This is a genomic window from Empedobacter falsenii (assembly GCF_013488205.1).
GTDB lineage: Bacteria > Bacteroidota > Bacteroidia > Flavobacteriales > Weeksellaceae > Empedobacter > Empedobacter falsenii_C.
The window spans coordinates 1623261-1680931 of sequence record NZ_CP040908.1 but is presented as its reverse complement, the minus strand read 5'-3'; the positions used below and the strand labels follow the sequence as shown (position 1 = coordinate 1680931).

Sequence of the window (57671 nt, the reverse complement as noted above, 5' to 3'; positions counted from 1 at the left end):
CTAAAACACAATTATTATGAAAAAAACTTTTTATAAAATATTGATTATAGGAACAGTATTACTTACTGCAAATGCTGTAATCTCTTGTAATGATGATGAATTTCAGTCAGAATCTAACGATCCAATGAGAATGTTTACACCATTGTCTTTATCTGCCGAAAATTTTGAAACAGAAACTAAAGTCACATGGTCACCTTCTCTGTATACTAATAATATTGACGAAACTTATACAACAGAAGTTTCAAGCGATTCGTTATTTACAAATCCAAAAGATATCATTTTAACAAAAAAAACAGATTCTGCTGGAGTTGTTATTACGGATCAAGAAATTCCCGTGAGAAAAAATTTCTTTATACGTGTTAAAACAAATGCTTACGAAAACAGACCAGAATCTCACTGGTCTGTTAGTAAGCGAATTAAAATTATTGGAATCCAAATTTTGCATCCTATTTATGATCCAAATATTCTGGAGAATCAAGCAACGGTTAGTTGGGATGTAACTGCTGGAGTAACTGAATTGAGATTTCAAGCATATACACAAGTTTCTGGTCAGGATCCTGTTTATGTTAGCGATCCTATTATAAGTCAAATTACAAGTAGCGAAGCTACTGCTGGACTTAAAACAACAAAAGGGCTTAATCCAAGTACACGATATACAGTCGAAATTTATAAAGGAAATACAAGCGTTGGTTCTCAGAATTTCACGACTAAATCGTCTACAAGTTATAGTGTTATTGCTAATTCTGGCGATGATTTAATCACCTTGATTAACAATGCAAAAGATGGTGATATCATTGGATTAAATCCTGGTAAATATGATTCTGGAGATAAATTGTTTGCAATTAATGCGAAGAAAATTTCATTGATTGGAATTTCTGGAAATCCAGAAGATACAAAAGTTTCTTTCAAAGAATTTACGTTAAATGATACTGGGGCTGGTTTACATCTAAAGAATATCGAATTAGATGGAAGCGCAAATACGGCAGATTATTTAATCAATTTGACAAGCAGCAGCAGCAATGGTGCGAAGGCTAATTTTGCAAATGTATTGATTGAAAACTGTATTGTAAGTAGTGTTAAAACCTCAGCTTTCAGAGCAAATAGAGGTCCAAATAGCGGATATGTAATGGATAAATTTGAGATTAAACATTCTTTCTTCAAGAATTTCCCAGCTTCATCTTACGGATTTTTACATTTAGACAAATTAGTTTTTAACGAAGTTAATATCGAAAATTCAACATTTACAGAAGTTGGAGATTTATTTATTCGATACAGAGAAAGTATTACTACGCCATCTGCTAACGCAACAATTAATGTCAACAATTGTACAATTAATAGTTTTGGACAAAGTTCTTCTTTTCCACTATTAGACAATAATAACGTGCCGATCAAAGCTAATTTTACCAATAATATTATTGCAAATTCGCCAAGAGTTGGAGGAAGTTTATCGAGTAATAATTTAATTCGTTTAGCTACTTCAAGTACAGCTGTTTTTACGTTCAACAATTTCTATAATTTGACGAATGGTAAAGCAGCTGATTTACAAAAACTTGTTTTTCCTACTGGAGGAGTAACTTCTACGAATAATCAAGACAATGCTCTAAATTGGACAAACACAACAATTGATTTTACATTACCAGTCAATTCTCCATTAAGAACTGCATCTTCTACAGGTGCTGCGATTGGAGATCCAAGATGGTGGAATTAATTAAACGATAAAAAATGAAATCACACATCGCAATTACATTTATATTTTTAATTCATTCATGTTTATTTGCACAGAATTTACCTGCTTTTCCTTCTGCCGAAGGATATGGCAGGTACAGTTCTGGTGGACGAGGTGGAGAAGTCTATATTGTCACAAATCTCAACGATTCTGGTAAAGGAAGTTTACGATACGGAATTCAAAAAAAATTGAGCAGAACAATCGTTTTTGCTGTTTCTGGAAACATTATATTGCAATCTCCTTTGGATATTAATTACGGAAATATTTCTATTCTTGGACAAACTGCTCCTGGAGATGGTATTACGGTTTCTAATTATCCTGTAACCATCAAATCTGACAATGTAATTATTCGTTACATGAGATTTCGTTTAGGCGATTTAGCAAAAGTAGAAGGTGATGCTTTGGGTGGTCGAAATGCACAAAATATAATCATAGATCATTGTTCGGTAAGTTGGGCTACAGATGAAAACATCTCGTTTTATCGTGTCAAAAATCTTACAATTCAATGGTCTATCATATCAGAAGCTCTTAATAAATCTGTTCATATAAAAGGAGCGCATGGTTATGGTGGAATTTGGGGTGGTGAGCCTGCAAGTTTCCACCACAATCTAATTATGAGTAACAATAGTCGAAATCCTCGTTTTAGTGGGTCAGAATCAACGGTAAATCCTGAAGATGAAATGGTTGATTTTCGTAATAATGTAATTTTTAATTGGGGCGCAAATTCTATTTATGGCGGAGAAAAAGGAAAATATAATTTGATTAATAATTATTTCAAATCTGGACCAGCCACAAAACATAAAAATAGAATTGTAAATCCTTCTATTCCATATGGTAAATTTTATGTCAACGGAAATTTTGTAAAAGGTTATGCTGATATAACAGCAAATAACTGGAATGGCGGTGTACAAGCCGATGAACCTTTAAAAGCAAAAGCTGAAACTGAATTTGGTAAAAATGAAATTATCACTCATTCTACTGAAAATGCCTACAAAATGGTTCAAGCACATGCGGGAGCAAGTTTAAAACGCGATGAAGTTGATAATCGATTAATTGGTTATTTAACAAACGGATATCCAAAAAATATGACCGGAATTATTGATAGTCAAACAGAAGTTGGTGGATTTCCTACGTTAAAAACATACAATATTCCTACAGATACAGATCAAGATGGAATGGACGATGAATGGGAAAAAAGAAATAATTTGAAAGTTGGTATTAATGATGCAAACGGTTACAATTTATCAAGTCAATATACCAATTTAGAAGTTTATGCAGAATCGTTAGTTTCAGAAAAGATTAATTCAGCGAATAACAAAGTCAAAGATTATGATTTTATTGTAGCGAAAGATGGTTCTGGTCAATTCAAAACTATTCAAGAATTAATTGCTGCACTACCCGATTTTAGTCGAGTTCCTGTAAAAGTTTTGATCAAAAATGGAGTTTATAAAGAAAAAATTACCTTACCTCCTTCTAAAACGATGATTAATTTTATTGGCGAAGATCAACACAAAACCATTTTGACGTATGATGATTACGCATCAAAATTAAATAATATTGGTCAAGAAATTGGAACATCTGGTTCGGCTTCATTTTTTATTTTTGGAGACAATTTTTCAGCCGAAAATATAACATTCGAAAATAGTGCAGGCGAAGTTGGACAAGCTGTTGCTGTTCGTGTTGATGCAGATAAAATAAAATTTACAAATTGTCGGTTTTTAGGAAATCAAGATACATTGTATTTGGTAAAAAGCGGAAGCAGACAATATTTTAACAACTGTTACATCGAAGGTACAGTCGATTACATTTTCGGAGCAGGAACCGCTTATTTTGAGAACTGTCAGCTAAATAATAAAGGGAAAGGATACATTACAGCGGCATCAACGACAGAAGATCAGAAATACGGTTTCGTTTTCGAGAATTGTAAAATTTCAGGAAACAATCAAGATTCTCATCATTTGGGAAGACCTTGGCGACCTTTTGCTCAAACTGCTTTTATCAATTGCGACATAGATTTGTCTGTTAAAGCGGAAGGTTGGAACAATTGGGGAAAAGTTGCAAATGAATCTACAGCTCGCTACTCCGAATATAAATCTACAGGTAAACATATCGCAAATAAAAGAGTTAAATGGAGTCGTCAATTAACTGCTCAAGAAGCTTTAGCATTCTCTAAAAATAATGTTTTGGGTGATTGGATCGTCAATTAAACTCCTCACTAATTTTAAAAATTAATACGTATGAAAAAAATTATTGCCACAATAACAACATTAATCCTTGTCACTTCTTGTAGTAACAGATTGGTTCAACATGAAAACAATGGATTTACCTATTCCGAAATTTCTATAAAAGAAGGTGGAAAATGGGTAGATGGAAAAAGAGGTCATAAAGAATATGAAGGCGGAACATTTCGAAATGTACAAGAACATACGCTTGATCCACAACATACCGATCATGCTTTCGATATTCGATACGAAGGTCCAGGTTGGGAAAATCAAAATGTTGGTTATCGCTTGTATTTGGATTGGAGAAATGCGGTTGATATTTTCGGGAAAAAGGTAAAAACACAAGTTTTGCAAGATGTTGGACAAGATGGTTTTGATTCTTATCACGAACCTCTTCCTTGGGGACAAGATATCTTGAAAGCTGGGAAATCGCTTGGAATTGGTGGTTTTGGGCGATTAGTGAATGATACAGTTGCGCATTTGCATCAAGTTGAGAATACATATGTCAAAGTAAAAAACAGTAAAAATGTTTCGAGTTTTGAAATTGATTATTCTAAATGGAAAACTGCGGATCACACAACAGATGTAAAAGCAAAAGTTTCGATTTATCCTTATGATCGTTTTTCTAAATTTGAATTGAAAACTTCTGTCTTAACGAATGGTTTAACAACTGGTTTGGTAAAATTCAAAAATATTCCGTTGCAGCAAAAGAAAAGCGCAAATGGAAGTTGGGGATATATCTCAACTTACGGAAAACAAACTTTAGTTGACAAAAATGATTTGCTTGGAATGGCAATTTTCTATAAATCGGATGAGGTAGAAAAATTAGTAGACGGAAAAGATGATCATTTAATTGTTTTCAAACCGACAACCAAAACAATGACATATTATATTTTGGCAGCTTGGGCACAAGAGCCAAATGGACTTAAAAACGAAACTGAATTCTACAATGATTTGAATTCGAAATTAGTTCAATTAGAAAAGTCTAATCGTTTATAAATAGTTGATAATGAAAAATATTTTAAAAACAACGGTTTGTGGTTTGATGATAATCTCGAGTACGTCTTGTATCAGTCAGAAAAAAAATACAGAAGATATTCTTGTCAATCCAAAGTTAAAATGGTCAGAACGAATGGCAATTTCAGAAACTATTCGTTTCCCTGATCCTACACTTTTAGATTTTCAAAACAAGCCACGTTGGAGTTATACAAATGGATTGGTTTTAGACGCTATGTACAAAGTATATGAGCAAACAAATAACCAAACTGTCTATAATTATATCTACGATTATGCAAATAGAATGATTGATTCGAACGGAAAAATTGATACGTATAAGTTCGAGAATTATAATTTAGATATGATCAAATCTGGTGACGCAATTTTTGATTTATACGAAAAAACAAAAGAAAAGCGTTTCAAAATTGCAATGGAAACGTTGGATAAGCAATTAGAACAACAACCAACAACAACGGAAGGCGGATATTGGCACAAAAAAATCTACCCAAATCAAATGTGGTTAGATGGTGTTTACATGGCCGAACCTTTTCATGCAAAATATGCAACAAAATTTCAGAGCGCTACTGATGCGAAGAAATCTTATGATAAAATTGTTTTACAATTTGACTTAATCGAAAAATATAACCGCGATCCAAAAACTGGTTTATATTATCACGGTTGGGACGAAAGTAGAAAAGAAAAATGGTCAAATAGTACAACAGGTCTTTCTCAACATTTCTGGTCGAGAGGAATGGGTTGGTACGGAATGGCTTTGGTCGATGTATTAGATTATTTGCCAAAAGATTATCAAGGTCGTGATAAATTAATCAAATACCTTAATCAATATGCGGAAGCGATTGTGAAGGTTCAACATTCTTCAGGGACTTGGTATCAAGTTTTGGATCAAGGAAATAGAACAGGAAATTATTTGGAAGCTACAGGTACTTCAATGTACGTTTATACGTTAGCAAAAGGTGTTAACAAAGGTTATTTGCCAAAATCATACATGAAAAATGCCAAAAATGGATTTGATGGAATTTTAAAAGAATTTATTCAAGTCGATGAAAAAGGTATTGTAAGTTTAGAAAAATGCTGTGCTGTTGCAGGTTTAGGAGGAAATCCTTATCGCGATGGTTCTTACGAATATTACATTAGTGAAGAAATAAGAGCAAATGATCCAAAAGGAACTGGACCATTTATATTAGCTGCATTAGAATTAAATCGTTAATCGCCATGAAATCAACATTAATTCTCCTATCATTATTAGGATTAAATTTCTTGCCAATACACGCTCAAAAATCAAATGTTTGGGTATCAGATTTAGGAAATGGGACGTATAAAAATCCTGTTTTACATGCAGATTATTCTGATCCTGATGCAATTCGTGTCGGTGATGATTTTTTCATGACAGCTTCCAGTTTTAATGAAGCGCCAGGTTTACCAATTTTACATTCAACTGATATGATTAATTGGAAATTGGTCAATCATGCCCTACCCGATGTTTTTCCTATCAAACATTTTAGTACACCAAAAAGAGGCGATGGTGTTTGGGCGCCAAGTATCCGATTTCACAACAACGAATATTATATTTATTGGGGCGATCCAGATTTCGGAATTTATATGGTTAAAACCAAAAATCCTTTCGGGAAATGGGAAGATCCAATTTTAGTTGAAGAAGGAAAAGGTATTATTGATACATGTCCGTTTTGGGATGAGGACGGAAATGCCTATATCGTGCATGGTTGGGCAGGAAGTCGCGCTGGCGTAAAAAGCCTTTTGACAATCAAAAAAATGAATGCGGAAGGAACAAAAGTCTTAGATAAAGGAAAACACATTTTCGATGGACACGAAAATCACCCAACTGTCGAAGGACCAAAAGTTTATAAACGCAACGGTTTTTATTATATTTTTGCTCCTGCAGGTGGTGTAGCTACTGGTAGGCAATTGGTTTTACGTTCAAAAAATATTTATGGACCTTATGATGAAAAAATTGTTTTAGAACAAGGAAAATCAACTATCAATGGACCTCATCAAGGTGCTTGGGTGGATACAAAAAATGGAGAAGATTGGTTCTATCATTTTCAAGATGCAGATACGTATGGACGAATTGTTCATCTTCAACCAATGAAGTGGATCAACGATTGGCCGTTTATTGGTGTAGATCAAGATAAAAATGGAATTGGAGAACCTGTTTTGACATATAAAAAACCTACAATTTCGAATAAATCTGAAATTATAAATCCTTCGGAAACGGATGATTTTAAAGGAAATGATATTGGATTACAATGGCAATGGAGTGCAAATCCTTCAATTGTTTGGTACAGTAAGTTAGCAAATCAAAATTTTCTTCGTCTTTTCTCGATCAAAGTTCCTGAAAATTCGAATAATCTTTGGACGGTTCCTAATTTGTTAACGCAGAAATTTCCTGCACCAAATTTCACAGCTTCAACAAAAGTAAAACTTACGCCTGAAGATGCTACAGAAGGGAAAACTGCTGGTTTATTAATCATGGGAACAGATTATCAATCTTTAGTTATCACAAATAAAAAAGATGGATATTATTTACAATTGATTCGTGCAGAAAAAGCAGAGAAAAATAATCCCGAAAAAATTCTATCCGAAGTAAAATTATCAACTAATGAAGTTTTCTTGAAAGTAAAAGTGAGCGAACCAAACGGAATTTGTCAATTTAGTTTTAGTGAAAACGGAAAAAAATATACATCAATCGGAGAACCATTTCAAGCTAAACCAGGAAAATGGATTGGAGCAAAAGTTGGTATATATAGTATGAGTTCTCAAGATGCGAAACGTGGTGGTTATGCTGATTTTGATTGGTTCAGAATAGATAAAAACGAGAAATAATGAAGACAAAACAATTTTTATATACTTTAATTTGCTTCATTACTATGTCAATTTTTTGTCATGCACAAAAAGGAAAATCAATCACAATTTTCTTAATAGGAGATTCAACTGTTGCAGATTATACAGGCGATTATGATCCTGGTAAAAACTATATGAAAAACAGATATCCAATTGCTGGTTGGGGACAAGAATTTCAACCATTTTTTGCAAAAGATAGCGTACAAGATGTGAAACATTTAGCGAATAAAAATATCATCGTCAAGGATAAAGCAAAAGGTGGTCGAAGTACGCGTACTTTTTTTCAAGAAGGTAGATGGCGAGAGGTCTATTCACAACTAAAAGAAGGTGATTACGTGTTGATTCAATTTGGACATAATGATGCCGCCGAAGATAAACCAGAACGATTTGTAAATTTAGAAGGTTACAAGGAATTTTTGAGATTATATGTGGATCAAACAAGAGAAAAAGGTGCAATTCCGATTATTCTAAGTCCCGTTGCAAGAAATTATCCTTGGAAAAATGGAAAGCTAGAAAATGTACATGGCGAATATCCATTTGTCGCTAAAGAAATTGCAAAAGAAAAAAATGTTGCATTCTTAGATTTGAATCAATTATCAATGGATTTTTTTAGCCAAAAAGGACAAGAATATGTAACAAAAACCTATTTCATGAATTTTGGAGCGAATTTGTACGATGCTTATCCAAATGGACAAAAAGATAACACACATTTTCAAATTGCAGGCGCAAAAGCTGTCGCATCAATTGTTTTCAAAGAATTCAAAACTATCATTCAAAACAAAAACATTAAATAATGAAAAAATACATAAAACTACTTACAGTTGCGTTAGCAATTGTTTGTTCTACTCATTTATCAGCTCAAGTTGATGAGAATATTTACAAGGATATTGAGTTTAATATGCCGAAAGTAAAAGAAACTTCGTTCCCAAATCGTATTGTTTCAATTGCTCAATATGGCGCAAAATCGGACGGAATTTTCAAAAATACAGAAGCAATCAACAAAGCTATTTCAGAAACAAGCGCGAAAGGTGGAGGAAAAGTTGTTATTCCGCGCGGAATTTGGTTGAGTGGTCCTATCGAAATTAAAAGTAATATCAATTTACATTTAGAAGATGGCGCTTTATTGATTTTTAGTAAAGATTTCAACGATTATCCTTTGGTTGAAACAAGCTTCGAAGGTCTAAATACAACGCGTACAGCTTCTCCTATTTCTGCTAAAAATGCGCAGAATATTGCGATTACAGGAAATGGAACAATCGATGGAAATGGTGATGCGTGGCGTTTTGTAAAGAAGGGTAAAATGACAGATTCTCAATGGAAAAATCTAGTTGCGTCTGGCGGAGTTTTATCAGATGATAAAAAAACGTGGTTTCCAAGTGAAGGCTCTAAATTAGGTTATATCAGCAGTTCTAATTTTAATGTTCCTGATAAAATCAACAAAGAAGATTTAATTAAAGTAAGAGATTTTTTACGCCCAGTAATGGTTAGCATTGTCAATTCGGATCGTGTACTTTTAGATGGTCCAACGTTTCAAAATTCACCTGCATGGAATATTCATCCATTAATGAGTTCGAATATTATCATTCGAAATTTGAATGTTAGAAATCCTTGGTATTCGCAAAATGGAGATGGATTGGATTTAGAATCTTGTAAAAATGTGTTGATTTACAACAATACGTTTGATGTTGGTGATGATGCAATTTGTATCAAATCTGGAAAAGATAAAGATGGTCGCGATCGTGGAATTCCTACTGAAAATGTAATTATCAAAAATAACACAGTTTATCATGCGCACGGCGGATTTGTGATTGGTAGCGAAATGTCTGGTGGCGTTCGTAATGTTCATGTTTCTGGTGCAACTTTTATCGGAACAGATATTGGTTTAAGATTCAAAACGACTCGTGGACGTGGTGGATTAATCGAAAATATTTATATCTCTAATATTGATATGATTAATATTCCTGCGCAAGCAATTGGTTTTAACATGTTTTACGAAGGAAATTCTCCAATTGTAGAAGATGATCAAAATGCAGATGACGAAAAAAGGAATGATAAAAAAGTTCCTGTAACAGAGGAAACCCCAACAATTCGAAATATATTTTTCAAAAACATTAATGTTGTAAGTTCTCACGAAGCTTTGTTTATCATGGGACTTGCAGAAATGAATATTAAAAATATTGTGGTTGAAAATTCTACTTTCGACACAAAAAAAGCTTTAAGTATTATTGATGCTGATGGAATTCAACTGAAAAATGTAAAATTCAATTACAAAGACGGAAAAGCGGTTACAATTTTTAATAGTAAAAATGTTGATTTAAGCACTACTGAATTCAAGTCTGCTACAACTCCAGAAATTAAGATTATTGGTAATGAATCTGATAAAATTAAGTTACCAAAAGCATTTGATAAGAAGAATGTAACAAGTTCTAAAGAAGTCAAAAAGAATGCAGTTATCAATTAAAAAGATTTTGTTTGTTTTTATGATGCATATGGTGATAGCCTTCGGTCAAGTTGAGAGACCGAAGGCTTCGCCTTATACAATCGAAACGACTTACAAAAAATTAAAGAAAAATTACCCTTTTATTACGCCGATTTCTTCGAAAAACTTTGAAAATATAAATGCTTTTGAGGATATAATTTATCAAGAAAAACATCAATTAAAAGCTGATATTTATCAACCAAAAAATCAAACTAAACCCTCTATAGCAATTGTTCTTGTACATGGTGGAGGTTGGATTTCGGGTAGCAAAGAGAATCAAAAACCAATGGCTCAAGCGTTGACTTCAGCTGGTTTTGTAACAATGGCGATAAATTATAGATTAAGTGATGTTGCAAAATATCCAGCTCCTTTAGAAGATATGGATGATGCAGTTAATTATTTGATAAATAATCGTAAAAAATACAAACTCGATCAATCTAAAATCGTTATTCTTGGCGCTTCTGCTGGTGCTCAATTGGCAACACTTTACGGCGTAAAATCAAAGAAAATTGCTGCAATTATAAATGTTGATGGAATTGTTTCTTTTATTCATCCCGAAGCTGAAGAAGGTACTTATGCCAGTTATTTTTTCGGTTATACGAAACAAGATAATTTTGAACTTTGGAAAGAAGCTTCTCCTTTAGAATATGTTACTTCTAAAACGCCTCCTACTCTATTTATCAATAGTTCACAACCGAGATTTCGAGCTGGTAGAGATGATATGATGAAAAAATTAAATGATTATCATATTCTAAATGAAGCATACGAAATTAAGAATTCGCCCCATTCTTTTTGGTTGATGAACCCTTGGTTTGATGAAACGAAACACTACATTATTGATTTTTTAACGAAACGATTTAACAAATGAAAATCATTCAATTCATTTTTATAGTTTGTTTACATTTCATCTTTATCAATGTAAATGCTCAGTACAAAACAATTACTGTTGCAAAAGATCAACAAGCAGATTTTACATCTATTCAAGAAGCTATTAATTCTTTGAGAGATTTAGGACCTGATCAAGCTTTAATTCTTGTTAAAAATGGTGTTTATCACGAAAAAATTAGAATTCCTTCTTGGAAACATAAAATAACGATAAAAGGTGAAGATTCGGAGAAAACTATTATTACTAATAATGATTTTTCTGGAAAAATAGATGGTTTAACAAATCAAAAAATGACAACCTATAATTCCTACACTTTTTTGGTTGAAGCAGATGATATTCAGTTAGAAAATCTTACGATTCAAAACGAAAGTTGTAACCAAGGACAAGCTGTTGCGTTGCATGTGGAAGGCGATAAATTTGTGGCAAAAAATATTCGATTATTAGGATGTCAAGACACATTGTATACTGCAACAAACAGAAGTCGTCAATATTATCAAAATTGTTATATCGAAGGAACGACAGATTTTATTTTTGGTGAAGCAATTGCTGTTTTTGAGAATTGTACCATAAAAAGTTTGGCTAATTCTTATATTACAGCTGCGGCAACACATCAAGAGCAAGAATTTGGTTATGTTTTTTTCAATTGTAGTCTTATTGCAGAAGACAATTTGACAAAAGTTTATTTGGGAAGACCTTGGCGTCCTTTTGCCAAAACAGTTTTTATACATACCGAAATGGGAAAACATATTCTTCCTATTGGCTGGAACGAATGGAAAGGTGATGCAATGTTTCCAGATAAAGAAAAAACAGCTTATTATGCAGAATATAAAAGTAAAGGTTTAGGAAATAATCCTCAAAAAAGAGCAAGTTGGTCGCATCAATTAACCGAAAAAGAAATACAAAAATATACCATCGAGAATATTTTTAACGGATGGAATCCAAAGCAAAATTAACATGAAAAAAATAATTTTATCAACGATATTATGCTTGTTTTTTAGCATATCATTCGCCCAAAAAAGAACCCTATTTCTTGTTGGAGATTCGACAATGGCGAATAAAGAAAATCCAACTAAAAATCCTGAACATGGCTGGGGACAACTTTTGCCTGAGTTAATGAATTCTGATTTAGAAATTCAGAATCATGCGACAAATGGAAGAAGTTCTAAGAGTTTTAGAATAGAAGGAAGATGGAAAAAAGTTCAGAGTCAATTGAAAAAAGGTGATTATGTAATCATTCAATTTGGGCATAACGATCAAAAAATTGAAGATTCTGTTCGTTACACAAATCCTGTCACTCAATATCGCGCAAATTTGGAACAATATGTTACAGAAGCTCGTGCAAAAGGTGCTATTCCAATTTTAATGACTTCTATTGTTCGTCGAAATTTTAATGAAAAAGGCGTTTTGGTTGATACACATGGTTTATATCCTTTGATTGTGAGAAATGTTGCAAAAGATTTGGATGTTCCGTTTGTTGATATGCAATATTTAACAGAGAAATTGGAAATAAAATATGGTCCAGAAAACTCTAAAAAATTGCATTTACATTATCAACCAAATGAAATTGATTATTATCCAAAAGGCAAAGACGATGATACACATCTATCAAAACTTGGAGCCGAAGAAGTTTCGAAATTAGCGGTTAAAGAACTGATCAAGCTAAATATTGGCTTAGAGAAGTATGTTAAAAAATAAGTTTTTAGTTTTTATTTTAAATCAATACCCCTCAACAAAAAATTTTGAAGAGGGGTATTTTTATATTTTTTTTTAAAAAATTATTAGTCAACAATTATTCGATTATTTACTTTTTTATTTCCAATTATTGATTGATTAATAAAATTGAAAACTTCATCCAAATATTGTTTTCTCAATCCAGACCATTCATGTTTTCCTGAATTAGAGAAAATAGCAAAAGATGCTTGACTATATTTTCTATTTAAATCCTCTAAAGTAGCAGAACCATTTAAAGGAAAAAAACCTGGTTGATTATCCAAACAACTTCTGTGCGGCGCATTGTAAGCTGGTACTACATCATCGCTTAAACCATGTACATAAACTGTTGGCAAAACACTCGATTTTGTAACATAACGGTCGTCTACAATCGCTCCGGCATAACTTACTAATCCATCAATTTTAACTTGATTGAATTGATTTCCGTACCATAAATCTCTCAAATAATAAGCATTTAGAATAGTTTCTGCTCCTGCACTACTTCCTCCTAAAATTAATTTATTAATCGAAAATTTAAGTTCTTTTGAATTATTTTGAATAAAATTTAGCGCAGTTAAAACATCAAAAGAGGCTTCTTTAAAAATCATCAACTTTTCTTGTTTTGGTAAATCACACCCAAAACCAGCCGAAGAATTTGCCAATAATCTATACGAGATAGAAACAGCTATGAAACCTCTTTCTTGAGCATCTTTCATTCGTTCAATTTCTTCTTTATCCGCTCTTGTTCCTCCTGAAAATCCTCCTCCGTGTACCCAAGCAAATACATTATAGGATTGATTCTCTTTATAGTTTTTCGGATAATAAATATCAAACGCTAAATTATTTTTTTTATCATATACTATCGTTTTCTGCGCATATGTATAACTTATCATTAAAAATAAGGCAACTAAATATTTCATTTTTCTTCTATTTTAAATAAAAATTGCTTGACTTTAACTTCTTACGTCGTCAATTTGTCAAGCAATTTACTATAAATAATTTTCCCTTTAATTATTCTATTTTTTTACGAAATAATGATTGTGCTAATCGAATGTTCTTGCGAATTTACCTCAACAGCTTCTCCTTCTATCCATAAATTATATTGATATGGTTTATCTGTTTGATTCATCACAACCACCACAACTTTTCCGTCTTTGTTTACAAAAGAAGTCGTCATTAAATCTGAACGATTAGACGATGCTGCAATTCTTTGCGCACCTGGACGAATAAATTTTGAGAATTGACCTATGTAATAAAACGAATTTGTATATGTAACTTGTCCATTTCTAGTGTCTCCATGAATTGGTGCAAAACAGAAATTTCCTACGTGATTTGGTCCTCCTTTTTCATCCAACAAAACATTCCAATCTGTCCAAGCAACTGTACCTGAGTTAAAATCATTCATCATATTGTAACCATATTTTTCACCCAACGCCCAATTTCCCATTTGATTGTAATCAAATTGTTCTTTACAACCTTCTGTAAAAATTAAATTAACATTTGGAAAAGCTTCGTGAGTTAACGCTACATTATTGAATAAGTTTACACTTCCGTTCCATGTTTCATACCAGTGAAAACCAACTCCCCAAACATATTTAGCAGCTTCAGGATCATTCAAAATAGTTGAAGCACGTTGATAAATTAAATCACGGTTATGATCCCAAACAATAATTTTTTTATCTTTTAATCCCTTTTGGTGGAAAGTCGGACCTAAATTCTTTTTCAAGAAATCACGTTCTTCTTCAGCTGTATAAATACAAGATTCCCACGTTTGCGTCGCCATTGGTTCGTTCTGAATAGAAACTCCCCAAATTGGTAAACCAATTTTCTCATAATTCTCGATGAATTTCACAAAATAGTTAGCCCAAGTTTGGTAATATTCAGGTTTCAAAGAACCTCCTTTCAACATACTGTTATTCGTTTTCATCCAAGCTGGCGGACTCCAAGGACTTGCATATAAACGATAAGCGTCTTTCATTTCCGCTTTTGCCATTTTTATCATCGGAATTTTATAATTCAGATCATGTCCAATGTCAAAAGTTTTCAACTCTTTATCATTGTCTTTTACATACGTGTAACTATCGCTCGAAAAATCACTCGAATTTATTGTTGTTCTAATCAATGAATAACCAATTCCTTCTTTTTCGCTATAATAAGCTTTGATAATTTCTTGTTGAGTTTTCTTTGGCAATTTTGCTAAAACTTCCGCAGAAGCATCTGTGATTGCACCTCCAATTCCTTCAAATTTTTGGAATTTACGTTTTGGATCAATAAAAATCGCAATATCCGTTTCTTTTGGTTGCGGAAATTTTTTGACTGCTACTTTATCTGTTGATTTTGTAATTCGTTGATTAGTATTTTTTGCAGTTGTATATATTTCGATTTTCTTATTCGATAATTTAAAATCTTGCGCATTTACGGCAAAATAATTTAACAGCAAACCTGCAATAACAGGATATTTCAAATGTGATTTTGTCATAATTATTATTGAATTAAAAATTTGGCTAAAATTGGTAAATGATCTGATGGATATTTGAAATCATAGAAATCATCAATCGTATTGAAACTTTTACACGTTACTTTTGCATTCTTTTTGTAAAAAATGTAATCTAAAATTTCCGTTCCTTTTACATTGAATTTGAAATCTTCCCATGTAAAATCTGGTCCATAAACCGTTTGCGCATTAAGGCGAGTATCTAAATATTTATTTTGAATATATTTTACAGAAGCATCATCATGATTCATGTTAAAGTCTCCCATAAAAAATGCTGGATAATCTTTTTTACTTGTTAAATCATGAATTAATTGATCGATTAATTCTAACGATTTTTGACGCGCAACTTTTCCAACGTGATCAAAATGAGTATTGATTACCCAAAATTTCTTCTTTGTTTTCTTGTCTTGAAATAATCCATAAGTGATAATTCTGTTGTATGCTGCATCCCAACCTTTTGATTCTTTTTCTGGCGTTTCTGACAACCACATTGTTTTTTGTTCTAAAACTTTGTATTGATCTTTTTTATAAAAAATCGCCGAATATTCAGCATTTTTATCACTTGAACGAGGTTCTCCGATAAAATCTAATTGTGAATCATTTTGTTTGATAAAATCTAGTTGAGGAACTTGAGCTTCTTGTACACCAACAAAATCAGCGTCATAATATTTGATTAAATCAACCAATTTTTGTTTGCGAATATTCCAATGATTTGCGCCATCATCAACAGAGGCTAATCTAATGTTGTAAGACATAATTGATAAATTTTGTTGAGCAAAACCTATCATTGTCATGATTAAAACTAAACTTAAACTAATATATTTTTTCATGTGTGAATTTTTGTAAAAATCCAAGTAAGCACTTACATACTTACTTGGTTGAGAAATAAAACTAAATTTCTAACTATATATGAGGAATTTAATCAACTAAAGTAAAACTTGTTTTAAGTGAAGCGTTAGAATCTCCTCCAACAAAAATGTCGAAATCTCCTGCTTCTGCAACATAGTTCATATTGATATCGTGGAATTTTAAATCTTCTGGAGTTAATGTAAACGTAATTGTTTTTGTTTCTCCTTTCTTAATCATGACTTTATCAAAACCTTTCAATTCACGAACTGGACGCGTTACACTTCCTACTAAATCACGAACATATAATTGTACCACTTCTTCTCCATCGTAGTTTCCTGTATTTTTAACATTTACAGTTACTTTGATTTCATCTTTTCCATTTTTCATTGTTGATTTGTTCACTTTTAAATTACTATAATCAAACGTTGTATAACTTAAACCGTAACCAAATGGATATAAAGGCGAATTTGGAGAATCTGTGTAACGAGATTTATATTTTTGCTCTGCATCACTTTCTCCTAAATAAGGACGACCTGTATTTTTTTGATTGTAATGAATTGGAATTTGACCAACAGAACGAGGAAATGTCATAGGTGTCTTAGCCGAAGGATTATATTTACCGTATAAAACATCTGTAATCGCTAAACCTCCCATTGTTCCTGGATACCATGCATATAAAATTGCATCCATATTATCATTCTCCCAAGAAATTGTCATTGGACGACCAGACATTAAAACTAAAACAATTGGCTTACCAAGTTTCTTTAATTCTTTTAATAATTCTTTTTGATTTCCTGGTAAATCTATATTTGTTTGAGAAGCCGCTTCACCTGTTTGGTTTTCGTTTTCTCCCATAACCGCAACAATTACATCTGAGTTTTTCGCTATATTAATTGCTTCTTGGAAACCATCAGTTTTAGACGAATTAAGTTCTGTTCCTTGTGCATAAGTAATTTTTGCATTTTTACCTAAAACATCATTCAAACCTTCCCAAACAGACCATGCTTTTCCATAACGATCTCCACGTGCAGCCCAGTTTCCAATGATATTTTTCTCATCTTTTACTAATGGACCAATAACTGCAACTTTTTGAGATTCCTTTAATGGTAAAATTTGTTTATCATTCTTTAATAAAACCATTGATTTACGTGCAACATCACGAGCTTCATTTAAAAACTCTTGTTTCATTACCGTTTCTTTCTCACGTTTTGAATTTGAATATCGATATGGATCTTCGAAAAGTCCTAAGTCATATTTTGCTTCCAAAATTCTACGAACTGCAGTGTCAATCACATCTTGTTTTACTTTTCCTTCTTTTACCAATTTCGGTAAATGATTAAGAAAAGCACCACTCATCATATCCATTTCAATACCTGCTTCAACCGATTTTAGAGTTGCTTCTTCCAAATCTTTTGCAATTCCATGAGGAACTAATTCCTGAATCGCAGTATAATCTGTTACAACAAAGCCTTTATAATTCCATTCTTTACGTAAAATTTGATCGTACAAATATTTACTTGCTGTAGAAGGAACTCCTCCAATTTCGTTGAAAGACGTCATAAAAGATCCAGCACCAGCATCAACAGTAGCCTTGAAAGGAGGTAAAATATAATCTCTTAAGAATCGATCCGAAATTTCTACCGTTCCATAATCACGTCCAGCCTGCGCCAAAGCATATCCTGCAAAGTGTTTTGTACACGCTAAAACGGTATTCAAATCATATAAACTTTTACCTTGAAAACCATTAACACGCGCAATTGCAATTTTACTTCCTAAGAAAGTATCTTCACCAGCACCTTCAGAAACACGCCCCCAACGAGGATCAAAACCGATATCAACCATCGGGGCAAAAGTCCAATGAACTCCACCAGCAGCTGTTTCTTCAGCAGCAATTCGAGCCGATTTTTCAATTGCTTTTAAATCCCAAGAAGAAGCTTCTCCAAGTGGAATTGGAAAAATTGTTTCGTATCCATGAATCACATCATATCCAAAAATTAATGGAATCCCAAGACGTGTTTCTTCAACAGCTATTTTTTGTAACTTTTTGGTAATATCTGTTGTCGTTGCGTTAAACACAGACCCCATCATACCTTGTTTCGTGTATTTTATATAATTTTTATCAATTGCAGATCCTGTAACATCACCTCCGTCATAGGTATATTGTACCATCTGCCCTACTTTGTCATCAATTGTCATTTGAGCCATTACGTAATCAATAAATTCTGATTTCGATTTTGATTTATCAAACTTTATTTTTTGCGCATAAGTATTGAATGCTAATCCTAAGAAAGCAATTGAATAAATTAGTTTTTTCATTTTTTTGATTTTAATTCGAGGCTGTCGTTTTGAATTTCAGTTTATCTAAACCTCTTTGTACATCTTCATTTTGCATAAACAATTTCCACAATAATCCAGAGCGATAATTCTCTATCATTGGTGTAATTGTTCCTTGATCTATCGCCAAATATTTTGTAATCACTCGATCATTTTTTACATCAACCGCATCATACGGACCTGCTACTCCAATCAAGCTTTTGTTTTGTTTTTCATAAATAAACTTCAAGAAATCCATAGATTCTTTTGGTGTATATGGAAAAGATGATAATGCTGCTGTAGGAGTAATTACATTATTGTCATTTAATGGAGAATGAGCTGTATAACCTTCTGTTCCATCTGGATTGAAGGTATAACTTGCTGTTAATCCCCACATATTTTTTTCGTACTTCTTGAAACTCTCCGTTTTTTGTTGATTGTAGATGTAATGAATCTTTGCTTGATTTTTCACCACTTTTCCATAATCAATACCAATTCCATCTATCAAATTGTTCGGATTAAGTCCAATAAAAGAATATTGTGCCCAAAATAATGGACCTACATTTTTATCAGCTCCATTATGCTTTACAATCAATGGAACTCCGTATGCAGAATCATTTGATTTTATATCTCCATTTCTCGTCCAACCTTTATAATAAACTTCTGAATTGATAGAATAATTTGGTGAAGCCGCAGCAATAACATACGTAATCATGGTTTCATCAAATCCTTTTAATGGAAAATTAATTTTCCATTCGTAATTTGGTGACCAATGCCAATACAACACATTTTCTCCACGTGTATAAAAATTGAAATCGATTTCTTTCCAAAGTTGATCAGCTAATTGCGAAATCTCTATTTCTTTCTCATTTTTAGAATCTTTGAAATATTCTTTCAAACAAATTAAACCCTGAGCAAGAAATGCAGTTTCTACCAAATCACCTCCGTTATCGTAAGTACTAAAAGCTTTTACTTTACCTGTTCCGCCATTCAACCAATGTGGCCAAGCACCATGAAAACGATCTGCTTTTTGTAAAAATTTCAATCCTGTTAAAATTCGTTCAGTTGCTTCTTTTCTTGGAATAAATTCGCGATCAATCCCAACAATTAAACTCATTAATCCAAATCCTGTTCCTCCTGTTGTAATGATGTTTGAATCATTTTCTGGATAAAAACCATCAGGATGAAAACGTTCTCGAGCTAATTTTGAATGAGGTTCAGCATAATCCCAAAAATATTGAATCGTCTGTTTCTGAACTTTATCTAACAGCTTATTTTCTTGTTTTGTTTGAGCAAAAGCACTTGCGCCACATAAAAGAGCGCAAGTAACTATTGTTTTATTTAATTTAACCATTACCAACCTGGGTTTTGAGTCATTGTTGGAGTTTGAATAATTTGTCCATTTGGAATTGGAAACAATTCGTGTTTTCCAGTAACGAAAGTTTTACCATTTTTCGCCATCATTTCTTTTGCTTGACCAGTACGAACTAAATCAAACCAACGATCATGCTCAAATGCTAATTCTAAACGTCTTTCATTCCAGATTTTTAATCGTAATTGATCTTTAGACATACTTGCTACTGGAGCTAACTTAACACGTGTTCTAACGCGATTAAGAGGTGTTAAAGCGTCTTGACCAATCTCGTTTGCTGCTTCAGCTTGAATTAATAAAACTTCAGAAAAACGAATTACACGGATATTTTTGTCACCATCAGCAGAACCAAGATTCGCACTTGAATATGCTTTTTCGTTATACATCGGGTTTTCTACAGAAGTTGGAACTAAACGACCGTCATATAAAGTTTCACCTCTAAAAATGATTGTTGCATCACGACGAATAGCATCTCCTTCAGCATTAAAAGCATCTAATAAATTTTGAGAAGGAACATTGAATCCCCATCCCCAACCTCCAGTACCACGAGCACCTTGAGTTTCTGAATATTGTTGAACACCATGCGCAACAGCATCTCCACGAGCTTGAATTTCAAATAAAGATTCTTTACCGTTCTCAGTTTCTTTTCTCCAAGTTGTTGCGTAATCACTTTCTAAATCGTAAATACTAGAATTAACAACAGTTGTAGCCATATCGTATGCTTGTTGATTTTTTCCTTGGTATAAATATACTTTTGCTAATAAAGCTTGAGCAGCTCCTTTTGTTGCACGTCCTAAATCTTTTGCAGCATACTCATTTTTAGTAGGAAGTTTTGATATTGCATCTAATAAATCTGCTTCAATGTATGCATAAACTTCTGCTTTTGGTTTACGTAGTGCATAAGATGCTGGTACATCTAATTCTTGTATCACAGTATCTCCAAACATACGAACCAAATAGAAATAAGAAACAGCTCTCAAAAATTTTGCTTCCCCAATTAATCTATTTTTTTCTGCATCTGTAATTGATGATTCTGTCGTATATTTTATTGAATATGACGCTCTACCAATTGTTTTATAAAAACGTTTCCACATTGCTTCAATAGAACCTGTTGTAGAACTATGTAATAATTCGTCTAAATCTCGTTTATCTCCACCATTATCTGTAGAAGAACTTCCTTTATCTGCATTATCAGAAATCATTTCAGTAACTCCTAACCAAGAGAATGCATAATCCCAATCTGTAAACATTCCGTAAATACCATTCACATATTTTTCTGGAGATTGAGAAGCTTGATCATCAATTGCAATATTTTCTTGAGAATCAACATTCAAAAAATCACTTGTACAAGAACTTAATGTTCCGATTGAAAGAATAGAAGCTAATGTTACTATTTTAAATATATTTTTTTTCATTTTTTTAAAATTTTCTAGATTAGAATTCTACGTTTAATCCAACTAAAAATGTTCTAACATTTGGATATGCAGAGAAATCCATTCCTGTTGTTCCATAAGGACTTCCATCGTAACGTTTTCCTTTTACATTATCTAAAGTTAATTCCGGTGTAAATCCTGAATACTTCGTAATCATGAATACATTTTGAGCACTAACATATAATCTTAAGTTTCTGATAAAATCAATTTTATCTCTAAAATTATATCCTATTGTCATGTTACTTAATTTGAAGTAATTACCTTTCTCTAAATAATAAGAAGAAGCAACTTGATCACGCTCCGCTCCAGGATGAGAATTTGTACTACCAGCTCCTGTCCAACGATCATTGAACATATCAACTGTTATATTTTCTCCTCCTAAACGTGTGTTTTTGATACCATTGTAAATCTTATTACCACCAGCTCCATAACCACTAATCGTTAAATCGAAGTTTTTATATTCTAAACTAACATTAATTCCGTAGTTATATTTTGGAATATATGATCCCATAAATTTTTTATCACGATCATCAATAACTCCATCTCCATTTTGGTCTTTGTAACGTAAATGTCCTGGGCGAGCACTTGATAAATGAGCATTGCTATTTATTTCATCTTGTGTTTGCCAAACACCTTCTACTTCATATAACCAGAAAGAACCCAGTGGTTGACCAGCTTCTAAACGTTTTGCAATTTGTCCATTTCCTAAAGAACCCCCTGTCATTCCAGAATATCCTTCTTTAACAGACTTCACTTCATTTTCGTTGTAGTTGAAGTTACCACCAATCGAATATCTTAATCCTCCAGCTGTTTCATTACGATAATTTAAAGCAATTTCAAAACCTTGATTTACTACTTTTGCTGCATGATCATAAAAATCTTTTTCATAAGGAGATGAACCTATCTGTTTAATATTTAAGATGGCATTTTTCGTTGTCTTATTGTAATAATCTAAACTTCCTGATAATTTACCTTTCAATAACTCGAAATCTAGGCCAGCACTCCATTCATCTACAATTTCCCATGAAATATCATAAGCAGGCGAACCGATATAAGCTCCATAAATTAAATCTTGACCTGGTCCAAATACATAATTCGCATTATCACTACCTGTAGAAGTTGTAATTGTTGTATAGTTGTATGGCACATCTGCATTACCTAAACGTCCCCAACCTCCACGAAGTTTTAAGAAAGAAATTACATTACTATCTTTTAAGAACTCTTCATTAGAAATATTCCAAGCAGCAGAAACAGAAGGGAAAGTTCCCCAATATTTTTCGTTTTGTTTAAACTGGCTTGAACCATCTCTACGAATAATTCCAGAAACGTAGTATTTATTTGCGTAATTATATTGTAAACGAGCAAAATAAGAAGCATAAGCAATTGGAGTATAATTATTTTGATCCATTGCAGCTTTGTATTGTCCAGAAGCATGATGAGCAGACCAATATTGTTCTTTATCAGGAACATCATATACTGTGATATCTGAATATTGACCAATACCCATTTTTTCAGCAGATACTCCAGCAACAACATTGAACGAATGATCTCCAAATTTGCGATCAAATGTTACGAAGTTTTCCCATGACCATCTAAATGTTTCTACATTATTTAGATTTAGAGAGTTATTCATATAAGTTGAACTCGCAGGATTCTTCGCTTTTAAACCTTCAAACTCAGCAGCAGTTCTAATTGGGTTACCAGCAATCCATCTTTCTTTAATTGGATTAAATTCTCTGTATTTGTACCAATATTTTGTTCCTCCAGCACGAGAAGTTACTGTTAACCCTTTTGTAAGTTTCAACTCTGCTTCTATATTTCCTTGAAGTGTAGTAGAATTAGCTTTTTGATTATCATAATACAATGTTGACATTGGGTTACCATGAGAGTTCAAATTACTTGTCACCTCTCCAGGTTTTGCAACATATGTTACTTCTCCTGTTGTTGTATTAAAAATTGGTAAACCCCATCTTCCGTTATCATATTTTACAGGAACCAATGGTGATTGACGGTAAGCTACATCAAATGCTCCATATGGTTTAGGATTCTCTCTAGAAAAAGTAGCACTAACATTTTGTTTAATCTTTAAGATTCCATCAAACAATTTATAGTCATTATTACTACGAACAGTTGTTCTTTTGAAGTTATTTCCTTCTAAGATTCCTTTCTCTTCGAAATTATTAATACTGAACATGTAATTAATATTTTCTCCAGCGCCAGCTAACGAAACATTATTACTAATTAATTGTCCTGTGGTTAACATTTCATCAAACCAATTCGTGTTATATTTTTGATTTGTAGAAATCAAAGAACCTCCTGTTGCTTTTCTTTGTTCATTAAAATAAGTTATGTACTGATTAGCATCAGCCATATCTACCATATTCATAGTATTTCTTACTCCAATATATGAATCATAATTAACTCTAATCTTTCCTGTTTTACCACGTTTAGTTGTTACAACAACTACACCGTTTGCACCACGAACTCCATAAATAGCTGAAGATGCTGCATCTTTTAAAACATCAATTTTTTCAATGTCATTTGGATTAATATTGTTAATATTTGGAACAATTAATCCATCCACAACATATAAAGGAGCCTTCCCTCCTAGGGCTGTACCCATTCCACGAACCAAAACAGTTGGTGTACCACCTGGAGTATCCGTATTAATGATATTAACACCAGCTAATTTCCCCTGCAAAGACTGCATGGCAGTTGTACTTGCAATTTGCGTAATGTCTTTAGCATTAGCTGATGACACAGCTGATGTAAGATCTGATTTCTTAACAGTACCATATCCAACCACAACGGCTTGATCTAGTATAATAGAATCACTTTCGAAAGGATCTCCTATCTGTATAGAATCGTTAGTAACTTGGGCATTTACACAGAAAGACCCGAGAATAAATAATGGAAGAAAATATTTTTTCATTCTATTTCAATAAATGGTTATTTCAAAAATAGAATGTTTTAACACTTGATTAACAAGTAATAATTTCAGCTAGAATAACTTTCTGAAAAAATAAAACATATAACACTAAATATCAAATAATTATGTAATATTATATTTACAATATGATGTAGTTATGATGTAATTTATTTTCCGATATTTAAAAATTAATCATATATTTATTTAGGTTTATTTCAGAAGGAATTTGCATTTTTTTGCGTAATCTATATCGTTGTAGTTCTACCGATCGATAATTAAGGTGCATTAAAGGAGCAATCTCTTTGGTTGATAAATTCATTCGAAGGAAAACACACAGTTTTAAGTCTTTTGCTGTTAAATTAGAATATTTCTCAGCTAATCTCTTAATAAAATCTTGGTGAATTTCCTGAATATTTAATTCGAAATTTTGCCATTCATTTCTGTTGTAACTATATTCCGAAAACGTTTTCTCAAATTTCTTTTTTAATTTTTTATTGATTTCATTCATTTCCAATTGAGAAAACAATTGATTAATTTCTAAGATCATAGCACGTTGATTAGCTAATTTCAAAGCTTGTCCAGCCAATTCTGTAGATTTCGTTTGTAAAGAAGTTTCTAAATATTGTTTTTCTTTATGATGATTCAATTCTTTTAACTCTTGTTGATGCTTCATTTCCATCAAATTCAATTCATATTCAAATTGCTTTTGTTTAATTCTGAAACTTTGTTTCAACTTCATTCTGTTATATTTATAAATAGCCAAAATCGATCCAACAATTAATAAAATATAAAATAATATCATCAAATTTGATAAATACCAAATCTTCTTAACCCGAAAATCAAAATGATTCAACTCCACAAAATTTCCATCTTTTAGAGCATAAATAGACAATTGATATGAACCGCTTTCTAATTGTTTATAATTAATTATAGGCTGATTAAGCGGTTGAATTTTAGAGTTATTTAATTGATAATACAATTGATAATTTGCAAAATCATCATTCAAAATTGAAACATAAAAATCTATATAATTATTTGAATACTCAATATTAGGTTCATTATTCAAAACCGTTTGATTGATTTTTGCTTTAATTTTTACCTTTGGTAATTCGCGACGTATAGATTTTAAATCATATTTCAATAATCCGTTTTCGAGGTTAATGTATAAAAACTGATCGTTGATTTTAGCCGTTAAATTGTCATCAACCAATTTTCCATCATACAATTTTTTGGGAATTAAATAATGAATCAATTTATTCTGTTCCACTTTAGAATAATACAGAATATTATCCGCTTCAACTAAATAACGATTCTCTTTTAAATAACGAATTCGATTAATATTCTTTAATTTCGAATCTAAATTCTCATCAGAAAATAAGTTTTTATTTATATCATAACGGACTAAATGTTGATCATCAATCAATACAAAAACCTTATTATCTTCGAGAATAGTTTGCGGATTAACTAATTTTTTATGTTGGTAAAATATCTCCTTTCCTGTTCTATTTTTAAGATCAAATAAATATAAACCACCATTTTTTCCTGTTCCTAAAATTTTATTTTCAACAATAATAAAATCAATAATTGGAATAGTTAAACTGGAAACTTTACTAGATTCTTCATGAGAACCTTGTATATATTCATTGATTCCTGTAAAAGATGATTGATATAATTTATTTCCATATTTGATCAATTTAAAACCTCCATTTGTAGAAGAAATCTTATTCAATAGTCCTGAATAAATGTAAGTTCCCCAACTATCCGAAACATAAATTGTATTATCAATATTTGTTACATTCCAAATTAAACCTTTCTCGAGAACTGAATTTGTTTGGTTTAGAGTATTCGAATAATTATAAAATCCGTGATTTGTTCCCAACAAAATATTGTCTTTGTAAAAATCGAACGAAAAAACATTTCCTAAATGACCATTGTAATCATATAATAGTTGAGTTTTGTTTTTCAATTCTATTTTCGAAATACCTTTATCCGTTCCAAGCCAAGCATTTCCTTTAGAATCTATTCTTATATTTTGGATTGTATTACTGATTAACCCAGAGTTTTGATTGTAATTTTTGTAAGAATTAGTTTTTAAATCATATACATAAATCCCATTATTTGAAGTTCCAATGATTAATTTATCTTCTAATCGAATCATTTTTAACACTAAATAATTCTTTAGCATTTTATTGAATTCCACATTGAACTCTTGTAAACCAGCTGTTTTGTTGTACTTGAAAATTCCTTCTGTTAGTGTACCAACTAAATAATCATTATCATATTTTTCTATTCCATGAATGACAATTGATTTACCTTTTTCAATTTCAAATAACGGCTCAAAATGTCCATTATTAAATTCGAAAATACCTTTAGAAATAGTGGCTACTAACATTTTACCCTTCACCAAATAAACGTAAGAGGAAAGCGCAGGTAATTTGTATCGTTTAACTGTTTTACCATCAAATTGAAAAAGATAATTGAACGATTGAAAATAAATAGAACGATTATGATAAAATATTTTCCAGATTTCTTCTTGTTCTAACCCTTCAAAACTTTTGAATTTATCTGAAATTGAAATATAAACTTTCTTTCCTTCAATCGTTTTCCAATATCCAAAATTATTTAATGCACCTGAATACAATACATTATTCATTGTAAAAACAGAACGTATAATTGTTAAGCTATTTGGCGAATATTTTTCCCAAAAATTACCATCATATTCTAAGATATTTCGATTGTTCGCAAAATATACTTTTCCTTGCTTTTTATTTTCTGTAATATCCCAAATAGGCGATTCGCCCAAATATTCGCTTTTAGAGTAATTCGAAATAATTGGCGCAAACGATTGAGATTTGCTATAAGTGGAAACAAGTAAAAATAGAATAAATAAGCTTCTCATTGTGCAATAAAAAAGACCGTAAAAACGGTCCTTAAAAATAGATTATATTTCTGAATTATCTTATTTAAATTCGACATCAAAAACTTCAGCAAAATGTTTCTTCGTAAACGCTTTTACTTCGTTCATATCTACCTGATGTCCAAGTTCTCTTTCTAATGAAGCTACAGCTTTATCCTGAATTCCGCATGGAACAATGTATTCAAAATAACGCAAATCTGTATTCACATTTAGCGCAAAACCATGCATCGTTACCCAACGGGAAGCCTTAACGCCCATTGCACAAATTTTTCGAGCAAAAGGTCGACCAACATCCAACCAAACACCAGTTTCTCCTTGCGAACGCTCACCTTTTAATCCATATTCGGCAATAGTTTTGATAATCACTTCTTCCAAATTGCGCATATACAAATGAATATCTGGCTTGAAAGTATCCAAATCCATAATCGGATAACCAACTAATTGTTGCGGTCCATGATACGTTATATCTCCACCGCGATTGGTTTTCACAAAAGTTGCATTTATCTCGTTTAATTTATCACTCGAAGCCAACATATTCTCTAAATGTCCACTTTTTCCAAGCGTATAAACGTGCGGATGTTCTACAAAAAGTAAATGATTTTTAGTATTTTTAAAATCTGAACTTCCCTCCTTTTCTTGTGCTCTATTATATTGTTTTACGGCTATATTTTCTGCTAAAAGACTTTCTTGATAATCCCAAATCTCTTGGTAATCTCTGTTAATTCCTAAATCTTGGAATTCGACAATTTGTTTCATTTCACAATGTGTTTCGAATGTCAAATTTACGAATTTTTAAAAGAAATTAATCCTCTAATTCTACTGTGAAATTATTTAATTCAGGTTCATTTAGTAGTAATAATGGTTTTGAGCAATTCATTAACGATTGAATAAAAATCTTTATCTTTGGAATTCTTAGAAATCGGTAGAATAAAATAATCAAATAAAAATGAAGAGACTATTCGTTAAAGGATCTATTTTAATGGCTTTGTTTGCAAACTTTAGTGTTTTTGCACAACAAGGTGGTGGAATGTGGATTCCAACAGAATTGAATGAAAAGGAAATGAAAGACATGGGATTGAAAATCTCATCAAAAGACATTTTCAGTAATGGAGATAAAAGTATCAACAATGCAGTTGCTCACTTTGGTGGCGGTTGTACGTCAGAAGTTATTTCTCCAAATGGTTTATTACTAACTAATCATCACTGTGGTTATGGAGAAATCCAAGCACATTCATCTTTAGAAAATGATTATTTAACAGATGGTTTTTGGGCTAAAGAGTTGAAAGACGAATTACCAAACGAAGGTTTAACAGCGACTTTTATTGTAGATATTAAAGATGTAACTACTGCAATTTTAGCTGGTGTTAATGATAATATGTCGGAGAAAGATCGTAACAAAATCATCAAGAAAAATATTGAAGATTTTAATGCAAAAACTAAGACAGAATCTTATCGTTCAGTATTTATCAAACCTTTTTACAAAGGAAATAAATATTACCAATTTACGACAGAAACATACAAAGATGTTCGTTTAGTTGGTGCGCCACCTTCTGCAATCGGAAAATATGGAAATGACACAGACAACTGGGTTTGGCCACGTCATACAGGAGATTTTTCGATGTTTAGAATTTATGCAGACAAAAATAACAAACCTGCAGATTATTCTCCAGAAAACGTTCCTTATAAACCAAAACATTTCATACCTATTAATATTTCGGGAATTAGCGAGGATGATTTCACGTTTGTATATGGTTTCCCAGGTACAACAGACGAATATTTACCAGCTTCTTCTATCGAGCAAATAAAAGATGTCATCAATCCTGCGCGTATTAATGTACGTACGATTGCGTTATCTCACATTGATAAAAAAATGCGTGAAGACAATGCAACTCGTATTGCTTATGCTTCTAAACAAGCGCGTATTTCAAATTCACACAAAAAATGGATTGGTGAAGTTTTAGGATTAAATCGTTCGAAAGCTGTAGAAAAACGTCAACAATACGAGCAAGAATTTATGAATCGTATTGCGAAAAATCCTAAATTAAAAGGTGAATATTCGAATATTATTTCTGAATTAAATCAAGTTAATAAAGCAAATCAAGATTATATTTTAGCGTACACAATGTATTCTGAAACGTTTTTCTCAAATTCAGAAACATTCAGAATGGCGTTAACATTGAACAATATTTTGAATGCGGTTGGACAAAAAAATTATGCTGAAACTAAAGCAAAAGCGTTGAATACAGTTGCGTCTATGCACAAGGATTATAATCCTGAATTAGACAAAACTATTTCTTCTGATTTGGCGGATAATTATTTCAAAGTTGTTCCTCAAAATTTATTACCAACTACAACTGCTGCAAATATCAAAACGGCTTTAGGAAATTCGATAATCAACGGAACGAAAAAAATTAACGGTCAATCTATTTTAGGAAATATCAAAGCGTTAGCTGAAAATGATGCTGAGTTTATCAAAGCCTTAAAAGAAGATGCTTTAATTGCTCAAATTCGTTTGATTTTAGATGCAAATCAAACAAAAGTAACGCCTACATATTTAGCGAATCAAGATAAAATCAACAAGTTGATGCGTACGTATATGAAAGCGCAAATGGATGTTTTTACAGACAAAAAAATCTTCCCTGATGCGAATTCTACTTTACGTGTAACTTACGGAAAAGTTGATGGTTACCAACCTCGCGATGCGGTTTATTACGAGCCTGTAACGCACATGGAAGGTGTGATGGAGAAATATATCCCAGGTGATTATGAGTATGATTTACCAAAACAAATGTTGAGTTTATATGACAAAAAAGATTACGGAAAATACGCCGATAAAAACGGAAAATTACCTGTAAACTTTATTGCAACAAACCATACAACTGGTGGTAATTCTGGTTCTCCTGCATTGAATGCAAAAGGAGAATTAATCGGATTGAATTTTGACCGTGTTTGGGAAGGAACAATGTCAGATTTAAATTATGATCCAGAGATTTGTCGTAATATTATGGTGGACTCTCGTTACATTTTATGGGTAGTTGACAAGTATGCTAATGCGCAACGTTTGATTGATGAAATGACCATCGTTGACGAAAGCAAAAATGCAAAGAAAAAATAATATTTTTCACTATATTCTGAAAACCACGTTTTTATAACGTGGTTTTTTTTATTGAAATAAACGTAAGATTCAAATAAAATCTTAAGAAATAAAACTATATTTATACAACTTATCTAAAAAATTGTCAAAATAAAACACTCATAATTATGGAAGTCATTAGAAAATGGCCTTTTTATTTAAAACTAACTTGCACATTATTGTCAATCATTTGTTTAACATTTATTTCAATAATAGGTAAAGGAATTTTAGTTCCATTAATATTAGGCTTCTTAATTTCAATATTATTAGCACCCGTTTGTGCATTTTTTGAAAGATATTTACGCATTCCGCGTGCTATTTCGAGTATCATTACCACCTTGCTTTTTGCAGCATTTATCTTAGGAATTTTCTATTTGATTGCTATACAAATGGCGGAAATAGCAAATGAATGGCCTACATTTCAGAAACAAATCATAGAAGCTTTTATGAATTTGCAAGATTGGATTCATCATACATTTGGTGTTAATTCGCATGCGCAAATGGAATATTTGACAAAGAATGTCAAAACCACTATAGAAACGAGTACAATTGTAATCGAAAAAGTAATTTCGATTGTTTCATCGATGGCTGTTACAGTTTTGTTCACCTTTTTATACATTGTTTTCTTGTTGATTTATCGTCGTCATTTGGTAAAATTTTTATATTACGCATTCAATTCAAATACACACGATCAGGTTTATAATGTCATTACATCTATTCAAAAAATGGTCAAACAATATTTGATTGGCTTATTTTTACAAATGTTAGTCGTATCAATTTTATCTTTTATTGCATTTTCTATTCTTGGACTTAAATACAAATTTGTTTTAGCTATTTTAACTGGCGTTCTAAATGTTGTTCCATATGTAGGAATTGTTATTTCGTTAATTATAACGCTAATAATCACATTTGCTACAATGTCAGCTTCAAAATTGTTCTTTGTTTTAATTGCATTTATTGCAATTCATGCAATTGATGGAAATGTAGTGATGCCAAAAATTGTAGGTTCTAAAGTAAAAATCAATTCATTGATTGTCATTATTGGATTAGTAATTGGAGAAATGACGTGGGGAATTATGGGAATGCTTTTATCGATTCCAATACTTGCGTTGATGAAAATTGTTTTTGATAATGTGACTGAATTAAAACCTTGGGGTTATCTTTTGGGTGATGAAGATTCAACAGAAATTGATGATGATTTAAATTCGTTTTTAGCCAAAAAGAAAGCGAAAAAATCAAAGAAAAAAACAAAGAAGTTGGACGAGAATTTAGAGTAATCTAATTTCTATTTTACATAATTGGATTGCTGTACATTATTTTACCCATTAAAAAAGTCTATAACAAATTGTTATAGACTTTTTTAATTTATACTAATCAAGATGAATTATTCCGAAAAAATCAAAGATAAGTAATAGAAAGGTTAATGTAGAAATCACAAAAAATTCAAAAGCATCTTTATAGCTTTTCAATATTGACATACTATTATAATGTTTTTCTTTTTTTATTTTTCTAATTCCTAAAATCAATGAACCTGCAAATAAAATAGATAAGCAAATCTCTGAATTTATATACATTTAATTCTTCTTCAAATATTTTTTTTCTAAGAAATAATACAATTTCAAGAAAAGAATCGAGAAAAATATTCCGATTAGTGTTCCGAAAAATATATCACCCGTAAAATGTACTCCAACATAAACTCTACTGTAAGCAACCATTAACGCCCAAACAAGTAAGACATAAAGTAACCATTTGTAATAGCGTCTTAGCAATATTCCTATAAAAATTGCAATCGCCATATGATTAGATGCATGTGCCGAAGTAAAACCATATTTACCTCTCCCCTCACAATCTATTGGGCGAAATAATCCTTGAATCGATTCGGTGTAACATGGACGAAAACGTTGAAAAGAATTTTTCAAGATATTTGTAAATTGATCTGCACATGTTATCATCAGTGCTATACAAACTCCAGCTAACAAGGTTTTTTTCCAACCAAGTTTTACATAAAGTAAGATGAGAAAGATGACATACAACGGAATCCATGTTTTTTTATCGGTAACTATTAACCAAAACCAATCCCATTTTTCGTTCCCTAAATTATTGAAATACAAAAATATTTGTACGTCCCAATCAAAATAATCTTGTATCATTATCTACTTACTGATCCGCCTAAACCTAATGCTTCGTCTACAGATTTTGGTTCTACAACAACCGCAGGTTCTTCCACAATTGGCTCAACTACATTCTCTATAACGGGTTCTGTTGTTTCTTGCACATCCAATTCCAAATCCTGTACAGGATCTACAGCTTTCATAGTTGGTGCATCATCTTTCAACGCTGCATTTACTGTATTATCTTGATGAATTGCTTGATGCATTTCATCTACTGGATTACGAACTTCGTCAAATGATTTCTGAAAATCTTCCATTGGATTGATTTTCGCAAAAGAATCTTTGACTTCATTCATTGGATTTAACTCTTTTATGGTATTCTGAATCTCTTTTGTAGGATCAACATCCTGAACAGGATTCATGATTTCTTGCTTGATATCTTCAGATGCTTCTTTTAATTTGCGCACAGCAGTTCCCAAACCACGAGCAATTTCTGGAATTTTATCTGGTCCAAAAATCACTACAGCAACCACCATAATAATCACGACTTCCTGGAAGTCTAAAAACGCTGGGTATATTACTAAACTATTCACTAAACAAATGTATAAAATCTAAATTTAGTAGAAGAAAAAAAGCCATCAAATTTCTTTGATGGCTTTCTTAAAATTTATTTAAAATTTGAATCTTATTTATTCATTTGACCTTTTTTAGTAAAGTCATACAATAAAGGAGATGCAACGAAAATAGACGAGAATGTACCAATTACGATACCGATTAATTTCGCAAACATAAATCCTTTGATTGATTCTCCACCAAATGCAAAGATGATTAATACGATTAAGAACGTTGATAAAGACGTATTGATTGTACGTGATAATGTTTCTGATGTAGAAATATTAATAATATCGTACAAGTTGTGGTTTTTCTCAACTGTTAAATTCTCACGAATACGATCCAAGATAATAATCGAGTCATTCATCGAATAACCAATTACCGTCAAAATCGCCGCGATAAATGCTTGATCGATCTCCATGTTGAAAGGTAAAATTCCTTTGAATAAAGAGAAAACTCCTAATACAATAATCACGTCATGCGCTAATGCGATGATAGTTGATAATGAGAATTGCCAACGTTTGAACATCACAATTAAGTAGAAGAAAATTGCAACTAATGCTAAAGAAACCGCTATATAAGAAGCTCTTGTTGTATCATCGGCAATTGTAGGACCTACTTTTGCAGAAGACATTAAACCTATTGTAGCATTATCTTCAGAGAAATCTTTTTCAGACATATTCGCTGGTAGATAAGATTTAAGACCTGTATATAATTTATCTTTGATCTCGTCATCTACATTTGTTCCGTCTTCATCAGCTTTGTATGCTGTTGTAATTTTTACTTGATTTTGACCACCATACGTTTTCACCTGTGGCATCATTTTTTCACCTTCTAACACGAAAACATCACCCAAACTTTCAGAAATTTGTTGCGGATCTACGTGTTTATCAAAACGAACTGTATATGTACGTCCACCTTGGAATTCGATACCCATATCAAATCCTTTTGTGAAGATAGAGATTAAAGCAACTACTGTTAAAACAATTGAAATCGCATAAGAGATTTTTCTTGTTTTCAATAAGTCAACTTTAATATTTTGTAACCAGTGCGCTGTAAAATGTGTATAGAAAGGAACAGATTTTCCTTTTGCTAAACGTCCTTCTACAAAGTAGCGTGTAATGAAAATCGCTGTAAATGTTGATGTAAAAATACCAATCATAAACGTTGTTGCGAAACCTACAACAGGACCTTTACCAAAGAAGAATAAAATTAATGCCGTGATAAATGATGTTGAGTTAGCATCGATAATTGCAGAGAAAGCACCTTTCCATGAATAAGCGAAATCTACTGCTTGACGTAATGATTTTCCTTTTCTTAATTCTTCTTTTACACGTTCGTAAATCAAGATATTCGCATCCATTCCTGTTACCAATGTCAAGATAATCCCGGCAATACCTGGTAAAGATAATGTAGCTTTAAGTGATACTAAGAATCCTAATAAGAATAATAAGTTAACGATTAATGCAACGTTAGCATAAATACCTGCACGGCTGTAATAAAACACCATCCAGATTAATACTAATGCAAATGCACAACCAAAAGCGATTAACGAACTGTTGATTGCTTCTTGTCCTAATGATGGACCAACAACCTCAGCAGAAACGATTTTAGATGAAGCTGGTAAAGAACCTGCTTGTAAAATGTTTGCTAAATCTTTTGCTTCGTCAATTGTAAAGTTTCCAGAAATAACAGAATTACCTCCTGTAATTTGATTACTGATGTTTGGCGCAGAATACACCATATTGTCTAATACAATTGCAACACCTTGACCTGGTTGTCCAGGACCTGCAGGTTTCAACTCGTCTGTAATACGAGACCACTCTTGTGCTCCAACTTGATTCATTTGCATTGTAACAACAGGCTCATTTGTAAGAGAACCAGGATTACGTTCACCAGCAGCAGAAACTACTTTATCTCCTTCAATTAATGGTTCTTGCGTTCCATTTTTACCTTTTAAGACATAAAACTCTAATAATTTAGGAGCAGATTTATCATTTGCTTGTTTACCTAAATTCATTGGCTTATTCGCCCAAGAGTATTTGTATCCTCTAATGTTTGCTGGTAATCCAGGTACAAAACCTTTGTCTTGCATCACACGGTTTACAACAGCAGTATCTTTTACATTCACAACAAAACTTGCGTTAGAACCAGCTGGTTGCATAACTTCTGCTAAAGTTTTGATTGTTTGTCCTTTCTCATTTTTTACATTATATTTTTCTGTATTAACGCTAGAAAAATATTGTAAAACTGTAGGATCTTGACGAACAACTTGCCAAAACTCTAATTTTGCTGTAGATTGTAATAATTTTTTTACACGGTCAGTGTCAGAAACACCTGGTAATTCTACCAAGATACGTCCATCACCTTTATCACCTAAACGTTGAATTACTGGCTCAACAACACCAAATTGATTAATACGAGAGCTAATTACATCATAAGCTGTTGCAACTTTAGCTTCGATATCTTTACGGATTACTTCTTTTACCTGATCGTCAGAAGCATTGTACGCAATTTTATCTGCATTGTTTTTGTTTCCAAACAAATCTGCAGCTGCGTATTTTGTTCCTCCTTTTATTTTATCAAACTCTTGAAAAAATAATTCGACATAAGGTACGTTACCGTTTGTTTTTTGAGCTTTATCTGTAGCATCCAAAGCCGTTGCCAACATAGGGTTTTGACTTTTCGCTGATAAATTCTCGATTAAATCTCTTTCAGAAACTTGTAAAATTACGTTGATACCACCTTTCAAATCTAATCCTAAATTGATTTCATTGTTTTTGGCATACCCATAATCGTACTTAATAATTCCCAAATCAAGAGGATGCTGAGCCAAGCTATCTAAAATTCTTGGTTCGTCTTCTGGCTTACTCGCCAAGCGCGCCGCCTCATGCTCCACTTTAGTTGTGTACCAAGTATAACTTAGTTGTCTGATACACAAGAGACTTAAAATAATTGCAAATGCTGCAATGAGCCATCTTCCTCGCATAATGTTTAATTGATAAATAAATTTTGACGGACAAATATAATAGTCTTGAAAATACTTTCACAATTTTTTAAGAATAAATCGAAAATCGATGTCCGTATTTCGAAATTCTTTATTCAAAAAATTAGATTTCCTTTTGGTATTTGTAGATATAAATTGACGCTTTATTAGAGTCATCATCATTATCTTCGCACAAATACAAGGTGTAATTCTTTCCAGATTCTTTATACAACGCTAAACCTTCGATTTTCTTATCATCCGAAATTTTTTGCCAACGTGTAACCTCCATTGTAGCTAAATCTAACTCACCAATAATAGAACCTTTTATTTCTCCATTAAACTGAGTTGTACTTTTAGATTCTACTGTTGCTGTAAACAAAACTTTTCCATCTACTAAAATAGCATCCGAAAAAGTAGTCGTTTCATTATGAATTTTAGGCAAAGTGATTGGAAAAAAATCAATTATTTTCCCTCTCAAATCATTTATCCTACCTCTCACTCTATAAATTCCATTTACACCAGCAGGTCCATTTCCTCTGTTGAAAAAATATGTACAATGTCCATCTGTAATAATTCCTTCGATGTTAAAATCTTTTTTAGATAAATTCGAAACCTTTAAAAATTCATCCAAAAGAAAACTATAATTATCGTTTTGTACCTCTTTAGTTTTGATGTTATATGAAATCAAATCGAAACGATTTTCCTTAGAACCCGAACCAAGAATATACAAATGATTGTCAAATTTTGTAATCGCTTCAAAATCTGGTTTATCTTTTTTGGTGATATGTTTTGATTTTACTTCTGGATTCAAATCAACTTTATCCACTTCTTTTTTCTTTTTATTGTAAACGTACAAATGTGCTTTATCATCGGAAATCGTGTAAACATGGTGTTTGTCAACCACTAATCCAGATGCCGCTCCAAGCCCATTTATAACAATTAAAACCTTAAGAATGAAATTGTAAAACAACATAGATGTAAGATTTGTTTTTAAGAGGTTTCAAAAGTAATCAAAGAATATCAGAAACCTTGATAAATAACCGATTTTTTGTAAAAAAAGAACTTAACTTTGTAGCATTTAAAAAGAAAATTGAGAGATGAAAAAAATTCTAAAAATTTACATTGACGCCTACAGCGGACTTTCGAAAGAATCTTGGATGTTAGCCATCGTAATGTTGTTGAACCGAATGGGTTCGATGGTTTTACCATTTTTAGGAATTTATATGATCTCCGAATTAGGATTTTCTTTGGAAAACTCGGGAATAGTCTTAAGTTGTTTTGGAGTTGGTTCTGTAATTGGTTCTTGGCTTGGAGGTTGGATAACAGATAAAATCGGAAACTTTAAAGTACAAGCCATCAGTTTATTTCTAAGTGCTCCGATGTTTTTGATTTTACCTTATTTTAAAACGGTAGAATCTTTTGCTGTTATTATGCTTGTTTTGAGTATTATTAGCGAAATGTTTCGTCCAGCAAACTCAGTTGCCATCACACGTTATGCTAAGAAAGAAAATATCACTCGTGCTTTTTCGTTGAATAGAATGGCGGTTAATTTAGGTTTTTCAATTGGTCCATCAATGGGAGGTTTTTTATCTAATTATTCGTACGATTTATTATTCTATTGTAATGCAGGAGCCGCTTTGGTTGCTGGAATTGTATTCTTTGTCTTTTTCAATGGAAGAAAAGAACGAAATGCTGCCACAGAAAATATTTCTGATAAAGCCGTAGTCGAAAAAGAACGTAATGCATACACTGATACACCTTTCTTAGTATTCAATCTGTTTTGTGTATTATTCTCTATTGCATTTTTCCAAATCCTAAATACACTTCCATTATTTTATAAAGATGTAGTGCATTTAACACAAACAGAAATTGGATTATTAATGGGATTCAGTGGAATAATCATTGTTGTATTCGAAATGTTGTTGATCCATTATACCGAAAAAAGATTTACAGTTACACAACTTTTAGTTTTCGGTTCATTTATCACAGCAATTAGTTATTTTATCTTCACATTTAGTCACACATTAGGAATGTTGTACTTAGCAATTGGACTGATGTCTATTGGAGAAATGCTTGTTTTACCTTTGATGTCAACGGTTACAGCTTTTCGTTCGCAAAAAAATAACAGAGGAGCTTATATGGGATTAAACGGAATGACAGCAGCAATTGCCTTTATTGTTTCGCCATTTTTAGGAACTCACATAGCTACCGATTACGGTTTTAATACACTTTGGATAATCACTACAGTTATTTTAGTCATCGTAGCTATCGGATATCACTTTTTTACTAAACCACTTTTACCAAAAAATATTTAAGATTTTCTTATCTTCGATAATTATTAGTTGAAATCACATGAAAGTATATACAAAAACAGGAGACAAAGGAACAACAGGTTTATATGGAGGAACACGTGTCTCTAAAAATAGTCTAAAAATTGATTCTTACGGAACAGTTGATGAATTAAATTCTTATTTAGGATTGATTCGTTCTTATGAAATTGATCCAGCATTAGAGGAAGAAATTATCATCATTCAAAAAGGTTTATTCAATCTTGGAGCTGAATTAGCAACACCAGTGGATAAATTATACTTGGCAAATGGTAAACCTCGTATTCCGAAAACTATTTCTGAAGAAGATATTGTACAATTAGAAGAATGGATTGATGATTTGGAAGGACAATTGGAACAATTGACTCATTTTATTCTTCCAGGTGGAAATCAACCAGCTTCTCATGCACATGTTGCGCGTTGTATTTGTCGTCGTGCCGAACGTTTGACAGTTGGTTTGGCCGAAGAAGAAGAAATTCGTCCAGAATTACAAAAATATTTGAATCGTCTTTCTGATTATTTATTTGTTTTAGGTCGAAAAATTGCCACAGACAATAATCACGAAGAAGTAAAATGGATTCCAGGTGAATAAAAAAGCACTTTTATTTTTGAATGGCGAAGTCCCTACTATCCTGCCTGATACATCAAATTATGATATGATTTTTTGTACAGATGGTGCATTTCGTTATTTACAAAAACTACATATAACGCCCGATGTTATTTCGGGCGATTTTGATTCTTTCGAAATCAGTCAATTCCCTTCTGAAATAGAAGTTATTTCTACTCCAGATCAAAATGACACAGATTTTGCAAAAGCATTACAAATCATTTTGGATAAAGGTTTCAAAAACGTTGATGTTTTTGGAGCAAGTGGTCGTCAACAAGATCATTTTATTGGAAATCTAAATGCAGCATATCGATTCAAAGATCAAATCAATATTTTGTTCTACGATAATTATAGCCAATATTTTTTCGCAGAAAAAGAAACGAAATTAGAAGGTTATTTTGGAAGAACAATTTCGCTTCTCCCCTTTCCTGAATGTAAAAATATTATCACAAAAGGTTTGGAATATCCTTTGAATAAAGAAGATTTGAACTTACTTTCTCGTATAGGAACTCGTAACAAAGCCAATGAAGATGTGGTTACAATTGATTATTCAGAAGGTAATTTAATCATCTTTATCATCGATCAAGAATTTCCTATTTTGATTGCTTAATCTCACTATTTTTAGTGAAACGCATCTTTAGTATTTTTTGTACTTTTACTGAAAACCAAATTACTATGAATAAATTTTCAGTTATTGTAGCATCTATTTTAGCCGTTGGACTGATTGCTGCAACATGTATATTAGGGAACACCTACAAATATAAATTCAGAAGTTCTGAATCGATCAATGTTACTGGAAATGCTTTGAAAGATTTTAATGCCGATTTAGTTAAATGGCGTGCAACTTTTAGTCGAAAAGATTATGATTTACGTGTTGCTTCGGATCAATTAAAAGCTGATCAAACGGTTGTCAAAAACTTTTTGATTTCGCAAGGAATCAATCCAAAAGAAATTGTTTTTGAAGCGGTAAATATTTCAAAAGATTTTCAGTACGGAACAGATGCAAACGGAAATTCGATAAGTCAATTTACAGGATATAATCTTTCGCAAGATGCGACAATCGAATCGAAAGAATTGGATAAAATAGAGAAAGCTTCGCGGGAAATATCAACTTTAATTAGCCAAGGCATCGAATTGAGTTCATCTAATCCAAATTATTATTACTCGAAATTAGAAGATTTAAAACTTGAATTGATTGCACAAGCTTCTGAAAATGCAAAACAACGCGCTGAAAATATTGCAACAAAATCTGGTGCTAGTTTAGGAAAATTGAAACAAGCCGATTTGGGTATTTTTCAGATTACAGGAAAAAATGATAATGAGGAATATTCGGCTGGAGGTTCATTGAATACTACATCTCGCCAAAAAACGGCTCAAATTACTGTGAGAGCAAGTTATAACTCAAATTAAAAAATAAATAAAAAAAAGCTTCTTAATATTAAGAAGCTTTTTTTTGTCTATTTAAATACTACTGCAAGTAATATCAAAGCAGATATTACAATAAGTACATCTACAATTTTAATTCTAAAATTACCAATTCCAAAACCTCTTTTTGTAGCATAATTTTTTTTTGATGACATTATAAATCCAATTTCGGATGGAAATACTAAAAGCATGCCAATTATCTAAAGTAGAAAAATTATTTTATCATATTTTTAAATTTTTGCTGGAGCTTGAGCTGTTGCTGTTTTTGTGTTTTTCATATCTACAACTATCTTTTCATTTGTATCAGATAATAAAAGATTTTTTCTATAAATAGCTACGTTTAAAATTAAATCTATACGAGTTTGATCAAATGTAATACCATTATTTGGTTGAAATTTTAATCTCCATGTATTTCCTGATCCAATATATGCTCTAGAAGTATACAACACATTACCATTAATTCTTGTAGATGTTCCAGAAACTGTTTTACTATCTTTCGTTTCACCACTCGCTATACCATAAATTATAAATCCTCCAATCATCACATGATATTTAGAAGCATCTATTTTTGTGTCATATTCTGTTAAACCTGTATTTGGTAATTTATTAAACCTGAACGTTGCATAATTGATTGAAGCGTAACTCATTGTAGAAGGATTGAAAACTTTCATTTTGTTATCATCCTTATCAATTACGGTTAAATAACTATCATTTGATTTTCCTGTATAAATTCCAGGATTCTCAAAAAACCATTTATCAGTACTCCCTTTCGATATTGTTGTTCCATTTACATCTAATGTTCTTTTAGGATTATCGGTATTAATTCCTACTCCTGGAGTATAAGTTTGTCCAAATGTTATGGTTGTAAGTAGTATAATTACTACACTGTATATTTTATTTTTCATTTTAATCAACTATAGGTGTTACTGCATCTCCACTTTTACTATTATTTAAATTATAGGATTTTAAATTCAAGTTTTTGAAAAATCTATTCGGATAAATTAATACATCAAAGTAATAATTAAAAGCATTAGTTGTATTTGCAGGACTTGTTGAAGGGTTTCTAACTTTTACATGCCACATATTATCTGTCCCTACAAAGGCATTGTATTCAAATCTTCCTTTACTTGCTACAGCAGGAAAACCTTGTTTTAAATTATCAACAGCTTCAAAATTTGTGATAGCCACAAAATAATCACTTAATGGAATATTAAGGTTTAAATCATCTAAATCATCACCATTCACATTCTGTATTTCATAAGGCTGAATGATAATTGGTAAAACGTTTTGTTGACCATACATTTCTTTTATTTGTCCACTAACATCTCCTACCAGATTCGGATCTTGAGCAACTACTCTATAGTCTGTATTAACTTCAACATTATTAACTGTCTTTTTTTCAAGTAATTCTTCTAACTTATTTACTTGACCAACTTTATTTGTAATAATTAAATTTCCATTAATTTGTAATTCTTCAGAAGTTAAATCACTATTAGAAACACCTATTCCTATTTGACCGTACGAAATATTTGTTGTAAGTAATAAAATACCTACAATTAAAAATTTTTTCATTTTTATTAATTTAATATTGGAGTGCCTCCTGTATTTAGATTAGTCCCAGAATTATTCATTTCAACAGTTTGTTCTGGGAATATTTTTACATAAGTTTTCGGAAAAATAGAACATGTGATTACCCATTTCTGAGTTCCATTAGTTACAGTTGAATTTAAAGCGGGATAATCTGCATTTAATGTCCATTCATTATTTACTACTTTAGCACCAACCCCAGGTAAAGCACTTATAGTAGTACCTCCTGTAATATTTTCAGAAAAATATCCACTCAATACAACCAAAGCATATTTATTTGCATCAATTCTTGTATTAAAACTTTGAACCCAATCTCCCTCTGGAGCAATAAGCTCAAAAGTAACCAAAGCAGCAATACCTGTATTATCTGTCGTTCTTACATCTAATATTTCAATATTATTTGTAACAGTATTCTGTACTAATAAATTATAAGACTTCTTAATATCTGCCTCAACTGGAGCTAAGTTTTTAGGAAAAATTAATTGATTAGAAACCATATCTCCATTTACTTCTAAATCTCCTCTTGGTGTATCAGTATTAATTCCGACTTGGGCAAACATTGTGGTAGTAGAGAGTAATGTTGTGAGTGAAACTAAAATTGTTTTCATTATATTTAAAATTCAATTATGTATGTCTAATTGACTTTCATATGGATTAGGGAGCGCAAAGTTAGTCTTATCAATTTACCCAAAATAATGTTAAAACATCCATTTTAAGAAATCCAGCCAAAAAGAAAACAACTAAAATACTCGTTAACAAAAGCATACTTCTCTTTTTCTAATAAATTAAAAAAATAAACTTTAACTTTTTTCACAAATCATTAACAATTAAATTATAATTTTCCAACAACATAATATGTTGTAAATTTGCATTATGCTAAACAACGATACAATTTGTGCATTGGCCACTGCCAATGGAATGGGCGCAATAGCGGTTATTCGTATTTCTGGACCAGAAGCAATTTCTAAAGTTGCTCAGATTTATCAATCAAAATTTAATGCCACTAAATCTTTGAATGATGCCGAATCGCATACCATACATTTGGGTTATGTGATGGATGGAGATACCATTGTTGATGAAGCATTGTTCTCAATTTTTAAGAATCCACATTCGTATACAGGTGAAGATGTCGTTGAAATTTCGACACACGGATCGATTTATATTCAGCAAAAAGTTTTAGAACTTTTAAATAAAATAGGTATCAGAAATGCTGATCCGGGTGAATATACTTTCCGTGCATTTTGGAATGGCAAAATGGATTTAACACAGGCAGAAGCTGTAGCAGATTTGATTGCATCGGATTCGAAAGCTTCGCACGAAATTGCGATTAAACAAATGCGTGGAGGATTCTCGAATCAAATCAAAGATTTACGTGATCAAATGATCAATTTCGCAGCTTTGATGGAGTTGGAATTGGATTTCTCTGAAGAAGATGTTGAATTTGCAGATCGTACACAATTCTATGATTTATTGAATAAATTACAATCTATCTTAAAACGTTTAGCTGATTCTTTTGCTTTTGGAAATGTAATTAAAAATGGTGTTCCAGTCGCAATTGTTGGTGCACCGAATGCAGGAAAGTCAACTTTATTGAATGCTTTATTAAACGAAGAACGCGCCATTGTTTCGGATATTGAAGGAACAACACGTGATACGATAGAAGAAACTATTTACATCGACGGCGTTGGGTTCCGTTTTATTGACACAGCTGGTATTCGTGAAGCTGGAGATACGATAGAACGTATAGGAATCGAAAAAACATTTGAAAAAATAGACAATGCTTCGATTATTATCTATTTGTATGATGCCAATATAACTGCTGATAACCAAATTGCCAATCAATTGGATGACTTGCAACGTAGAGGAAAAATCTTGTTTAATGTTGCCAATAAAATTGATGTAACGAATAATGAATCGGCTATCTCAGCTGCTATTAAACAAGAGTTTAAAGATGTTGTTCATTTAGAAATTTCGGCAAAAGATCAATTTAATATTGATGCATTGAAAGAAAATCTAATTCATCAAATCAAATTGAAAGGAACAAATCAGGATGACACAATCGTTACAAACTCTCGTCACTTAGAAGCGTTGCAAAATACACTTTCTCAAATTGGAAAAATCAAACAAGGAATGGACATGGGACTTCCTGGGGATTTGTTAGCCATGGATATCCGTGAAGCTTTAACGTATTTGGGACATATCACAGGTGAAATAGATGTTGATCAAGATATATTAGGGACAATTTTTGGGAAGTTCTGTATCGGCAAATAAGTCTTAAAAAACTATGTTATATAGAAAAAGGTTTTCAATTAAAATATTGAGAACCTTTTTCATTTTTGGTTTTACGATTTCATCTTAAAAACGATCAAAAATTCGTCAAATGTTAGGAAGTCTTTTTTTCTTTTCCGATTAATTGCTTAGCTCTATTGAGTAAGCGAAGACTTTGCCTATATCCTTTTCCTGTAATGATTGATACATCTTTCGGATAAATCACCATTCTTTGTAATTCGTTATTTTTCATTTCTGTAATAATTAAAATTACCTCAATGAAACTTAAATGAATGATGTTAAAATTTACATCAATAAAATAAGATTTCCAAATCTTACTTGTAATCAAATACTTAGTCTTCGTCGTAAGGGTTGTTCTTCTTATGCAGTAAGTATGATGTTCCATAACTGCATGTTGCTCCAACTATTCCCATACAAATCGTATAAACAAGTTGCTCCCATTGAATAGTCGCTAGTAAACTTGTCATTGTCCCTCCTATTGTTCCAACAATTAACGATGTATTACTATTATTCATCATCATTACTTTGAACTTTGTCGTTTACTGTCAATTGACTTACAGCTGATATTACTCCTCCTGCAACTGTTAGGTATCCTCCTATGGTCACCAATGTTGTTGGTAATGCTACAGGAGCAGCGATCAATATTCCTCCAATTGCAGCTAAGGTTAATCCTATGTTTCGTAATTGTTGGAACAATTTAGGAGTAGGTGCTGTAAAACGATTAATAATTGTCATGTTGTTTACTTTTAATCATTAAAATCACTTTTTGATCACGATCAAGTTTATCATTTACTAATGTTTTAAAATTTGTAAATGCTTTTCTTGATAACTCTCCTCTCCCTTCACCTGTTAATTTGGTTACTGGAGCTATACATCCTTGCAACTCGGTTTTTGCATGATTGGCAGGATAAATTAAGATCATTGAACGATTGGGCACATTTGTAATCAGAAAATGTTCTCCAAATTTTTGTGAGCTTCTCTTTTTTATTGTGTAACATCCTTCTGGTATACATGATTTACGTAGTTTGTTCTCTTTCCATAGTAATTCAATTTTAATGCAAATCAGTTGTTGCTGTAACCAAAGCTGTCCATTGGTTCCGTCAGGTAAATACTTTCTTTTTAAACTAAATCTATCTTTTATTTTTTTATAGTTATTAGTCATTTTATCTGTAGCCTATCTCACTCCACATTCCTCATACCATAACTAACCACTGCATAAACTTTTCATAAAATTCTAATCTCTTTCCATATAAAACAAGTTACTACAAACCATATGTCATTTATAATCAATGAAAAACTTTTTTTTACCTTTTTGTCATACAACACCAATTTTTAGAAAAATAGATCATTTCTAAAAAAATAAAACCATCAACAACAAGCTATTTAATTCGACAACTAAAAAAATAAATGAATAGTGTTTTTCATACTACTCTTTACAACTGAAATCACATCTCTCAATACTAATGTCTCACATATAAAATCTTAAATCATAAAGAAATAAAAAACTCCTACTTTCGATACACGAACACCGAACAAACCATACAGAACGCATATACAATGGATACAGAATGGATACTGCTCGGATACACAACCGATACAGAAAAGTATCATTTTCGATATACACCGATATATGAATTTAACACTTTTTAACACATAATATTTCTAATTCGTAATACATAACTCATAATACGTAAATCTAAATTCTCCCTTAGCCATTCCCATTCATCAACCACCAATTTTGTTCACAGCTCATCAGGTTTGAACTACTTAAAGTCATTCAATCTACATTCGAATTGTTGCTGAACCAAGTCAAAAAAAATTAATTTAAAATCTATTGAAATGGGAATAAGGATGAATTGTTATTTCGAAGTAAATCGTGTATTTACTAAACCTCAAATTCATTAAAAAAACACTTTATCAATAAAACCTTCATTTCGAATGGAATTCTAAAAAGAATTTTGTATCGAGAAAAAGGGTTTCAAATAATCTGGTTAAAATAAGATTACCTTATATAGAACAATTCTAAAACTTCTCAAAAATGAGATGTATTTCAAAAAATGATATCTATTTTTAAAAAACGAGATGCATTAACAAAAAATCGTCTGTTTTATCTAAAAATAAGTATTGACTTGCTCAATAACTTCTCTGAAATTTGTATAACACTAATCCTTAATGTTTTAGCATTAACCGTAAAATACTAAAAGATGAGAAAAATTGCACCGTTTATACAAACGCTCATCTGCTACCTATTTATTGTTTTGTTTATTTATGCAGCGGTGAGTAAACTGATAGATTTTGAAACCTTTCAAACGCAGCTAGGACAATCGCCCTTATTAGCAAGTTATGCGATTCATATATCGTATGGAATTATTGCGATAGAACTTGTAACAGCGGTTCTCTTGATGTTTGAACGAACTAGAAAATTAGCCTTACAAATTTCACTTTTCTTAATGGTGATGTTTACCACCTATATTGTCATTATTCTACATTTCACGGCGTTTACTCCTTGTTCTTGTGGTGGAGTTTTAGAAAAGATGGGATGGACGGAACATTTGATTTTTAATATCGTATTTGTAGGTTTAGCTCTAATTGGCATTAGAATAGCAAACAATTCTCAAACATGGAGAGGTTATATAATTGAACAAACTACTCTTACAATAGTCGGAATTGTTAGTGTAATCATTTTGTATAGTTTATCTGAACAAAAATCTCAGTATAACAATTCTTTTACTAGGAAATACATTCCGCATTTAGCAGAAAAACTAACTACACTCAATTTAGAATCCACAGGTTATTATATAGCAGGTATTGATAGTTGTTATGCTTATTTAGCTCATCCTAATGCTCCTTTATTTCTTAGAACTTATGATTACCATACGCAAAATGTGATTAATAATCGGATCAAAATAAAAAATGAGCTACTCCCTTATAAACGAATAATAACATACGTTAACTCCCCATACTTCTACTTAGGGGATGGAACAGTAGGAATTATAGAAAAAGGAATATTAAACGATTATACAGCTTCTCTTGAAACTATTGATAATGCTTATTATAATCAATATGTTCCTGGAAAAAAAGATCATTTTGGTCTTTCTATAACAAGTCAAAAAACTAAACAAACAGCACTCGCTTTATTGTATAAAACAGTGGATGGATATCAACTAAAAATAAACGATACAACTTTAAAAAGCCAACAAAATGGAGCATTTGATTTGGATGGATTACTAATTTGGAATGAACAACATCAGATCTTTTTATATGTCTATTATTATAAAAATGAAATTATCATCCTTGATTCTATGATGAATGAAAAAAATGTTATGAAAAGCATCGATTCTTTAAATGAACCAGAACTTGATGTTGCTTTTTATAAAAAATACCAAAACTATCGATTAGGTCCTAAAACAATTCGAGTAAATGAAACGATAGCTACCTATGGAGATTATCTCTACATCCACAGCAAACGACTGGGAAATTTTGAGGAAGAACATCAAAGTGCAAGCATCATAGATGTATATGATCTTGTAAACAACCATTATCTCCACAGTTTTTACCTCTATCATAAACCTAAACAACAACTTAGGGATTTTAAAATATACCAAAACTCTGTTTTCGCTGTAATTGATGATGAAATCTATCGCTATCAATTAAAAAAATAATCGTTGCGCAACGCAGGGGAAGACTGAAAACCTGTACAATAGAGTAAGTCACCACATTAAAATGAAACAAAATGAAAACAAATTTTCTAAAAAAAGCGCTACCTATCGGGGTAGGAATGATGGCTGTTGCTTTTGCATTTGCCACTGAAGGGAAAGCTTCTAATCAATCTACAGGATATGCAACTGCATATATTTACAATGATTTAGAAGAATGTGAACAAGTAGATGCCACTTGCAATAACATAGGAACTGTAAGTTGTACAATTGGTTCTAAAGAAGTATTTGAATTTAAAAATGGTACTCAATGTAGTCAAAACTTGATGCATTGGCAACCATAATCTAAAGGAAAGGAGCGTAATAGCTCCTTTCTCTTATTTTAAATACGTATTAAACCAATTTAAGATTGAATCATATAATATTTCTTGATTCTCTTTACGCGTTAAATAATGACCATCGTTATTAAATAAAATCAATTTACCTTCTTTATTTAATTCCCTCATTGCCATATACATATATATACTTTGATACCAATTTATATTATAATCAGATTTACCAGCCCACAACAATAAAGGCGTTTTCATGTTTTCCACCTGATAGAAAGGTGAGTTTCTTATATAGTTATTTTTATCCGTATAATAACTTTCTTTCATTCGAAACTGCTGACTTTCTAACCTCCATGCTTGCTCTCTAAACCAACCTTCCCATTGTACATCATGCGACCAAGAAACCAAATCCATCACGCCAGAACCCGCTACAATTGCCTTAAACAAATTGGAATGTGTTGCTATAAATGCCGCTTCATAACCACCAAACGAATGCCCTATTAATCCTAATCTATTCTTGTCAATATAAGATCGACTTACTAGTTCTTCTACACTATTTTCTATATTCACGACAATTGATTCACCTAAATTTCCTATTTGATAATCTAAATTGGGTAAAAAAACAAAATACCCATCCAATACGTAATTAAGAATATTAAAACCGTCTTCGGTATATTTTGTTGGACTTGCAAACTGATTTACTTTATACGTCATATTCTCGTATACATAGTAAATAACAGGATATTGCTTGGTAGGATTAAAATTAGTTGGGTAAAGTAAAATCCCTTTCGATTTATTTCCTTTTATGTTCTTGTATTCTATACTTTCACTTATACCTAAATCTAACTTTGCCAAATCGGGGTTACTTTGATATACTATCTTTCTTTTTTTCGTAGCCAAATCTATACGTTCGATAACTGGAGATAAGTTATACCTAAACTTCTTAAAAAAACAAGTTTGCTTGTTAATACATACAGCATTTTCAATCGTATAGGATTCGAAGACAATTGGTACAATCTTACCTTTTTCAAAAAAAGCAAAACCATTTTGCTCATCTTTATTCGATAGATCTAACATCAACTTTTGATTGATATCAATGTGAGAGGTATTTTTTCGTTCTTTTTTATTAAATCTATAACTTATATCCCCATTAGTAGCTGTTAACCTTTTAGCAGTACCATTTTTTATATCATACATCCAAATATCAAACTCATCATACACAAACACTTCATTTTCATCCATAGACCACCCTTCTACTCCATATGGTGTTGGATGTTTATAATACATATCGTTTGTTTTATATAAAGAATAATTTGATGGTATGGTGATATCAAAGTACTTATCATTTTCTGTATCATATCCCCACCATTTTTTATCTTTAAAATACATGATATATTTTCCACTCGGCGAAAACGAAAGATAGTCGTAAGAAAAATAATGTGCAGGAACAATTAACTTCTCTTCTCCTTTTTCATAATTTTTTAGGTATAAATCGGCAACAGTATATTGTTCTGTAGAAGGTTCATTTTCTAAAAAGTCATACGCTAATGCATAATTAAAATTAGGTTTAATGATAACAGCATTCAATTTATTTGAAGTAATGATAGAAAATTCATTCGTTTTTGTATCCCATCTTATGCTCTGTTTATTCAAAACATATTCTTCAGCAACAGCTTTTCTAGGTGCGATTAAAGCATCTTGGGTATCCCAAATACTGTAATTATCATTTTTACTCTTTACGATATCTACATTAAAAAAGACTATTCCGTTACGATCACTAGTAGTATCAAAACCATTTATTTTACGAACTACCTCATCAGAAAATAATGTTTTACAAGCCAAAGATTTTACCTCCTTATTTTGGGTATTAATCGTGTAAAGTATCCCTCCGTCAACCGTGTTTTCTAGTAGAAGTATACTTTTTTGATCGCTTTGCCATCCTAATATCTTTACTTCATTTTTTGGGCTTATAAAGAGAGACTGCTGATTTTCTGAACCCGATTTCCATTTTTTTAATGTTTTAGTATTAGAATCCGTATTTGATGTTAGAAAAATTAAATCATCTTTGACGGGATGCCACTGGTAGTTTTCTACATCGTGTATCGTATATGACTTGTTACTCTTCAAATCAAGTAACTGTAAATCTTTTTTCTCTTTTTCGCCCTTTCTTAGGTATGAAATTATCGTTTGATCATGATTTGTAAAATATCTTTTATGTAGTACCTCAACTTGCAAGATTGTTTTTAATGTTTTTAAATCAATTAGATGCAAATTTGATTTATCATCAACAAAAGATAGTATATCATTATTTTTCAAAAATTTCAAAAGAATGATTGAACCCAATTCTTTTCTAACACCTGATTCTGTCTGTATAAGTATAACATTATTTTTATCTTGCATATCATTTACAACAACCCACTTTCCATCGCTACTTACGTCTGTAAATAAAGTATGTTTTGTCCAATTCGAAGTTTTTTGAATCTCTTGCGCTTTTGAAAAGTATCCCAAACAGACAAACAGTATAACTAGTATTGAATTGACATATTTAATAGCCATCGTTTTGAGGATTTAGATTAGGATTAATCAATAATTCGTTTTCTGGAATTGGTAAAATTAAATCTCTTGGTTTCCAATTTGATTTTATAGGTTTTAGAGTTTCCTCGGCTATTTTCCAACGTTTCAAATCAAACCATCTGTTTCCATGTTCTGTAAACAATTCTAGTTTTCTTTGAAGTATAAGTTCTTTTTGAATCTCATTTGGATTAGAAGAATTAAACTGATTTAACCCTGCTTTCTCTCGAATGATATTAATTTCTTTTACTGCCAATGCCAATTCATTTGTATGTAAATAAGCTTCTGCTCTCATCAAGATTATTTCTGACAAACCAAATACAATAGAAAACTCTTTGCTTGAACCTGTATTTGCATTTTCTTTATATTTATACGGTATATACCAAGATTGTGTATTTGTTGTATTGCTTACTTTCTTTGTCCAAAATTGTAACCTTTTATCGAGTGGATTAAACAGGTTTATAAAATCTTGTCGTAAAGCTACCCGAGTTGGAGGTCCGCTATTAATAATAAAATATGATCCTTCTAACGTATTTTCACCATTTATGGTCGATGAAAATTGAAATATTGTAGACTTGCTTTCTTTTTTATATTGATTTTCTATTGGTTGTTGAAATGAAAAGTTCTGATTTTGAACAATTCCTTGCGATTCACTCACTACTTTATCCCATTTTTCTTGGTATAAGTACACCTTACTTAATAGGGCTGACACTGCATATATAGTTGCTCTGTTACTCGCAGTAGACGCCACATTATTTACCAATAAACCTTTTGCTTGGAGCAAATCTTTTTCGATATTATCGTAAACAATCTTTATTTCATCACGGTAAACATATCGATTGATTTGATAATTAGATGTAGTGATATAGGGTATTTTACCATATACATTCATCAAATTAAAATGCGTAAATGCTCTAATAAACAACACTTCTGCTATCAATTTATTTTTTAACTCAAGGGATAAATTCGTTGAATTATTTAATGCCTCTATAGCTAAATTTGTTTCATAAATAATTCTATAATTATTTGCCCATATAGACGTTACAAGTGTATTAGAAGGCAATAATTGATGGGAATGAAACATTGAAAGGTTATTGCTCGTAGAACCATAAAAATCAAGTTCATCTGCATACAAACTAAATAATACGCTTGATCCATTTGTACTTCCCGACAACAAACCATCATTTTTCATGTCTTTGTAAATACTCGCAACTGCTGCATTAGCAGTTTGCTCGTTGTTGTAAACCTTTTCAATTTTTATTTCTCCCTTAGGATCATCAGTTTCAATCCAATCATTACAAGCAGCCAATGTGAATATGGCAATCAATAGGATGAATCTATTCATCACATATATTGTTCTATTATTTTTCATGGTTTCAATTTTTTAAAATGAGATAGTTGTTCCAAATGCGATACGCTTTAATGGAGGTAAAAAATCTTCAATTTGTTCGGGATCCCCTCCTTTGTAGTTCGTAAGCGTTAGCAGATTAAAACCTTGTGCATATAAAGCGACTTTATAATTTTTCTTAAGAGGAACATTGTAGTTTATCGAGAGTGATTTTAACCTCACAAAAGAAGCATCACTTACAACTCCAGTACTTGTATAAAAATAATTTTGAGCAACAACAGCATTTGTATTAGAGCCTGTTGTATAAATTTGCGTACGTCCTTCATCTAGAACCGATGTAGGTTGATTAAAGAATGTACCAGCTGCATTTAATGTATGCAATTCGTTATAGGCTTTCTTTTTCGAAAATTGAAAAAGTACCTCAAGATTCCAATTGTTATAACGAATGGTATTTCCTAAACTTCCATACCATTTGGGATTGAAATCCGTATATATTCTACGATCATCGGCACTACTTATTTTTCCATCATTGTTATAATCCTCGAACATATAAGTTCCATTTACAGGGTTTATTCCTATATAATTGTATAGCTTTGTGATATTTATAGATTGCCCAATAACATATTGATTGCTATAACTGGATTGAGCTAGATTTTCGAACGCTTTTAATTCATTCTTTGGAAATGTAATTAAAAAGGATGTTTCCCATTGCCATTTATCTTTCTTAATATTGGTTGAATGGAGAGCAATTTCTAATCCTTTATTAACCACTACTGCATCCAAATTTGCTTGAATTGTTTTAAACCCTGTTGTATCAGGTAACGAATAGCCTATTAGCTGATTATTGGATTGATTGTGGTAATAGTTTACTTCAAGATTTAATCTATTTTTCAGAAAAGCCAATTCTATTGCTCCTTCTATCTTTCGATTTTTTTCCCATGAAAAATTCGGATTATGTAAACGAGAAGGTGTTAAATAGGTTGTTCCATCATAACCGTCTTGTTTTATAGAATATGTACTCAAATACTGATAATCCCCTATTTGGTCGTTTCCAGTAATTCCATAACTCCCTCTCAATTTACCGAAACTCAACCACGATTGATCACTCAAAAAATGTTCTTTCGAAAAAATCCAAGCAGCGCCTATTGCACCAAAATTTGCTAACTTATTGGCTTCTCCAAATCGACTTGATCCATCTCTTCTTGCTGTAAGATTAAGAATATATTTTTGATACAAACTGTAATTAAATCGTCCATAGACCGCATTGTATTTATATTGTGAAGAAATATCTTGCAGAAATTGAAATGCTTTTGCTGCGCTCATCACATTCATTAGTGCATTATCTGCAAAGCCAACTCCTCTTGTAACCAACTGATTTTGTTCGTTCATCATAAAAGTTGCTCCTACATTCAAGTTAATTTCACTATTTGTCCAACTAAGATGATAATCCAACTGCGGTTCTATTGACCATACTTCTTTTTCATTCTCATTCATTATGACACTACTATCGGCACTTGTATTACCATAAGCAGGATTTCTTACTGTATGTGGATTGAAACTTTTATCTTTTAAAATTGAATGATTGTAACCTAAATTCGTTTTAAATGTTAATTGATCCGTTAAAGCATAGCTCATATTAAAGCTGGTATTCAACACATTTGCATGACTACGATATGTACTATAAGTAGATGCTATAGGGTTTGTCCATGTATTATTTTCCCAATTTAGATTTCCATTTTCATCGAATAAAGCGGGTGCATTGGGAGCTAATTTTTTAGCTGTACGCGCTAAATTTTCTATTGGTAATATATTGTTATCTTCCCCATAAATTAGGACAGTACCTACTTTAAATCTATTGTCTTTAGAAGAATGATTAAGATTAATAAAGGCATTCAGTTTTTTATAGCTATAATCCCCATATAAAACAGACGTTTCTTTCATAAAATTGGTGCCAATCATAAAACTTGTTTGCTCATCACCACCCATAATATTTAGTCTTGTATTATTGGTTGTACCAGTATTCCCTATTAGTACTTTTTGCCAATCGGTGTATCGCGTTTGATCCCATGCTCCATTAATATCATACGCATTTGTTGGGTAGTTTGTAATCCCATCATTTGCAAACGCTTTCTTTCTCATCATGAGGTATTGTTCTGTATTTAGAAGATTTACTTTTTTTGTAATGGAATTGACACTAATTGAAGAATCTATATTAAATGTAGTTTTTCTCTTTTGTCCCTTTTTAGTCGTTATCAAAATCACCCCATTTGCACCACGCGAACCATAAATAGCAGTAGCATCCGCGTCTTTTAAAACTTCAATCTTCTCTATTGATTTTGGATCGATAGAATTTAACGGATTAATGTTTGAATTGGGCATTACGGTATTGGAGATACTGGTGTAAGACATCGAATTCATATCAAACGGAACCCCATCTATTATAAACAAAGGATCATTCCCCGCATTTATACTATTCTGTCCTCTTAACCGAATGGTATAACCACCACCTGCTGTTCCTGTAGTTGGCGTAATTTCTAAACCTGCAACTCTACCCTGCAAGGCATCTAACACATTATTCACAGGCTGATTCTCAATTTCTTTAGCCGTTACACGTGCAATTGACCCCGTTCGTTCTTTATCCTTTACGGAGTAGTATCCTGCATTGATCACCACATCTTTCAGCTGAATACTCTCCTCTTCTTTTGTGAAACGTACATTGATCACGCTTCTATTCAATACCTCTTCTTCTCGAATAGGAAAATCCAATTGCTCAAAAATTAGTTTAGCATCATCATGTTGTAAGGTCAACGAATAATGTCCATTGTCATCGGTATAGGTAGAATTATCGGTTCCCTCCTCCTTTACCATTACGCCCACCAGTGGGATTTGAAGTTCTTTTACCGTTCCAGTCACGGTTTTTCCTGTTTGTGCCAACAAGGGTGTTACACAAAACAATCCCAATAGCACACTTATTATATGCCTATTGAGTTTGAAGTAAAATTTTTTCATAATTTTACAATAGTTTTTTAAAATTCAACATTAGTTTTAAAAGCCTCTCCTTTTCCTATACATCGCGCCAACTTTGTTTTGGGGAAAGGAAGTTTTTGTTTTTAAGTTATAAGTTTTACGCTTAACGTTTTACGTATTTTGTCATTCTGAGCCTGTCGAAGAATCTCATCTCGTTGGTATTCTTAGCTTGTCGAAAAATTTCTTCCTTTCATTTTTTTGAGCATCCAAAAAAACGAAACAAAAAAAGATGCCGACAGTAGTCTCTCAATGATTCAACTAAATAAATTATTTCCATAAAGTTGGCAACTCACTCCACTCAAACACTCCAACTTTTTTATTCCAATAATTTAGAGTTGAATTACATTTCGATTCTAAATCGTCGGATTTTTAATTCTTATTTATATACTCAAATTCACTTTTAACAACGAGTTTAGAAACGGTCATTGCTGAAAAGTCGAGTGTCAATTAGGCGTAAAGAGCGTTAAAATGATTTATGTTCGCATTTCATATGCGAATGTTCTAAAGCATTTAGCGAGTAGCCGTTATTGACCGACTTGTAACAATTTTACCTAAGCTCCACTGGAGCTTCTCCTCTTAATCTCAAATGTTTTTGTGTCAAGACAAAAATGAACGTAATAAAATAATAACTCATGAATAAAAATGAACGTAATAAAATAATGAACTTCTAATTATCTTCTTATTATCACAAATTCCATTTAGAATTTCATCTCTATTATCACGCGCGCGTGAGCTCGTCTACTTTTATCCTATATTCCTCTTAAAATATCCCCCTCCGACAGGTTTTAAAAATTACATTAATAAATGAAAACTAAAAATTAACACTAATCATTTTATGAAGATCATTTATACTCTTTGAGTTGTCTTCGGGGGATAGAGTGTGAATCTGTTTACTCTTTCATAATTTTACATAAGTTTTTTAAATTCAACATTAGTTTTAAAAGCCACTCCTTTTCCTGTACATCGCGCCAACTTTGTTTTTGGGAAAGGGGTTTTTGTTTTTACGGTTTATGTGATACGCTTAACGTTTTACGTTTTTATTCTTATTATATTCAAATTCACTTTTTATAACGGATTTTAGAGTCGACATACGATTTGCAGACGAGTTTCAATCCATTGAAACAAGCGTAAAAAAGATTAGTGAGCGTATGCGAAACATTTAATCTTTTTAGTGCGTGAAATGGGAATTGAACGTCGAAAATCGCGGTCTTGATTTTTTTGGTTCGTTTTTTCATCAAGGAAAAAATGAATGTAAAATACTTTCTATCACTTTTTTATTCATTACTTATCTATTTTAATTATCAGTATTCATATGCCCTTCGGGGAAATGAGCAAAAAAGTAATCAAAAAACTCTTGGCCGTAAACCTCTCTACTAAAAATGTTTTCACTCCACTAAACTTTTTACAAACCCTACGGGCTAAAAACTTTTTAACGTTACATTCAACCATTTTCTTAACGTGAGAGTTTTAATGCCAGTTTCTTCATCCTTTTTCAATATTCAAATTCGTTATCACTTTCAACAACTCTAATATCTCAATTCTCAATTCTCATATCTAACATCTAATCTGTACTTATTACATACTACAATCCTCTCAATACTAAAATCTCACGTCTCACATCTAAATAATAGGTAGCAGAACCCCAATAAATTTGGAAAATGATATTAAACGTTTTACATTTAGTGTGCGAATAAAAAAGATAAAACGAATGCTTTCAAAGTCTCATTACCGAGGCTCTGATAGAGAGCGTGTAAAGAAAGGATAGCCCTTTTCTTTACGATCCGTTAAATGTTATAAAACGGAGATTTGTTCTTTAAAAGAATTAGTAACACCAACAGACTTTGTCTGGCGGTTTTTTACGGATGAATGGAAATTGTTTCGTTCTCATTTTGTGTTGGGTTTTATGGAACGATGTCTTCTATTCTTGATAGAAGTAGAAATAAAAAGTCAGAGAAACGATTTACACTCCTTCATTATCGTGAGGAAATCCGGTAAGAAAACCTTTAGAGTAAACTCTTGCCCAATGAAGTACAAACGCATAAATCGCCCTCTGGAATTATCGCAAATATATGAAAATCCCAGTGTATTGGGCGACTTTTTGTACTCTCTAGGGCTTATAATTTACCGGATTATTCCCGAATAGAGAGACATCATTTCGTTAAGTCAAATAGCCTTAACTAATTGTGTCGCTTTAAACATATATCAAATATACAATGTTTGACATTAAACGACAAACTTTTTTAATAAATATTTTAAATTATATGAAAATTAATCGATTAGATATTGTTTTTAAAGAAAGAAATGTACAAAATAGAGTCATTGCTAAATTTATTGGTAAAACTGAATTTACAATATCTAAATGGCGAAATAACAAAAGACAACCTTCTTTGGAAGAACTAATTGAGATTGCAAAATTACTAAGAGTAAGTATTTATGATTTAATAGAACCAACAAACT

At 31.8% G+C, this 57671-nt stretch carries 44 protein-coding genes (2 of these 44 cut by a window edge); 21 read left to right on the top strand and 23 right to left on the bottom strand.

Annotated features, from left to right (window positions below):
- The 11 genes in view from FH779_RS07770 to FH779_RS07720 are tightly spaced (at most 44 nt apart) and all read left to right on the top strand, a layout consistent with a single transcriptional unit that may run on beyond the window.
- Positions 1-4, top strand: the 3' end of a protein-coding gene (locus tag FH779_RS07770; RefSeq protein ID WP_180906625.1) for a RagB/SusD family nutrient uptake outer membrane protein. It extends 1820 nt beyond the left edge of the window; only the last 4 of its 1824 coding nucleotides appear in the window; the start codon falls outside the window, past its left edge; its stop codon occupies positions 2-4.
- 12 nt (positions 5-16) lie between these two features.
- Positions 17-1708 carry a DUF4957 domain-containing protein gene (locus FH779_RS07765; RefSeq protein WP_180906624.1) on the top strand — a complete coding sequence of 564 codons (1692 nt, stop codon included), beginning with the start codon at positions 17-19 and terminating at the stop codon, positions 1706-1708.
- 14 nt (positions 1709-1722) lie between these two features.
- Positions 1723-3933: a pectinesterase family protein gene (locus tag FH779_RS07760; RefSeq protein WP_180906623.1), complete on the top strand. Its 2211-nt coding sequence runs from the start codon at positions 1723-1725 to the stop codon at positions 3931-3933.
- Positions 3934-3963: 30 nt separating this feature from the next.
- Positions 3964-4947, top strand: a complete 984-nt coding sequence (locus FH779_RS07755; RefSeq protein WP_180906622.1) for a DUF4861 family protein — start codon at positions 3964-3966, stop codon at positions 4945-4947.
- A gap of 10 nt (positions 4948-4957) precedes the next feature.
- On the top strand, positions 4958-6172 hold the full coding sequence (locus FH779_RS07750; protein WP_180906621.1) for a glycoside hydrolase family 88/105 protein: 1215 nt from the start codon (positions 4958-4960) through the stop codon (positions 6170-6172).
- Positions 6173-6177: 5 nt separating this feature from the next.
- The gene (locus FH779_RS07745) at positions 6178-7806 is read left to right on the top strand and encodes a glycoside hydrolase family 43 protein (protein WP_180906620.1); all 1629 of its coding nucleotides are present in this window, start codon (positions 6178-6180) and stop codon (positions 7804-7806) included.
- A 44-nt stretch (positions 7807-7850) separates the two neighbouring features.
- On the top strand, positions 7851-8618 hold the full coding sequence (locus FH779_RS07740) for a rhamnogalacturonan acetylesterase (RefSeq protein WP_244958043.1): 768 nt from the start codon (positions 7851-7853) through the stop codon (positions 8616-8618).
- The gene (locus FH779_RS07735; protein ID WP_038330453.1) at positions 8618-10285 is read left to right on the top strand and encodes a glycoside hydrolase family 28 protein; all 1668 of its coding nucleotides are present in this window, start codon (positions 8618-8620) and stop codon (positions 10283-10285) included. The genes FH779_RS07740 and FH779_RS07735 overlap by 1 nt, the downstream gene beginning before the upstream one ends.
- Complete coding sequence (locus FH779_RS07730; RefSeq protein WP_084106810.1) at positions 10269-11171, top strand: alpha/beta hydrolase; 903 nt, start codon at positions 10269-10271, stop codon at positions 11169-11171. The genes FH779_RS07735 and FH779_RS07730 overlap by 17 nt, the downstream gene beginning before the upstream one ends.
- Entirely contained in the window at positions 11168-12142 is a 975-nt protein-coding gene (locus FH779_RS07725; RefSeq protein ID WP_038330450.1) for a pectinesterase family protein, read from the top strand. Before FH779_RS07730 ends, FH779_RS07725 begins: the two co-directional genes overlap by 4 nt.
- A gap of 1 nt (position 12143) precedes the next feature.
- Positions 12144-12884, top strand: a complete 741-nt coding sequence (locus FH779_RS07720; protein WP_038330448.1) for a rhamnogalacturonan acetylesterase — start codon at positions 12144-12146, stop codon at positions 12882-12884.
- Positions 12885-12967: 83 nt separating this feature from the next.
- On the opposite strand, the gene FH779_RS07715 is transcribed toward FH779_RS07720, so the two are convergent.
- The 9 genes from FH779_RS07715 to lipB all read right to left on the bottom strand — a co-directional run bounded on the left by FH779_RS07715 (position 12968) and on the right by lipB (position 27962).
- Positions 12968-13819: a carboxylesterase family protein gene (locus tag FH779_RS07715; RefSeq protein ID WP_052217427.1), complete on the bottom strand. Its 852-nt coding sequence runs from the start codon at positions 13817-13819 to the stop codon at positions 12968-12970.
- Positions 13820-13923: 104 nt separating this feature from the next.
- Positions 13924-15378 (bottom strand): glycoside hydrolase family 30 protein, encoded by a 1455-nt coding sequence (locus tag FH779_RS07710; RefSeq protein ID WP_038330446.1) that lies wholly within the window; start codon positions 15376-15378, stop codon positions 13924-13926.
- A 5-nt stretch (positions 15379-15383) separates the two neighbouring features.
- On the bottom strand, positions 15384-16223 hold the full coding sequence (locus FH779_RS07705; RefSeq protein WP_038330443.1) for an endonuclease/exonuclease/phosphatase family protein: 840 nt from the start codon (positions 16221-16223) through the stop codon (positions 15384-15386).
- 88 nt (positions 16224-16311) lie between these two features.
- Positions 16312-18558 carry a glycoside hydrolase family 3 N-terminal domain-containing protein gene (locus tag FH779_RS07700; protein WP_180906618.1) on the bottom strand — a complete coding sequence of 749 codons (2247 nt, stop codon included), beginning with the start codon at positions 18556-18558 and terminating at the stop codon, positions 16312-16314.
- A 10-nt stretch (positions 18559-18568) separates the two neighbouring features.
- Positions 18569-19909, bottom strand: coding sequence for a glucoamylase family protein (locus FH779_RS07695; protein WP_038330439.1), 1341 nt, complete (start codon positions 19907-19909; stop codon positions 18569-18571).
- Complete coding sequence (locus tag FH779_RS07690; RefSeq protein ID WP_038330437.1) at positions 19909-21342, bottom strand: RagB/SusD family nutrient uptake outer membrane protein; 1434 nt, start codon at positions 21340-21342, stop codon at positions 19909-19911. The genes FH779_RS07695 and FH779_RS07690 overlap by 1 nt, the downstream gene beginning before the upstream one ends.
- A gap of 19 nt (positions 21343-21361) precedes the next feature.
- The gene (locus FH779_RS07685) at positions 21362-24292 is read right to left on the bottom strand and encodes a SusC/RagA family TonB-linked outer membrane protein (RefSeq protein WP_180906617.1); all 2931 of its coding nucleotides are present in this window, start codon (positions 24290-24292) and stop codon (positions 21362-21364) included.
- A gap of 178 nt (positions 24293-24470) precedes the next feature.
- Positions 24471-27188, bottom strand: a complete 2718-nt coding sequence (locus FH779_RS07680) for a helix-turn-helix and ligand-binding sensor domain-containing protein (protein WP_038330432.1) — start codon at positions 27186-27188, stop codon at positions 24471-24473.
- Between the two features lie 60 nt (positions 27189-27248).
- A complete protein-coding gene (gene lipB / locus FH779_RS07675) occupies positions 27249-27962 on the bottom strand; it encodes a lipoyl(octanoyl) transferase LipB (RefSeq protein ID WP_038330431.1) in 714 nt (237 codons plus the stop codon).
- 190 nt (positions 27963-28152) lie between these two features.
- Between lipB and FH779_RS07670 the strand changes: the two genes are divergently transcribed.
- Positions 28153-30321, top strand: coding sequence for a S46 family peptidase (locus tag FH779_RS07670; protein WP_244958042.1), 2169 nt, complete (start codon positions 28153-28155; stop codon positions 30319-30321).
- A gap of 146 nt (positions 30322-30467) precedes the next feature.
- Positions 30468-31616, top strand: a complete 1149-nt coding sequence (locus tag FH779_RS07665) for an AI-2E family transporter (protein ID WP_084106808.1) — start codon at positions 30468-30470, stop codon at positions 31614-31616.
- Positions 31617-31913: 297 nt separating this feature from the next.
- Here FH779_RS07665 and FH779_RS07660 read toward each other — a convergent pair whose 3' ends face one another.
- The 4 genes from FH779_RS07660 to FH779_RS07645 all read right to left on the bottom strand — a co-directional run bounded on the left by FH779_RS07660 (position 31914) and on the right by FH779_RS07645 (position 37021).
- A complete protein-coding gene (locus tag FH779_RS07660; RefSeq protein ID WP_038330424.1) occupies positions 31914-32489 on the bottom strand; it encodes a phosphatase PAP2 family protein in 576 nt (191 codons plus the stop codon).
- The gene (locus FH779_RS07655) at positions 32489-33043 is read right to left on the bottom strand and encodes a twin-arginine translocase TatA/TatE family subunit (protein WP_236688155.1); all 555 of its coding nucleotides are present in this window, start codon (positions 33041-33043) and stop codon (positions 32489-32491) included. The genes FH779_RS07660 and FH779_RS07655 overlap by 1 nt, the downstream gene beginning before the upstream one ends.
- 92 nt (positions 33044-33135) lie before the next feature.
- Positions 33136-36051 carry a protein translocase subunit SecD gene (gene secD / locus FH779_RS07650; RefSeq protein WP_038330423.1) on the bottom strand — a complete coding sequence of 972 codons (2916 nt, stop codon included), beginning with the start codon at positions 36049-36051 and terminating at the stop codon, positions 33136-33138.
- 121 nt (positions 36052-36172) lie between these two features.
- The gene (locus FH779_RS07645) at positions 36173-37021 is read right to left on the bottom strand and encodes a DUF6929 family protein (RefSeq protein WP_038330421.1); all 849 of its coding nucleotides are present in this window, start codon (positions 37019-37021) and stop codon (positions 36173-36175) included.
- A gap of 124 nt (positions 37022-37145) precedes the next feature.
- Between FH779_RS07645 and FH779_RS07640 the strand changes: the two genes are divergently transcribed.
- The 4 genes from FH779_RS07640 (at position 37146) to FH779_RS07625 (ending at position 40392) form a co-directional block, all read left to right on the top strand.
- The gene (locus tag FH779_RS07640; RefSeq protein WP_038330420.1) at positions 37146-38363 is read left to right on the top strand and encodes an MDR family MFS transporter; all 1218 of its coding nucleotides are present in this window, start codon (positions 37146-37148) and stop codon (positions 38361-38363) included.
- 37 nt (positions 38364-38400) lie between these two features.
- Positions 38401-38967: a cob(I)yrinic acid a,c-diamide adenosyltransferase gene (locus FH779_RS07635; RefSeq protein ID WP_038330418.1), complete on the top strand. Its 567-nt coding sequence runs from the start codon at positions 38401-38403 to the stop codon at positions 38965-38967.
- The gene (locus FH779_RS07630; RefSeq protein ID WP_038330416.1) at positions 38960-39592 is read left to right on the top strand and encodes a thiamine diphosphokinase; all 633 of its coding nucleotides are present in this window, start codon (positions 38960-38962) and stop codon (positions 39590-39592) included. The genes FH779_RS07635 and FH779_RS07630 overlap by 8 nt, the downstream gene beginning before the upstream one ends.
- Positions 39593-39657: 65 nt before the next feature.
- Positions 39658-40392, top strand: a complete 735-nt coding sequence (locus FH779_RS07625; protein WP_180906616.1) for an SIMPL domain-containing protein — start codon at positions 39658-39660, stop codon at positions 40390-40392.
- 245 nt (positions 40393-40637) lie between these two features.
- Here FH779_RS07625 and FH779_RS07620 read toward each other — a convergent pair whose 3' ends face one another.
- Genes FH779_RS07620 through FH779_RS07610 form a run of 3 tightly spaced genes read right to left on the bottom strand, consistent with a single transcriptional unit; the run spans position 40638 to position 42602 of the window.
- Positions 40638-41312 carry a hypothetical protein gene (locus tag FH779_RS07620; RefSeq protein WP_038330413.1) on the bottom strand — a complete coding sequence of 225 codons (675 nt, stop codon included), beginning with the start codon at positions 41310-41312 and terminating at the stop codon, positions 40638-40640.
- A gap of 1 nt (position 41313) precedes the next feature.
- Positions 41314-41979, bottom strand: a complete 666-nt coding sequence (locus FH779_RS07615; RefSeq protein ID WP_038330412.1) for a hypothetical protein — start codon at positions 41977-41979, stop codon at positions 41314-41316.
- 5 nt (positions 41980-41984) lie between these two features.
- Positions 41985-42602 (bottom strand): hypothetical protein, encoded by a 618-nt coding sequence (locus FH779_RS07610; RefSeq protein ID WP_180906615.1) that lies wholly within the window; start codon positions 42600-42602, stop codon positions 41985-41987.
- A gap of 265 nt (positions 42603-42867) precedes the next feature.
- On the opposite strand from FH779_RS07610, the gene mnmE reads away from it, so the two are divergent.
- The gene (gene mnmE, locus FH779_RS07605) at positions 42868-44265 is read left to right on the top strand and encodes a tRNA uridine-5-carboxymethylaminomethyl(34) synthesis GTPase MnmE (RefSeq protein WP_038330407.1); all 1398 of its coding nucleotides are present in this window, start codon (positions 42868-42870) and stop codon (positions 44263-44265) included.
- Between the two features lie 112 nt (positions 44266-44377).
- On the opposite strand, the gene FH779_RS07600 is transcribed toward mnmE, so the two are convergent.
- From FH779_RS07600 to FH779_RS07585, 4 genes are read right to left on the bottom strand one after another with little or no spacing between them, the layout of a single operon-like run.
- Entirely contained in the window at positions 44378-44611 is a 234-nt protein-coding gene (locus tag FH779_RS07600; protein ID WP_152606054.1) for a hypothetical protein, read from the bottom strand.
- Between the two features lie 4 nt (positions 44612-44615).
- On the bottom strand, positions 44616-44801 hold the full coding sequence (locus FH779_RS07595; RefSeq protein ID WP_152606053.1) for a hypothetical protein: 186 nt from the start codon (positions 44799-44801) through the stop codon (positions 44616-44618).
- Positions 44791-45018, bottom strand: coding sequence for a hypothetical protein (locus FH779_RS07590; protein WP_038330403.1), 228 nt, complete (start codon positions 45016-45018; stop codon positions 44791-44793). Before FH779_RS07590 ends, FH779_RS07595 begins: the two co-directional genes overlap by 11 nt.
- A complete protein-coding gene (locus FH779_RS07585; protein WP_052217425.1) occupies positions 45005-45445 on the bottom strand; it encodes a DUF5675 family protein in 441 nt (146 codons plus the stop codon). The genes FH779_RS07590 and FH779_RS07585 overlap by 14 nt, the downstream gene beginning before the upstream one ends.
- A gap of 1042 nt (positions 45446-46487) precedes the next feature.
- On the opposite strand from FH779_RS07585, the gene FH779_RS07580 reads away from it, so the two are divergent.
- Positions 46488-47945 carry a MauE/DoxX family redox-associated membrane protein gene (locus FH779_RS07580; RefSeq protein ID WP_180906614.1) on the top strand — a complete coding sequence of 486 codons (1458 nt, stop codon included), beginning with the start codon at positions 46488-46490 and terminating at the stop codon, positions 47943-47945.
- 71 nt (positions 47946-48016) lie between these two features.
- Complete coding sequence (locus tag FH779_RS07575) at positions 48017-48283, top strand: DUF6520 family protein (RefSeq protein ID WP_180906613.1); 267 nt, start codon at positions 48017-48019, stop codon at positions 48281-48283.
- Between the two features lie 33 nt (positions 48284-48316).
- Here FH779_RS07575 and FH779_RS07570 read toward each other — a convergent pair whose 3' ends face one another.
- From FH779_RS07570 to FH779_RS07560, 3 genes are read right to left on the bottom strand one after another with little or no spacing between them, the layout of a single operon-like run.
- Positions 48317-50824 (bottom strand): alpha/beta hydrolase family protein, encoded by a 2508-nt coding sequence (locus FH779_RS07570; RefSeq protein WP_180906612.1) that lies wholly within the window; start codon positions 50822-50824, stop codon positions 48317-48319.
- A complete protein-coding gene (locus tag FH779_RS07565; RefSeq protein WP_180906611.1) occupies positions 50814-52211 on the bottom strand; it encodes a RagB/SusD family nutrient uptake outer membrane protein in 1398 nt (465 codons plus the stop codon). The genes FH779_RS07570 and FH779_RS07565 overlap by 11 nt, the downstream gene beginning before the upstream one ends.
- A gap of 12 nt (positions 52212-52223) precedes the next feature.
- On the bottom strand, positions 52224-55196 hold the full coding sequence (locus FH779_RS07560; protein ID WP_180906610.1) for a SusC/RagA family TonB-linked outer membrane protein: 2973 nt from the start codon (positions 55194-55196) through the stop codon (positions 52224-52226).
- 2279 nt (positions 55197-57475) lie between these two features.
- On the opposite strand from FH779_RS07560, the gene FH779_RS07555 reads away from it, so the two are divergent.
- Positions 57476-57671: the 5' portion of a helix-turn-helix transcriptional regulator gene (locus FH779_RS07555; RefSeq protein WP_180906609.1), read on the top strand. 62 nt of this gene lie beyond the right edge of the window; 196 of the gene's 258 nt are visible here — the first part of the coding sequence; it begins with the start codon at positions 57476-57478; its stop codon lies off the right edge, out of view.

What these genes read in the sequence shown, in the direction of transcription:
- FH779_RS07765 (WP_180906624.1), top strand. Translation starts at nt 17, where the DNA reads ATGAAAAAAACTTTTTATAAAATATTGATTATAGGAACAGTATTACTT.
- FH779_RS07760 (WP_180906623.1), top strand. Translation starts at nt 1,723, where the DNA reads ATGAAATCACACATCGCAATTACATTTATATTTTTAATTCATTCATGT.
- FH779_RS07755 (WP_180906622.1), top strand. Translation starts at nt 3,964, where the DNA reads ATGAAAAAAATTATTGCCACAATAACAACATTAATCCTTGTCACTTCT.
- FH779_RS07750 (WP_180906621.1), top strand. Translation starts at nt 4,958, where the DNA reads ATGAAAAATATTTTAAAAACAACGGTTTGTGGTTTGATGATAATCTCG.
- FH779_RS07745 (WP_180906620.1), top strand. Translation starts at nt 6,178, where the DNA reads ATGAAATCAACATTAATTCTCCTATCATTATTAGGATTAAATTTCTTG.
- FH779_RS07740 (WP_244958043.1), top strand. Translation starts at nt 7,851, where the DNA reads ATGTCAATTTTTTGTCATGCACAAAAAGGAAAATCAATCACAATTTTC.
- FH779_RS07735 (WP_038330453.1), top strand. Translation starts at nt 8,618, where the DNA reads ATGAAAAAATACATAAAACTACTTACAGTTGCGTTAGCAATTGTTTGT.
- FH779_RS07730 (WP_084106810.1), top strand. Translation starts at nt 10,269, where the DNA reads ATGCAGTTATCAATTAAAAAGATTTTGTTTGTTTTTATGATGCATATG.
- FH779_RS07725 (WP_038330450.1), top strand. Translation starts at nt 11,168, where the DNA reads ATGAAAATCATTCAATTCATTTTTATAGTTTGTTTACATTTCATCTTT.
- FH779_RS07720 (WP_038330448.1), top strand. Translation starts at nt 12,144, where the DNA reads ATGAAAAAAATAATTTTATCAACGATATTATGCTTGTTTTTTAGCATA.
- FH779_RS07715 (WP_052217427.1), bottom strand. Translation starts at nt 13,819, where the DNA reads ATGAAATATTTAGTTGCCTTATTTTTAATGATAAGTTATACATATGCG.
- FH779_RS07710 (WP_038330446.1), bottom strand. Translation starts at nt 15,378, where the DNA reads ATGACAAAATCACATTTGAAATATCCTGTTATTGCAGGTTTGCTGTTA.
- FH779_RS07705 (WP_038330443.1), bottom strand. Translation starts at nt 16,223, where the DNA reads ATGAAAAAATATATTAGTTTAAGTTTAGTTTTAATCATGACAATGATA.
- FH779_RS07700 (WP_180906618.1), bottom strand. Translation starts at nt 18,558, where the DNA reads ATGAAAAAACTAATTTATTCAATTGCTTTCTTAGGATTAGCATTCAAT.
- FH779_RS07695 (WP_038330439.1), bottom strand. Translation starts at nt 19,909, where the DNA reads ATGGTTAAATTAAATAAAACAATAGTTACTTGCGCTCTTTTATGTGGC.
- FH779_RS07690 (WP_038330437.1), bottom strand. Translation starts at nt 21,342, where the DNA reads ATGAAAAAAAATATATTTAAAATAGTAACATTAGCTTCTATTCTTTCA.
- FH779_RS07685 (WP_180906617.1), bottom strand. Translation starts at nt 24,292, where the DNA reads ATGAAAAAATATTTTCTTCCATTATTTATTCTCGGGTCTTTCTGTGTA.
- FH779_RS07680 (WP_038330432.1), bottom strand. Translation starts at nt 27,188, where the DNA reads ATGAGAAGCTTATTTATTCTATTTTTACTTGTTTCCACTTATAGCAAA.
- lipB (WP_038330431.1), bottom strand. Translation starts at nt 27,962, where the DNA reads ATGAAACAAATTGTCGAATTCCAAGATTTAGGAATTAACAGAGATTAC.
- FH779_RS07670 (WP_244958042.1), top strand. Translation starts at nt 28,153, where the DNA reads ATGAAGAGACTATTCGTTAAAGGATCTATTTTAATGGCTTTGTTTGCA.
- FH779_RS07665 (WP_084106808.1), top strand. Translation starts at nt 30,468, where the DNA reads ATGGAAGTCATTAGAAAATGGCCTTTTTATTTAAAACTAACTTGCACA.
- FH779_RS07660 (WP_038330424.1), bottom strand. Translation starts at nt 32,489, where the DNA reads ATGATACAAGATTATTTTGATTGGGACGTACAAATATTTTTGTATTTC.
- secD (WP_038330423.1), bottom strand. Translation starts at nt 36,051, where the DNA reads ATGCGAGGAAGATGGCTCATTGCAGCATTTGCAATTATTTTAAGTCTC.
- FH779_RS07645 (WP_038330421.1), bottom strand. Translation starts at nt 37,021, where the DNA reads ATGTTGTTTTACAATTTCATTCTTAAGGTTTTAATTGTTATAAATGGG.
- FH779_RS07640 (WP_038330420.1), top strand. Translation starts at nt 37,146, where the DNA reads ATGAAAAAAATTCTAAAAATTTACATTGACGCCTACAGCGGACTTTCG.
- FH779_RS07635 (WP_038330418.1), top strand. Translation starts at nt 38,401, where the DNA reads ATGAAAGTATATACAAAAACAGGAGACAAAGGAACAACAGGTTTATAT.
- FH779_RS07625 (WP_180906616.1), top strand. Translation starts at nt 39,658, where the DNA reads ATGAATAAATTTTCAGTTATTGTAGCATCTATTTTAGCCGTTGGACTG.
- FH779_RS07620 (WP_038330413.1), bottom strand. Translation starts at nt 41,312, where the DNA reads ATGAAAAATAAAATATACAGTGTAGTAATTATACTACTTACAACCATA.
- FH779_RS07615 (WP_038330412.1), bottom strand. Translation starts at nt 41,979, where the DNA reads ATGAAAAAATTTTTAATTGTAGGTATTTTATTACTTACAACAAATATT.
- FH779_RS07610 (WP_180906615.1), bottom strand. Translation starts at nt 42,602, where the DNA reads ATGAAAACAATTTTAGTTTCACTCACAACATTACTCTCTACTACCACA.
- mnmE (WP_038330407.1), top strand. Translation starts at nt 42,868, where the DNA reads ATGCTAAACAACGATACAATTTGTGCATTGGCCACTGCCAATGGAATG.
- FH779_RS07595 (WP_152606053.1), bottom strand. Translation starts at nt 44,801, where the DNA reads ATGATGAATAATAGTAATACATCGTTAATTGTTGGAACAATAGGAGGG.
- FH779_RS07590 (WP_038330403.1), bottom strand. Translation starts at nt 45,018, where the DNA reads ATGACAATTATTAATCGTTTTACAGCACCTACTCCTAAATTGTTCCAA.
- FH779_RS07585 (WP_052217425.1), bottom strand. Translation starts at nt 45,445, where the DNA reads ATGACTAATAACTATAAAAAAATAAAAGATAGATTTAGTTTAAAAAGA.
- FH779_RS07580 (WP_180906614.1), top strand. Translation starts at nt 46,488, where the DNA reads ATGAGAAAAATTGCACCGTTTATACAAACGCTCATCTGCTACCTATTT.
- FH779_RS07575 (WP_180906613.1), top strand. Translation starts at nt 48,017, where the DNA reads ATGAAAACAAATTTTCTAAAAAAAGCGCTACCTATCGGGGTAGGAATG.
- FH779_RS07570 (WP_180906612.1), bottom strand. Translation starts at nt 50,824, where the DNA reads ATGGCTATTAAATATGTCAATTCAATACTAGTTATACTGTTTGTCTGT.
- FH779_RS07565 (WP_180906611.1), bottom strand. Translation starts at nt 52,211, where the DNA reads ATGAAAAATAATAGAACAATATATGTGATGAATAGATTCATCCTATTG.
- FH779_RS07560 (WP_180906610.1), bottom strand. Translation starts at nt 55,196, where the DNA reads ATGAAAAAATTTTACTTCAAACTCAATAGGCATATAATAAGTGTGCTA.